The organism is Providencia sp. PROV141 (assembly GCF_028481645.1).
GTDB classification, from domain to species: Bacteria; Pseudomonadota; Gammaproteobacteria; order Enterobacterales; family Enterobacteriaceae; genus Providencia; species Providencia rettgeri.
In genome coordinates this window covers 57,672-115,342 of record NZ_JAMPPR010000021.1, presented here as the reverse complement: position 1 = coordinate 115,342, position 57,671 = coordinate 57,672, and the positions used below count along the sequence as shown (strand labels likewise).

53 protein-coding genes, 1 tRNA gene and 1 other RNA gene (2 of these 55 cut by a window edge) are annotated in these 57,671 nt (G+C 37.5%); 27 read left to right on the top strand and 28 right to left on the bottom strand.

Translation table 11 applies throughout. The annotated features are described in order from the left end of the window. A protein-coding gene (thiI, locus tag PSF09_RS14710) for a tRNA uracil 4-sulfurtransferase ThiI (protein WP_272684073.1) crosses the window boundary here: on the top strand, positions 1 to 735 show its 3' portion. The gene continues 717 nt to the left of window position 1, outside the view; the window shows 735 of its 1,452 coding nt (coding positions 718-1,452); its start codon lies off the left edge, out of view; the stop codon is at positions 733 to 735. Between the two features lie 70 nt (positions 736 to 805). Here thiI and PSF09_RS14705 read toward each other — a convergent pair whose 3' ends face one another. The 3 genes from PSF09_RS14705 to panE all read right to left on the bottom strand — a co-directional run bounded on the left by PSF09_RS14705 (position 806) and on the right by panE (position 2,687). After that, the gene (locus PSF09_RS14705) at positions 806 to 949 is read right to left on the bottom strand and encodes a Hok/Gef family protein (RefSeq protein WP_272665580.1); all 144 of its coding nucleotides are present in this window, start codon (positions 947 to 949) and stop codon (positions 806 to 808) included. Positions 950 to 1,219: 270 nt separating this feature from the next. After that, positions 1,220 to 1,813, bottom strand: a complete 594-nt coding sequence (yajL, locus tag PSF09_RS14700; RefSeq protein WP_272665579.1) for a protein deglycase YajL — start codon at positions 1,811 to 1,813, stop codon at positions 1,220 to 1,222. Next, on the bottom strand, positions 1,776 to 2,687 hold the full coding sequence (panE, locus tag PSF09_RS14695; RefSeq protein ID WP_272665578.1) for a 2-dehydropantoate 2-reductase: 912 nt from the start codon (positions 2,685 to 2,687) through the stop codon (positions 1,776 to 1,778). The genes yajL and panE overlap by 38 nt, the downstream gene beginning before the upstream one ends. 188 nt (positions 2,688 to 2,875) lie before the next feature. On the opposite strand from panE, the gene PSF09_RS14690 reads away from it, so the two are divergent. Continuing rightward, positions 2,876 to 3,367: a YajQ family cyclic di-GMP-binding protein gene (locus PSF09_RS14690; protein WP_210836504.1), complete on the top strand. Its 492-nt coding sequence runs from the start codon at positions 2,876 to 2,878 to the stop codon at positions 3,365 to 3,367. Between the two features lie 48 nt (positions 3,368 to 3,415). Here PSF09_RS14690 and PSF09_RS14685 read toward each other — a convergent pair whose 3' ends face one another. The 9 genes from PSF09_RS14685 to PSF09_RS14645 all read right to left on the bottom strand — a co-directional run bounded on the left by PSF09_RS14685 (position 3,416) and on the right by PSF09_RS14645 (position 13,714). Continuing rightward, on the bottom strand, positions 3,416 to 4,777 hold the full coding sequence (locus tag PSF09_RS14685; RefSeq protein WP_272665577.1) for an MFS transporter: 1,362 nt from the start codon (positions 4,775 to 4,777) through the stop codon (positions 3,416 to 3,418). Between the two features lie 471 nt (positions 4,778 to 5,248). Next, positions 5,249 to 6,136: a heme o synthase gene (gene cyoE, locus PSF09_RS14680; RefSeq protein ID WP_272665576.1), complete on the bottom strand. Its 888-nt coding sequence runs from the start codon at positions 6,134 to 6,136 to the stop codon at positions 5,249 to 5,251. 12 nt (positions 6,137 to 6,148) lie between these two features. Next, positions 6,149 to 6,481, bottom strand: coding sequence for a cytochrome o ubiquinol oxidase subunit IV (locus tag PSF09_RS14675; protein WP_042846921.1), 333 nt, complete (start codon positions 6,479 to 6,481; stop codon positions 6,149 to 6,151). After that, complete coding sequence (locus tag PSF09_RS14670) at positions 6,482 to 7,096, bottom strand: cytochrome o ubiquinol oxidase subunit III (RefSeq protein ID WP_206084594.1); 615 nt, start codon at positions 7,094 to 7,096, stop codon at positions 6,482 to 6,484. Further along, a complete protein-coding gene (gene cyoB / locus PSF09_RS14665; protein WP_210836507.1) occupies positions 7,086 to 9,077 on the bottom strand; it encodes a cytochrome o ubiquinol oxidase subunit I in 1,992 nt (663 codons plus the stop codon). The genes PSF09_RS14670 and cyoB overlap by 11 nt, the downstream gene beginning before the upstream one ends. Before the next feature lie 4 nt (positions 9,078 to 9,081). Next, positions 9,082 to 10,032 (bottom strand): cytochrome o ubiquinol oxidase subunit II, encoded by a 951-nt coding sequence (gene cyoA, locus PSF09_RS14660; RefSeq protein ID WP_210836509.1) that lies wholly within the window; start codon positions 10,030 to 10,032, stop codon positions 9,082 to 9,084. A 426-nt stretch (positions 10,033 to 10,458) separates the two neighbouring features. Beyond that, complete coding sequence (locus tag PSF09_RS14655) at positions 10,459 to 11,229, bottom strand: nucleoside-specific channel-forming Tsx family protein (RefSeq protein ID WP_272684072.1); 771 nt, start codon at positions 11,227 to 11,229, stop codon at positions 10,459 to 10,461. Between the two features lie 271 nt (positions 11,230 to 11,500). Next, on the bottom strand, positions 11,501 to 13,003 hold the full coding sequence (gene ampG, locus PSF09_RS14650; RefSeq protein ID WP_272665574.1) for a muropeptide MFS transporter AmpG: 1,503 nt from the start codon (positions 13,001 to 13,003) through the stop codon (positions 11,501 to 11,503). A gap of 129 nt (positions 13,004 to 13,132) precedes the next feature. Then, complete coding sequence (locus PSF09_RS14645) at positions 13,133 to 13,714, bottom strand: YajG family lipoprotein (RefSeq protein WP_004914528.1); 582 nt, start codon at positions 13,712 to 13,714, stop codon at positions 13,133 to 13,135. A 256-nt stretch (positions 13,715 to 13,970) separates the two neighbouring features. Between PSF09_RS14645 and bolA the strand changes: the two genes are divergently transcribed. The 9 genes from bolA (at position 13,971) to PSF09_RS14600 (ending at position 24,833) form a co-directional block, all read left to right on the top strand. Further along, complete coding sequence (gene bolA, locus PSF09_RS14640) at positions 13,971 to 14,309, top strand: transcriptional regulator BolA (RefSeq protein WP_272665572.1); 339 nt, start codon at positions 13,971 to 13,973, stop codon at positions 14,307 to 14,309. Positions 14,310 to 14,661: 352 nt separating this feature from the next. Beyond that, a complete protein-coding gene (gene tig / locus PSF09_RS14635; protein WP_004914522.1) occupies positions 14,662 to 15,966 on the top strand; it encodes a trigger factor in 1,305 nt (434 codons plus the stop codon). Positions 15,967 to 16,506: 540 nt separating this feature from the next. Then, a complete protein-coding gene (gene clpP, locus PSF09_RS14630) occupies positions 16,507 to 17,127 on the top strand; it encodes an ATP-dependent Clp endopeptidase proteolytic subunit ClpP (protein ID WP_004905443.1) in 621 nt (206 codons plus the stop codon). A 113-nt stretch (positions 17,128 to 17,240) separates the two neighbouring features. Beyond that, the gene (gene clpX, locus PSF09_RS14625; protein ID WP_004914518.1) at positions 17,241 to 18,518 is read left to right on the top strand and encodes an ATP-dependent protease ATP-binding subunit ClpX; all 1,278 of its coding nucleotides are present in this window, start codon (positions 17,241 to 17,243) and stop codon (positions 18,516 to 18,518) included. A gap of 206 nt (positions 18,519 to 18,724) precedes the next feature. Further along, positions 18,725 to 21,163, top strand: coding sequence for an endopeptidase La (lon, locus tag PSF09_RS14620; RefSeq protein ID WP_272665571.1), 2,439 nt, complete (start codon positions 18,725 to 18,727; stop codon positions 21,161 to 21,163). A 226-nt stretch (positions 21,164 to 21,389) separates the two neighbouring features. Then, a complete protein-coding gene (hupB, locus tag PSF09_RS14615; protein ID WP_004914513.1) occupies positions 21,390 to 21,665 on the top strand; it encodes a nucleoid-associated protein HU-beta in 276 nt (91 codons plus the stop codon). 175 nt (positions 21,666 to 21,840) lie between these two features. Further along, complete coding sequence (gene ppiD, locus PSF09_RS14610) at positions 21,841 to 23,712, top strand: peptidylprolyl isomerase (RefSeq protein WP_272684071.1); 1,872 nt, start codon at positions 21,841 to 21,843, stop codon at positions 23,710 to 23,712. Between the two features lie 144 nt (positions 23,713 to 23,856). Beyond that, on the top strand, positions 23,857 to 24,228 hold the full coding sequence (locus PSF09_RS14605) for a ComEA family DNA-binding protein (protein ID WP_272665569.1): 372 nt from the start codon (positions 23,857 to 23,859) through the stop codon (positions 24,226 to 24,228). Between the two features lie 176 nt (positions 24,229 to 24,404). Beyond that, positions 24,405 to 24,833 carry an acyl-CoA thioesterase gene (locus PSF09_RS14600; protein ID WP_210836523.1) on the top strand — a complete coding sequence of 143 codons (429 nt, stop codon included), beginning with the start codon at positions 24,405 to 24,407 and terminating at the stop codon, positions 24,831 to 24,833. A gap of 59 nt (positions 24,834 to 24,892) precedes the next feature. On the opposite strand, the gene queC is transcribed toward PSF09_RS14600, so the two are convergent. Next, complete coding sequence (queC, locus tag PSF09_RS14595) at positions 24,893 to 25,582, bottom strand: 7-cyano-7-deazaguanine synthase QueC (RefSeq protein WP_272665568.1); 690 nt, start codon at positions 25,580 to 25,582, stop codon at positions 24,893 to 24,895. A gap of 278 nt (positions 25,583 to 25,860) precedes the next feature. Here queC and PSF09_RS14590 point away from each other — a divergent pair, with 278 nt between their 5' ends. The 5 genes from PSF09_RS14590 to amtB all read left to right on the top strand — a co-directional run bounded on the left by PSF09_RS14590 (position 25,861) and on the right by amtB (position 31,732). Then, positions 25,861 to 26,322 carry an Lrp/AsnC family transcriptional regulator gene (locus PSF09_RS14590; protein WP_004905429.1) on the top strand — a complete coding sequence of 154 codons (462 nt, stop codon included), beginning with the start codon at positions 25,861 to 25,863 and terminating at the stop codon, positions 26,320 to 26,322. A gap of 75 nt (positions 26,323 to 26,397) precedes the next feature. Next, entirely contained in the window at positions 26,398 to 28,143 is a 1,746-nt protein-coding gene (locus PSF09_RS14585; RefSeq protein ID WP_272684070.1) for a SmdA family multidrug ABC transporter permease/ATP-binding protein, read from the top strand. Further along, the gene (locus PSF09_RS14580) at positions 28,140 to 29,924 is read left to right on the top strand and encodes a SmdB family multidrug efflux ABC transporter permease/ATP-binding protein (RefSeq protein ID WP_272665566.1); all 1,785 of its coding nucleotides are present in this window, start codon (positions 28,140 to 28,142) and stop codon (positions 29,922 to 29,924) included. The genes PSF09_RS14585 and PSF09_RS14580 overlap by 4 nt, the downstream gene beginning before the upstream one ends. Before the next feature lie 172 nt (positions 29,925 to 30,096). Next, complete coding sequence (gene glnK / locus PSF09_RS14575; protein ID WP_004905421.1) at positions 30,097 to 30,435, top strand: P-II family nitrogen regulator; 339 nt, start codon at positions 30,097 to 30,099, stop codon at positions 30,433 to 30,435. A gap of 49 nt (positions 30,436 to 30,484) precedes the next feature. Continuing rightward, positions 30,485 to 31,732, top strand: coding sequence for an ammonium transporter AmtB (gene amtB, locus PSF09_RS14570; protein ID WP_272665595.1), 1,248 nt, complete (start codon positions 30,485 to 30,487; stop codon positions 31,730 to 31,732). A 138-nt stretch (positions 31,733 to 31,870) separates the two neighbouring features. Here the strand turns inward: amtB and tesB are convergent, their stop codons facing one another. Then, positions 31,871 to 32,740, bottom strand: a complete 870-nt coding sequence (gene tesB, locus PSF09_RS14565; RefSeq protein WP_210836530.1) for an acyl-CoA thioesterase II — start codon at positions 32,738 to 32,740, stop codon at positions 31,871 to 31,873. Between the two features lie 239 nt (positions 32,741 to 32,979). Here tesB and PSF09_RS14560 point away from each other — a divergent pair, with 239 nt between their 5' ends. Together PSF09_RS14560 and ffs are read left to right on the top strand one after the other, a co-directional pair. Then, the gene (locus PSF09_RS14560) at positions 32,980 to 33,438 is read left to right on the top strand and encodes a YbaY family lipoprotein (protein WP_210836531.1); all 459 of its coding nucleotides are present in this window, start codon (positions 32,980 to 32,982) and stop codon (positions 33,436 to 33,438) included. A 141-nt stretch (positions 33,439 to 33,579) separates the two neighbouring features. Continuing rightward, positions 33,580 to 33,676: signal recognition particle sRNA small type (gene ffs / locus PSF09_RS14555), an RNA gene on the top strand. Between the two features lie 323 nt (positions 33,677 to 33,999). Here ffs and PSF09_RS14550 read toward each other — a convergent pair. From PSF09_RS14550 to gloB, 4 genes are all read right to left on the bottom strand, one after another. After that, positions 34,000 to 34,203, bottom strand: coding sequence for an HHA domain-containing protein (locus tag PSF09_RS14550; RefSeq protein ID WP_004905417.1), 204 nt, complete (start codon positions 34,201 to 34,203; stop codon positions 34,000 to 34,002). Between the two features lie 73 nt (positions 34,204 to 34,276). Beyond that, positions 34,277 to 34,645, bottom strand: a complete 369-nt coding sequence (gene tomB / locus PSF09_RS14545; RefSeq protein ID WP_004914480.1) for an Hha toxicity modulator TomB — start codon at positions 34,643 to 34,645, stop codon at positions 34,277 to 34,279. 523 nt (positions 34,646 to 35,168) lie between these two features. Continuing rightward, on the bottom strand, positions 35,169 to 36,539 hold the full coding sequence (mltD, locus tag PSF09_RS14540) for a murein transglycosylase D (protein ID WP_272665565.1): 1,371 nt from the start codon (positions 36,537 to 36,539) through the stop codon (positions 35,169 to 35,171). 81 nt (positions 36,540 to 36,620) lie between these two features. Next, positions 36,621 to 37,376, bottom strand: a complete 756-nt coding sequence (gene gloB, locus PSF09_RS14535; protein WP_272665564.1) for a hydroxyacylglutathione hydrolase — start codon at positions 37,374 to 37,376, stop codon at positions 36,621 to 36,623. Positions 37,377 to 37,416: 40 nt separating this feature from the next. On the opposite strand from gloB, the gene PSF09_RS14530 reads away from it, so the two are divergent. Continuing rightward, positions 37,417 to 38,151, top strand: a complete 735-nt coding sequence (locus PSF09_RS14530) for a class I SAM-dependent methyltransferase (protein ID WP_004914475.1) — start codon at positions 37,417 to 37,419, stop codon at positions 38,149 to 38,151. On the opposite strand, the gene rnhA is transcribed toward PSF09_RS14530, so the two are convergent. Beyond that, positions 38,148 to 38,618, bottom strand: a complete 471-nt coding sequence (gene rnhA, locus PSF09_RS14525; RefSeq protein ID WP_004914473.1) for a ribonuclease HI — start codon at positions 38,616 to 38,618, stop codon at positions 38,148 to 38,150. The genes PSF09_RS14530 and rnhA overlap by 4 nt on opposite strands. Positions 38,619 to 38,672: 54 nt before the next feature. Here rnhA and dnaQ point away from each other — a divergent pair, with 54 nt between their 5' ends. Both dnaQ and PSF09_RS14515 read left to right on the top strand, forming a co-directional pair. After that, entirely contained in the window at positions 38,673 to 39,434 is a 762-nt protein-coding gene (gene dnaQ, locus PSF09_RS14520; RefSeq protein ID WP_272665563.1) for a DNA polymerase III subunit epsilon, read from the top strand. Positions 39,435 to 39,587: 153 nt separating this feature from the next. Then, positions 39,588 to 39,664 (top strand) — tRNA-Asp (locus PSF09_RS14515). Positions 39,665 to 39,962: 298 nt separating this feature from the next. Here the strand turns inward: PSF09_RS14515 and PSF09_RS14510 are convergent. From PSF09_RS14510 to PSF09_RS14470, 9 genes are all read right to left on the bottom strand, one after another. Further along, complete coding sequence (locus PSF09_RS14510; RefSeq protein ID WP_272665562.1) at positions 39,963 to 40,244, bottom strand: helix-turn-helix domain-containing protein; 282 nt, start codon at positions 40,242 to 40,244, stop codon at positions 39,963 to 39,965. A 551-nt stretch (positions 40,245 to 40,795) separates the two neighbouring features. Beyond that, entirely contained in the window at positions 40,796 to 41,290 is a 495-nt protein-coding gene (locus tag PSF09_RS14505) for a FidL-like protein (RefSeq protein ID WP_272665561.1), read from the bottom strand. Next, entirely contained in the window at positions 41,283 to 42,068 is a 786-nt protein-coding gene (locus tag PSF09_RS14500; protein WP_272684069.1) for a winged helix-turn-helix domain-containing protein, read from the bottom strand. The genes PSF09_RS14505 and PSF09_RS14500 overlap by 8 nt, the downstream gene beginning before the upstream one ends. Before the next feature lie 463 nt (positions 42,069 to 42,531). Then, positions 42,532 to 43,161, bottom strand: coding sequence for a fimbrial protein (locus PSF09_RS14495; protein WP_371031638.1), 630 nt, complete (start codon positions 43,159 to 43,161; stop codon positions 42,532 to 42,534). Positions 43,162 to 43,303: 142 nt separating this feature from the next. Then, positions 43,304 to 44,920, bottom strand: coding sequence for a fimbrial protein (locus PSF09_RS14490; RefSeq protein ID WP_210840333.1), 1,617 nt, complete (start codon positions 44,918 to 44,920; stop codon positions 43,304 to 43,306). A gap of 25 nt (positions 44,921 to 44,945) precedes the next feature. Next, positions 44,946 to 47,441 carry a TcfC E-set like domain-containing protein gene (locus PSF09_RS14485; RefSeq protein WP_272665559.1) on the bottom strand — a complete coding sequence of 832 codons (2,496 nt, stop codon included), beginning with the start codon at positions 47,439 to 47,441 and terminating at the stop codon, positions 44,946 to 44,948. Between the two features lie 19 nt (positions 47,442 to 47,460). Further along, on the bottom strand, positions 47,461 to 48,144 hold the full coding sequence (locus PSF09_RS14480; protein WP_272684068.1) for a hypothetical protein: 684 nt from the start codon (positions 48,142 to 48,144) through the stop codon (positions 47,461 to 47,463). 94 nt (positions 48,145 to 48,238) lie between these two features. Further along, complete coding sequence (gene ecpA, locus PSF09_RS14475) at positions 48,239 to 48,847, bottom strand: common pilus major fimbrillin subunit EcpA (protein WP_004914448.1); 609 nt, start codon at positions 48,845 to 48,847, stop codon at positions 48,239 to 48,241. Positions 48,848 to 48,944: 97 nt separating this feature from the next. Next, positions 48,945 to 49,250, bottom strand: a complete 306-nt coding sequence (locus tag PSF09_RS14470) for a helix-turn-helix domain-containing protein (RefSeq protein ID WP_004914446.1) — start codon at positions 49,248 to 49,250, stop codon at positions 48,945 to 48,947. A gap of 1,904 nt (positions 49,251 to 51,154) precedes the next feature. Between PSF09_RS14470 and PSF09_RS14465 the strand changes: the two genes are divergently transcribed. From PSF09_RS14465 to PSF09_RS14440, 6 genes are all read left to right on the top strand, one after another. Further along, on the top strand, positions 51,155 to 51,475 hold the full coding sequence (locus PSF09_RS14465) for a helix-turn-helix domain-containing protein (RefSeq protein WP_198641857.1): 321 nt from the start codon (positions 51,155 to 51,157) through the stop codon (positions 51,473 to 51,475). 135 nt (positions 51,476 to 51,610) lie between these two features. Further along, positions 51,611 to 52,216, top strand: coding sequence for a common pilus major fimbrillin subunit EcpA (gene ecpA, locus PSF09_RS14460; RefSeq protein WP_272520567.1), 606 nt, complete (start codon positions 51,611 to 51,613; stop codon positions 52,214 to 52,216). Positions 52,217 to 52,307: 91 nt separating this feature from the next. Further along, positions 52,308 to 52,991, top strand: coding sequence for a hypothetical protein (locus PSF09_RS14455; protein ID WP_272684067.1), 684 nt, complete (start codon positions 52,308 to 52,310; stop codon positions 52,989 to 52,991). A 19-nt stretch (positions 52,992 to 53,010) separates the two neighbouring features. Next, complete coding sequence (locus tag PSF09_RS14450; protein ID WP_272684066.1) at positions 53,011 to 55,509, top strand: TcfC E-set like domain-containing protein; 2,499 nt, start codon at positions 53,011 to 53,013, stop codon at positions 55,507 to 55,509. A gap of 7 nt (positions 55,510 to 55,516) precedes the next feature. Further along, positions 55,517 to 57,133, top strand: coding sequence for a fimbrial protein (locus PSF09_RS14445; protein ID WP_247605453.1), 1,617 nt, complete (start codon positions 55,517 to 55,519; stop codon positions 57,131 to 57,133). After that, positions 57,120 to 57,671, top strand: partial view of a fimbrial protein gene (locus tag PSF09_RS14440; protein ID WP_272665556.1) — the 5' portion only. Its footprint extends 165 nt past the window's final position; 552 of the gene's 717 nt are visible here — the first part of the coding sequence; it begins with the start codon at positions 57,120 to 57,122; its stop codon lies off the right edge, out of view. The genes PSF09_RS14445 and PSF09_RS14440 overlap by 14 nt, the downstream gene beginning before the upstream one ends.

Below are 57,671 nucleotides of genomic sequence, written 5' to 3'. Positions count from 1 at the left end.
ATTGCTGTAAACTTTGAGCCCGTTGTCGCTGAAATTTTAGAAAAAGTTGATGATGGCCAAATGGGGGTTGTGCTCAAACGTATGATGGTAAGAGCCGCATCTAAAGTCGCAGAGCGTTATGGCGTGCAGGCGATTGTCACGGGTGAAGCACTTGGGCAAGTTTCCAGCCAAACCCTAACAAACTTACGTTTGATTGATAATGCGTCTGATACCTTAGTATTAAGGCCATTAATTTCCCATGATAAAGAACACATTATCAAACTAGCTCGCCAAATTGGCACTGAAGATTTCGCAAAAACCATGCCCGAATATTGCGGTGTGATTTCAAAAAGCCCAACAGTTAAAGCAGTGAAGGCACGTATTGAAGCAGAGGAAGACAATTTTGATTTTGGTATTTTAGAGTCTGTTGTTGAACAAGCGCAAAATATTGATATTCGCCAAATTGCGCAAGAAAGCTTAGAAAAAGTCCCTGAAATTGAAATGGTGAGTGAGCTTTCAATTGAAAATGAAGTGATTTTAGATATCCGTTCAATTGATGAATTTGAAGATAAGCCGTTGTCTGTTGAAGGTATGGAAATTAAACATATCCCATTTTATAAACTCAGTACACAGTTTGGTGACTTACCAAAAGATAAAACCTATTTATTATATTGTGACCGTGGGGTAATGAGCCGCTTGCAAGCGCTATACCTAAAAGAGCAAGGTTATGAAAATATAAAGGTTTATCGCCCGTAACGTAAAACAGGGTGCTTGTATCACCAACTCATCAACAAAGAGAAATGTGGGGGAAATTTCCCCCACCAGACTACTTATCGCAGGATAACGTAGCTTGAACCAGCGTGCTTCCGCTGCTGATACTGAAAGAGCATAGCCTTTCTTGCATCAATAACGAAAAACACAACACCGTAAGACACACGGTAACTAGCCCCAGAAGGGCAATTTTGGCCATTCCTCTTGACTCCTTTTCTAAAAGGAGACAGAATCAAATTGTTGAGATTTGGAAACTGCCTCGGATTAAGATTAACATCTAAATTCGGGGCTTTCGTCTTTTTGGCTCTCACAAATGCTTGAACCAAACTGATCCAAGCACCCGTCGCTGATAATAGCAAAAAATGGGGGCTAACAAAGTTTTTTTACTGCTATTTTTGTTTTTAATTTCTTTTAATTCAATTGGTTAATGTAGTTTTTAAACTCATTTTTTATGCTTATACTTTCGCACTTAATCTTCTAAATAATCGTTGATCCCATTCGGTAAAACTAACTGAGCTGCCACTTGGCCTGCAATTTCGCGCCCGACCAACAACTCAATTAATTTTAACGCAAAATCAAAGGAAGTAGCGGGTCCTTGGCTGGTTAATAAGTTAACTCGCTCATCAAAGTAGACTCGGCGGTCGACCCATTTATGGGCTGGAATTTTATCTTTCATTGATGGAAAACCAGTCATATTACCTAGCGGAAACAATTGGTGATATTCAAGTACAAGCGCTGGCGCCGCACAAATAGCCGCCACAATTTTACCATCAAGATGCATTCGGCGAACTTTTTCCACAACCAGTGGGCTATCACGAAATGTTTCCGCTCCAGTCATACCACCAGGCAGTACAATGGCATCAAAAGGTTCATCAGCAACTTTAATCAACGGGGTATCGGCAATAATTTTTAGGCCTCGTGAAGCGGTAATGGTTAAAGAACCATCTTCCGTCACGCTCGCTAAAGTCACATCAATGCCTGCTCTAACTAATAAATCAGCAGTAGTGGTAAATTCAATTTCTTCACTACCATGAGCGATGCAGATTAGAACGGAAGTCGTCATATTGTTGTTCTCTATTTTTGACTAAATGGTAAAGGCGATCGTTTTCAGGCGTACTGATCCCATGAGCTCGTGCTTGTTTGATTAAAAAGCCAGTGATGTAATCAATCTCTGTACGGCGATTATTTCGCATATCTTGTAACATAGAGGAATAGTTATCAGCGGTATTATTGATAATGCCGTAAATATACTCAGTCAGCTCTGCTTTATCCGTATGCAGCCCTTCTGCCGCCATAACATGACATATCTCATCAATGATCCGAGATATTTGCGTGGAATGCTGGATTAATTCACCATTCTTACAGTTATGTTCGACAGTTAGGGGGTTAATGACACAGTTTACAATCAATTTACGCCAGCAAGTGGTTAAAATATTATTATGCCAAGCCACATCAGGTAAGGCTTCATGCAAGATATCCGCTATTGGGTAGTAAGCTTGTGCATGGGAATTGATAGCACCGATATGCGTGATTCCATTTGCGACATGAAATACTTGGTTATTTTCTTGCCAAGCCGCATGGGTTGTGACGCCCGCTAAGATAGGGTGGCGTAAAGGCGCCAGCTCTTCAATCGTTCCCATGCCATTATGCAGTAATAAAATAGGGGTGTTTTCTGGGATATTACCCAGCAAAGGCAGCAGCGCATCAGAAACTTGCCATGCCTTCAAGCAAATAATAATGAGTTCACTCGTTTGTAAGTGGTGAATGTTATTACAAGGGATTAGCTCTCGGAAATTACGACCATCGGGCTCATTCACATCAACAAATAAATCTGGTTGAGCAACACGCAACCAGCCTTGGGTGTCATGCCCTTGTAACGTGAGTGAAGCCAGCCACAGTTTACCTATCGCACCGCAACCAATTAGGGTTATTTTCATTGTTTCCCCTTTGAAATAATCTCTAACGTCTTATTCAGCAAGGCGGAAGTGATTTCTTTTCAGTATAACCTTTTAATCAGTGTAATTGTAGTTAGTGAAGCTGCGCATATCCCTGATAACTTGAAGTGAGGCAAGTAAAGACGTTATCATGCATATAACTTAAAAAATTATTGGTAGAGGTTTTAGCTATGCCATCATTTGATATTGTATCTGAAGTTGAAATGAATGAAGTGCGTAATGCGGTAGAAAATGCGCAGCGTGAGTTAACCAGCCGTTGGGATTTTAAAAATGTCGAAGCCAGTTTTGAGCTTAATGACAAAAATGAGTCGGTTAAAATCACTAGCGAATCTGATTTCCAAGTACTTCAATTAGTTGATATTTTAAGAGAAAAAATGGCGAAGCGTGGTATTGATGGGGCGGTGTTGAATGTTCCTGAAGATATCGTTCACAGTGGAAAAACTTACAGTGTTGAAGTAACTTTCAAACAAGGTATTGATAGCGCCATTGCTAAGAAAATTGTGAAACTAATTAAAGACAGCAAATTGAAAGTTCAAGCTCAGGTACAAGGCGACCAAGTACGTGTAACGGGAAAAGCGCGTGATGACTTACAATCTGTCATGGCATTAGTGCGCGGCGGTAACTTAGGCCAACCTTTCCAGTTTAATAATTTTCGTGATTAATAATTTCGATATTAAATTGTTAGCCCGTTTTGACGGGCTAATTCTGACTTATTGATTAATGATCGCTTCAAGCTGCTCTCGATTGATAATTTTCCTATCTACTTTAACGTAAGCACTTAATTCTTCGTCTACAACTAACGCTTCCATGACACCATGTTGCGCCTGCAACCTCTGTTCAAGAGCTCGGGTATTCTTAACGTGTTTAGGCAACTCGATACGAATACTGCTGACATAAGGCGGCTGTTGCATGGTTAAGCTAACGATAAACCAGATAATCGTTAAAATTAAGCCACCAATAAAGACTGTACTCGCGCCTTCAAAGTTATACAGCCACCCACCGACAATACCGCCAATGGCAACACCTAAAAACTGACTGGTGGAGTAAACGCCCATGGCTGTTCCTTTGTAGCCCGCAGGCGCCTCTTTGCTTATGAGCGACGGTAAAATGGCTTCCATAATATTGAAAGCAATAAAAAATAGTTGAATACCTAAGAAAATCACCCATAAGTGATTATCAGAAAGCCATAAGGTAATTTCAGCCAATGCTAAAACGACAATACAAAATAAGAAGACCTGCTTCATTTTGCGGTATTTTTCCGCATAAATTATGAAAGGAAGTACAGTGACAAAGGCGATTAACATCGTGATTAAATAGGCTTTCCAATGGTCTTTCGCTAAAAAACCAGAATCAGTCATAATAAGAGGTAAAGCAACAAAACTAGACATCAGTAGGGTATGTAAACTAAGGATACCTATATTTAACTTGAGTAGTTGAGGGTGCATTAAAACTGTTTTTAAATTACCTTGTACAAATGCAGACTCACGGTTTAAAACATGAGTATTGGTATTAGGAACAATAAAAACAGTCACTGCAATAGCACCAACTGCAAGTAGTGCAATTCCCCAAAATAAACCACTTAGACCAACCACGTTAGTGAGAATGGGACCAAGCACTAGGGCAATGGCAAAAGTTAAACCAAAACTAATACCTAAAAAGGCCATAGCTTTAGTCCGATTTTGTTCTCGAGTTAGGTCAGAAAGTAGTGCCATGACGGCAGCAGAAATGGCACCGGCGCCTTGTAAAGCACGCCCAATAATAATTCCCCAAATTGAATCACTTAATGCCGCAACGATACTTCCGATAATAAAAACGAATAACCCAATAATAATTAAAGGCTTTCTTCCAATTTTGTCTGACATCAAACCAAAAGGGATCTGGAAAATAGCTTGGCTAAGACCATAGATACCAATAGCGACACCCACTAAGAACTCGTTAGCTCCCTGTAAATGCATCCCATAGCTGGTCAAAATAGGTAATACCATAAACATTCCAAGCATTCGCAAGGAGAAAACAGAGCCTAATCCCCAAGTGGATCTAAGCTCTGTGGATGTCATTTTGTTATCATTCATTTTTATTCTTCATATTTCGTGCTGTAGCGGTGTTGGCTTCTCTCAGCTACCTAGGTCACATACTTATGTATGCTCCCTAGGATATCTTCGTTTGCCGCCTTGCTACAACTCGAACTATTTTGAATAAATTCGTTTTATGTTGTAGCAAAATTATTTAAATCAAATTACTTGTGTTTCGTACTGTAGCGGTGTTGGCTTCTCTCAGCTACCTAGATCACATACTAGTAAATACAACAAGTTGAACAAATATGGATTACGCTATGGTGTTATATTTTTAGTATCAATCTATTAGCATTTTAATAGTGCATTTAATATCTAGCTTATCAATGGCAAGCGGCTATTTAACCATAAAATAGATTCATAAGGATAGGCAGAATAAGTAAAAGTGAGTTGTAAAAGCAGTTAGAGACAAATAAAAACGGCGGGGAAGGCCCGCCGTTTAGACATTGTTATCATCAGTAAACAGATAAGTTATCTGACGAGAGCTATAACAGTATCGCTTGAAACTATAGGGTCAACTGACATCATTACGCTCAATGAAGTAATTGCTACGATTGAGAAGATAAACAGTTTTCTTGCCCAGACTCGGTCGTCATTTTCGGTTTTGAAACCCGAAATTGCCATACCTAGCCACCATAAGCTGACTGCTGCACCTACAATGAGGTACTTATAGCCCGCGTATCCACTGATAGCTAACATTAATGTTGCGACCATAAACGCTAGGATATACAGGAAGATGTGCGTTTTCGCGACGGAAATTCCTTTAATAACCGGTAACACAGGAATGTTTGCGGCTTTGTAATCCTTAAAACGGAAGATAGCAATGGCATACGAGTGAGGCATCTGCCACAAGCTGAAAATTAATAACAGGATCAACGCACCTGCATCAAATTCATTTGTAACAGCGCAGTAACCGATAACCGGTGGTGCTGCGCCTGAAAGGCTGCCAATCAGCGTGCCATAAACGGATTTACGTTTCATATATAGGCTATAAACACCTACATAAACAATGAAACCGATAACTGCAAGCAGCATTGCCAGCGCATTGGCTGCTACAAGTAGCAGCACCATACCAGCAATACCCAATGCAGCAGCGTAAATCAGGCTAACTTTCGGATCAATCAACCCTTTAACTAAAGGGCGATTCTTCGTTCTTTCCATGATACGGTCGATATCACGGTCGATGTAGTTGTTAAAAACACAACCAGAAGCCACGACCAGTGATACACCCAGCAAAGTCGCAACGAACAGTGGGTAATCAATTGACCCTTTTGAAGCCAATAAAAAACCACCGATCACAGATATCAAGTTTCCGAATATAATTCCTGGTTTGGTCACTTGCAGGTATTGCTTAAACATATCGGCAACTCTTTAGTCGAGCATCATATTGATGTTCAGGTTGTACATAATCCACAGCGAGCCGACAACAACAATGCCGACAATTAGCATGGTGAACAGAAATGCAACCAAGTTCCAACGCTCATCAGATGAGGTATTCATATGTAAGAAACATACTAAGTGAACTAGGATTTGCACGACTGCCATGCCAACAACAGTCCAAAGAATGGTTGAGGTTGACGCTGTGCCTTCCATCACCATCCAGAACGGAATGACCGTTAGGATGACTGACAGAATAAAGCCAATCAGGTATGTCTTAACGCTACCGTGGCTTGCTCCAGTGTGAGCATCTTTTGCATGACTCATTTAAATAGCCCCCAGAAGATAAACAACGGTAAATACACAAATCCAAACCACATCTAAGAAGTGCCAGAACAGGCTTAGGCAGTTCAAACGTGTTTTGTTGACATCAGTCAGACCACGACGAGTCACTTGAATCATCATGATAACAATCCAAATCAGACCCGCAGATACGTGTAGACCGTGGGTTGCAACTAGTGCAAAGAAGCCAGATAAGAAACCACTACGGTCAGGGCCAAAGCCTTCAGCAATCAGTTCATGGAACTCATAGACTTCCATGATAACGAAGCCAAGACCTAGCAGGAATGTCGCGAACAGCCATAAGTTAACTGCACCGATTTTTCCTTTGTGCATCGCAATCATTGCGAAGCCGTAGGTGATACTACTCACTAACAGTAAGAAAGTTTCGCCTAATACGAACTTCAGACTGAAGATATCTTTACCAGCAGGACCGCCGGCAGTTCCATCGGCCAAAACAACATAGGTAGCAAACAAACAAGCAAACAGGATCAAGTCGCTCATGATATAGAGCCAGAAACCGAATACTTTAGTGCCACCTGCATCGTGGTGCCCATGCTCTGCATGGGCGATATTTTGGTTAGTCATTGTATTAGTTGACATCGTTCACACCTGCCTTACGTAATTCTTCAAAGTGCTTATTCTCGATTTCTTCGATTTCAGCCACAGGTACGTAGTAATCAACATCTTCGTCGAAGCTTTTTGCAATCCAAGTGACGATCATTCCACCGAAACCAACGATTGCGAGCCACCAGATGTGCCAGATCATTGCGAAACCTAAAACCAAGCTAAATGCAGCGATGATAACGCCAGCGCCGGTATTTTTCGGCATATGAATTTCTTCATATGAAGCTGGTTTCTTATGAGCAAGCCCTTTTTCTTTCAGATCCCACCAAGCATCACGAGTTTGAACGTGTGGTTCAATCGCAAAGTTATAGAATGGTGGTGGTGAAGAAGTTGCCCACTCAAGAGTACGTCCACCCCATGGGTCACCCGTTAAATCACGGTTTTCATGACGGTCACGGATACTCACAATGATTTGGATAACTTGGCATGCAATACCGATTGCGATTAACGCAGCACCGAATGCAGCCGCAACTAACATTGAGTGATAAGCAGGGTCAATATTCTGGCTTAAACGACGGGTCATACCCATAAAGCCCAGAATATATAACGGCATGAATGCTAAGAAGAAACCGATGATCCAGAACCAGAATGCACGGACACCCCATTTCTCATTCAGCGTAAAGCCGTAAGCTTTCGGGAACCAGTAAGTCATACCAGCGAAACATCCGAATACCACACCACCAATGATAACGTTATGGAAGTGAGCAATCAGGAATAAGCTGTTGTGCAGAACGAAGTTCGCACCTGGTACGGCTAACAGAACACCCGTCATACCACCTACAGAGAAGGTGATGATGAAACCGATAGTCCATAGCATCGGTGATTTAAACTCGATGCGGCCTTGGTACATGGTAAATAGCCAGTTGAAGATCTTAACCCCTGTTGGGATTGCGATAATCATAGTGGCGATACCGAAGAAGGCGTTCACGTTCGCGCCAGAACCCATCGTAAAGAAGTGGTGCAGCCATACGATGAAGGACATAACGGTGATAACGATTGTCGCCCAAACTAATGAGGTATAACCGAATAAACGTTTTTTCGAGAAGGTTGCTGCGACTTCAGAGAACACACCGAACACTGGCAGAACAAGGATATACACCTCAGGGTGACCCCATGCCCAAATCAGGTTGATGTACATCATCATGTTGCCGCCCATATCGTTAGTGAAGAAATGGGTACCTAAATAACGGTCTAACGTCAGAAGCGTCAGAGTAACAGTTAAAATAGGGAAAGCAGCAACAATCAATACGTTAGTACATAACGCAGCCCAGCTGAATACAGGCATTTTCATCATCGACATACCCGGAGTACGCATACGGATAATGGTGGCGATGAAGTTAACCCCTGTTAATAGTGTACCAATACCGGATATCTGGAGACTCCAGAGCCAGTAATCGACCCCGACCCCAGGGTTGTACTCCAAGCCCGATAATGGTGGATATGCTAACCAACCTGTTTGTGCGAATTCACCTACCCCTAAAGATATGTTGATTAAGACAACACCGACTACAAAGAACCAGAAGCTCAATGAGTTAAGGAATGGGAAGGCAACGTCACGTGCACCAATTTGCAGAGGTACAACTAAGTTCATCAGACCAACAACGAATGGAGTTGCCATGAAGAAAATCATGATAACGCCGTGCGCGGTAAAAATTTGGTCATAGTGATGAGGATTTAAGAAACCCTCTTGGCCAGCAGAAGCGAGAACTTGCTGCCCACGCATCATGATAGCATCCGCGAAGCCACGGAATAACATGACCATCGCCACAATGATGTACATGACACCAATTTTCTTATGGTCAACAGAGGTTAACCATTCTTTCCACAGCCATTTCCACTTACCGAAGTAGGAGATCACACCGACTAAGCCAAGCCCACCAAGGACAATAGCAATCAGTGTGACAACGATGATCGGCTCATGGAGCGGAACTGCATCTAGTGTTAATTTTCCGAACATGCCCTTATTCCTCAGCGCCTGCTGCATGAGCGTTATGGCTCATATGCATAGAATGACCTGTAGATTCTTCTTTGGTTTCTACAGGAGCGTGACCTTTATGGTGCTCATGACCAAACTTCAGAACGATGTCGTTATAAAGATTAGGTTTCACGCTAGAGAAGTAGGTAACAGGAACATTTGTGCTTGGCTTAGCGACTTCGTCGAATGCCTGCATGGTATCCATTGTTTTAGGAGAAGCTTTTACCTTTTGTACCCACTCATCAAAACCTTGGCGGTCAGGTGTTGCAATCGCATTAAACTTCATATCAGAGAAACCGTGGCCACTGTAGCTTGCAGAGAAGCCCTTATAAGTACCTGGTTCGTTAGCGATTAAATGAAGCTTTGTTTGCATACCTGCCATCGCGTAGATTTGGCCACCTAAAGATGGAATGAAGAAGGAGTTCATCACCGAATCTGACGTAATTTTGAAGTTAACTGGCACACCTGTAGGGAATGCGATTTCATTAACTGTTGCAATTCCTTGCTCCGGATAAATGAATATCCATTTCCAGTCAGCAGAAATAACTTCAATCGTGACAGGTTCCTGATCACTCACTAATGGCTGATACGGGTCCAGCTCATGTGTCGTCTTCCAAGTGATAGCACCCAGAATAATGATAATGATGATAGGAACAGTCCAGCAGACTAACTCAATTTTATTTGAGTGAGCCCAGTTAGGACGGTAGGTTGCTGACGTGTTGGATTCACGGTATTTTCTTGCGAAGATAATCGTCATGAAAATAACAGGAATAACAACAAGTAGCATTAAGCCAATTGCAATAAGAATTAGCTCTTTTTGTTTAACGCCAACGGCGCCTTTTGGATCCATCAACACCATATCGCAACCGCCTAGTAATAAGGCTGCTACAGCTAGTGAGATTGCTCCGATGCTTTTTTTGTAGTTCATAAGTCTCATCCACGACCCCAAATGACAAGAATCTAATTGTCGTTTCATCAGTGCGGGCATTTTACGGTAAGGTTATGCGAGTGTAAATGATTGTAAGGCAAAGAAACGGAATTGTTAGCTCTTTATGTTAATATGATCACATGTAAAGAACTTATAAAGAAAACGTTAAAATTAATGCGATTTATAAGTATGCATTGATAAAACTCAATTAATAGTAAATTATCTTAGTAATTTTTCAAAGAAAAATATATACAAAAGAAATGAAAAAATAGTGAAACTGATATAAATGGTTAGCAATATGCTAAGGAAAGTTACAGTTTTTATTGCCGATAAAGCTATTTTGGTTGCTTTATCGGCCAAATCATAAAGAAAATTTCTTATTTTACTGATAAAAAAAAGAAAACTATTAACTCTGATACAATTTTCTAGCGCATGCTAAAAGGTATACTTTAATGTATAAATGATTGCATCTTGGTAGAAAGTATCGCCTAATTTATTATCAGCATAGCGGTATTGTACCCCTGCAGAAACATGGTTTGTGACATTCCACCAAAAAGCAAGAGCGCCATTTATGCCATTACTCTTGCCACCGTTATAGCGTTTATTCCTTGCAAACTCCATTTCATGCCAGTTCGTTATCATGAAATTTTCGTCAAATACGTTGAAATTATAACCGGCTACCCAACCTGCGACATATCCATTATTACCTGAATAGAATGTTTGGTCGGTGTAATTAAGAGCAATAAAAGGTTTAAACCATAAGTCACCGAATGTCGTGTTATAGCCAATACCATATAAAGTGTTCACATCGTGGAAATTACCACCATATTTGGCACCAGGTAATGACCAAGTGCCATAAACGTGGCCATATAGGTTGAAACCAGTATCACCTAAATAAAAACGGCCTGTCGTTTTAATGGTATAACGTTTATTTCGTCCTGAATCGGTGTGTTGGCTGTGGAATGGGTTTTCGAGATCAAAAAAGCCATATAGCTCCCCCCAATTAAAATTGGCACCTCCTTCAAGTTCAATATAGGCAAAGTCTTTTTTACGTGTCGTATTTTCTGTTTTATTTTCAGTACGATGTGACCAATCTAAATAGTTTACATTGACATCAGCAAAGCCATTTTTATAGCCAACAATATCGTCAGAATATGCCGTACCTGCGAGAGAAATTAAGGTGGCAATGTAAATGATTTTTTTCATATATAGATTATTTTCACTTATTGATTAATGAAGTTTAGTAAAGCGTTAGTTATTAACATTTTAGCTAACCAATTTGTAACTTGTGATATATTAGACTTGAAAGTTGTAATTAAGAAATATTTTACACGCATGAAGTGATCGAAATCACGATATTTAGATGTTATCGCTTTGTTTTGTTATTTGGATCTAATTTATAAAAAAGATCAAATTACCTAAATAAATAAACTTTATTTAGGTAATTGTGGGATAAATGAGAAAAGTATAGAAAGGGTTATTGTTGTACTGTCTTGCGAACGGCGAGGAAGTCTAAACTACCACCAATAACTAGGCTGATAGCTCCAATACTAATGCCAGTATTAAAAATAAGATTTTGGTAGTGAGGTAAGCTCAGCCAAAATTCAATTTGTGTCGTAAATAGATAAACTTTCATACCACTAAATGAAAATACAAGTAATGAAAGTAACCAAATAGCAAGGAAGCTAACGGCAGTAATAAGTGCATATACGGCAATGCGATAGCCTTTTGCAAACAGCTGGCGCCGTTGAAATAACCCTGTTGATTGTGTGTATATTAGGGATGTCCGGCAAGCTAATAAAAGCAAAACACCCGGAACCGCAACTGCGATTGAAATAAGGTAGAATAGTGGCCAGCCATAATTACTGACGAAAATACTCGCAATTGGGCCAATGTAAACACGGCCAACAGCCGAAAGAGCGGAAAGAAGTGCAAATTGCGTTGCGGATAACGATTTATTACATAGTGTCATTAATAGGGCGACAAAAGCAGCGGTCCCCATACCAGAGAAGATATTCTCTAGAAATATAATCGACCCCATGGTTAAGATATGAGGTGGTGTTATCGCTAAGAACCAATAGCCTATATTAGAGCCACCTTGTAGAATCCCAAAAATAAACAGAGCTTTAAATAAGCTCATGTTTTTCATTAAGTAACCACCAAGTAACGCCCCAATAATGGTTGCGGCCATACCGACAGTTTTATTGACAGTACCGACTTCACTTAAACTAAAACCAAGGGCATTTAATAGAAAATTGGTGTTGAGCGCCATAACAAAGGCGTCACCAAGTTTGTAAAAAACTAACAATAGTAAGATTAGCCAAGCATTGTTCCGGCTAAAGAATTCAGCGAGTGGTTCGTAAATCGCTTTTTTTAGTGACGTTGGCGCGGCACAACTCTCTTCGGGTTCTTTCGCAAGTAATGTAGCGATAACACCGATAATCATTAGCCCTGCCATGACTAAATAAAGTTGTTTCCACGTTAAAAACTTATCCGCTAACCAAAGTGCAAGCCCGCCGGAGACTAACATACTGATCCGGTAACCCATAACTGAGGTTGCAGCACCAATTCCACGTTCTTCTGCACTCAGCAAGTCGGTTTTATAAGCATCAAAAACAATGTCTTGCGAGGCTGAACAAAATGCAACAGTGACCGCCAGCGCAGCAAGATACCACAAATGTTCTGACGGATTCATAAAGCCCATAGCGGCAATACTGATAATCAACAGAATTTGAGTGGTTAATAGCCATCCTCTTCGGCGACCAAGAAAGGGTGGGGTATAGCGGTCCATCATTGGAGACCAAAGAAATTTCAACACATAAGCCTGTCCGACTAATGAAAAGAAACCAATGGTTTTAATATCGACATTTTCAACTGTTAGCCAAGCTTGTAATGTACCCGCAGTTAAAGCTAAAGGTAGACCAGAAACAAAGCCTAAAAGGATTAAAGTGATGTTATTCGGTAGAGTAAAACGAGGCATTATTCCCTCTAAGCCAGTGTGATATTGCTGCAATACATTGCGCTGCAGAGGTATTGGCTGCGCTATGCTACCCAAGCTCAATCAATGAGAGCTTAGGTAGCTTAATACTTAATGATAATGATTGCTCAATTAATAGCGTGAATTTTGTCTGATAAAATCGGTGATTTCTTGGTCTGTTGCCATATCTGCAATTAAATCAGTTAATGCGCTATTGATAGCCGTTTCTATCTTGGCATTATTGGCAGCCAATAATTCTTGTGTATTAAAATTACGGGTAAATGAGCGTGTTTTTGTCGAGCCATTTGGAGCCGTTGCAATAATACTGACACTGGAGTTTACGGTAATATTATGGCGCAGGCTGCCTTCACTTACTTTGGTATCGAGTTTATTCAATTGAACGACTAAATTCACATTGGCCGGTGATGTCACCATAAACCCACGTGCAGCCATTTGCTTTTCGACGGCTTCTTGCATCAGATAACGAGGATCGCGTGAAGGGTTCAGTACAACTAAACTACCATTACGATTCACTTCTGCTAAGGATTTATTCGTACGGTTATCGACACTGCTGACACTAATTGAAGTTGCATTCAATGTGGGGTTTTTTGCAGGTAAAGCTATCTTAGGCTCAAGTGATAATGTATTGCTGCTGGTTGCACAGCCCGCAAGAAGAAATAACCCTAAAAGTGGAAAACACAGTTTTCTTAACATAATTTTTTCCAGTTCATCTTTCCTAATTGACAATGTTTCGTTATGGTGCGGGTAGCCGTCATACAATATAAAGCTTAGCGGCTTATTTATCCTGAACTATTAGACAACAATTTTTGAAAAAATTCGCATCAATGTGCCGCTATCATACCATTGGTAAGTTATTATCGGATATTTCTATAATAAGAAGATAGCAATAATCAATGCGTACAATAAAAATAATTGCCTCTGAGCATAATTTTTAATTAAGGAGCATTTTATGGTCGCTAATGCAGCTCAAAGTATGCAATCTCTCGTGAACCAAAAGTTACACGCTGCTTTTGAACCTACACATTTGGAGGTCATTAATGAAAGCCACCAACACAACGTGTTACCGGGGTCTGAAAGCCATTTCAAAGTTATTTTAGTGAGTGATAAATTTGAAAATAAACGAATGCTTGCCCGTCACCGCGAAATTTATGCTATTTTAGCGGACGAATTATCGGGAGGGATCCATGCCCTTGCTTTGCATACATATACACAACAAGAGTGGAATGAGCTTGCTGACACCGCGTTAAAATCACCAGCTTGTCGTGGTGTTGGCGGTGTTAATCGGTAATTTTTCGTTTCAGTTAATACACTGAGACTATGCTTTACATAATCAGCCATGCTCGATGATGAGCTTGGCGAATGTTTTTTCTTCATTTTGGGTGAAAAAACAAAAAATTTAGTCAGAAAAGTCACAAATAATGAGGAAAAAACGCTTCTTTTCTCAGCTTTTCTCGACTCAGGGCGCATGCATCGGTATAATGCTGCGTCTAATTTTCAGTAAGGTTTCGGGACGCTTCTGATATCAGGGATTGACCGTTACGAAAGTAACGCCCCCGGTTCTGGAAGGGAGACAGCCATTATGATTTAATGGCATAACTCTGGAGTAGACCGATCACTAAGATTTATTTTGAGGTAAGAAGATGCAAGTTTCTGTTGAAACGACTCAAGGCCTTGGGCGTCGTGTAACAATCACCGTTCCTGCCACTGATATTGAAAAAGCAGTTAATAGCGAATTAGTTAGTGTTGCTAAAAAAGTACGTGTTGATGGTTTCCGTAAAGGAAAAGTACCAATGAACATCGTTAAACAGCGTTATGGCGCGTCTGTTATGCAAGACGTTCTGGGCGATGTAATGCAACGTAACTTCATCAATGCAATTATTGAACAAAAAATCAATCCAGCGGGTGCGCCTAGCTACAAGCCTGAGCAACTCGAAGATGGTAAAGATTTTGTTTATTCAGTTGAATTCGAAGTTTACCCAGAAATCGAATTAGCAGGTTTAGAAACTATTGAAGTTGAAAAACCAGCCGTTTCTGTAAAAGACGAAGATCTGGAAAACATGTTAGAAACTCTGCGTAAGCAACAAGCGCAGTGGAAAGAAGTTGAAGCGGCAGCAGAAGCTGACTCTCGCATCACTATCAACTTTACCGGTTCTATCGATGGTGAAGAATTCGAAGGCGGCAAAGCAGAAGATTTCGCTCTGGTTATGGGCGAAGGTCGTATGATCCCAGGTTTCGAAGAAGGTGTTGTTGGTCATAAAGCGGGCGAAGAATTCGATATCGAAGTTAACTTCCCAGAAGACTACCATGCTGAAAACCTGAAAGGTAAAGCTGCGAAATTTGCTATCGTTCTGAAGAAAGTAGAACAACGTGAACTGCCTGAATTCACTGAAGAATTCATCAAGCGTTTTGGTATCGCTGATGGTTCTTTAGATGGCCTGCGTGCAGAAGTACGTAAAAACATGGAACGTGAGCTGAAAAATGCCGTGCGTAACCGTGTTAAAGCACAAGTTCTTGATGGCTTAATCAAAGCGAATGACATCGAAGTTCCAGCCGCAGTTGTTGATGGTGAAATTGATGTTCTGCGTCGTCAAGCGGCACAACGCTTTGGTGGCGACGAAAAACAAGCGATGGAATTACCTCGTGAACTGTTTGAAGAACAAGCAAAACGTCGCGTAGTGATTGGTCTGCTGTTAGGCGAAGTGATCAACAAAAACGAACTGAAAGCTGACGAAGATCGTGTTAAAGCGCTGATCGAAGAAATGGCTTCTGCGTATGAAGATCCAGCTGAAGTTATCGAATACTACAGCAAAAACGAAGAGCTGATGAACAGCGTTCGTAATTTAGCTTTAGAAGAACAAGCTGTTGAAACTGTATTGGCAGTTGCTAAAGTGACAGAAAAAGAAACTAACTTCACTGAACTGATGAACCAAGTTCAAGCAGGTTAATTTTTTCTTGCTGTATAAAATAATGAAACCCGTGGTGTACTGCTACGGGTTTTTTGTCAATTAAAGCCTTTAAATTATCACTTTAGCGAATTTAATTAGGATACCCTTGAAAAACACATTTAAACCCTAATTATATTATCTATACTTCAAGTAGTCTAAATGGGGCTTTAATTGCAATTTGAACTATTTTGAATAGCTTAACATTGTCGAAAACGGTGATATTAACCAACTGAGTTATTTTGTTTCCCTTGAAAATCAAGTATGGTTTTCTAATGGTATAATTCCATGTAACCCAATAGACTTGTGTTAAACTCTTTTAAAGAGCGTCTTATTTACTGCAGCATACTTAGCTGCATTTTCTTCTTATTTCTGCGGTTATTTGGTTAAATATTAGCTAAACTAGAAAAATAAGAGAATTGAAAGAGCCTGCAGACACAGGAATTTTTTAAAACCGTTGTTTGTGGCATGATCTCTGCTCAAAATAGCAGGCAGACAGCAAATTAGGCGCAAGCACCAGAACGTTTTTAATAGGAGATTTCGATGTCACATTTTGGCAGTCAGGAACAATTAGCATCTCAAATGGCCCTTGTGCCTATGGTCATAGAGCAAACTTCTCGTGGTGAGCGCTCGTATGATATTTACTCACGTCTATTAAAAGAACGTATTATCTTCCTGACTGGTCAAGTGGAAGACCATATGGCGAATTTAATCGTCGCTCAGATGTTATTTCTTGAAGCAGAAAACCCTGAAAAAGACATTCATTTGTATATTAATTCACCAGGTGGTGTTATTACCGCAGGAATGTCAATTTACGATACGATGCAGTTTATCAAGCCTGATGTAAGCACTATCTGTATGGGGCAAGCTTGTTCCATGGGGGCTTTTTTATTGACGGCGGGTACCAAAGGTAAACGTTTCTGCTTACCAAATTCACGCGTGATGATCCACCAACCGTTAGGGGGTTATCAAGGCCAAGCGTCAGATATCGAAATCCATGCCCAAGAGATTCTTAAAGTGAAATCTCGAATGAACGAGTTAATGGCTCTGCATACGGGAAAATCCATTGAAGAAATTACTCGAGACACAGAGCGTGACCGTTTCTTATCTGCAAATGAAGCAAAAGAGTATGGTTTAGTCGACCAAATTTATAGTAGCCGTTAATGGGTTAACTTTTGGTATAATTAGTTCATACCATAAACTATTTTAAAGAAAATCGTTGTTTTGTTTTTTAATCAACGAAAACAAAACAATATGGATAAAAGTGAGGTCAACTGATGACAGATAAACGCAAAGAGGGGACAGGAAAACTGCTTTACTGCTCTTTCTGCGGAAAAAGTCAGCATGAAGTACGTAAGCTGATTGCCGGTCCGTCAGTCTATATTTGTGATGAATGCGTAGATTTATGTCTCGATATCATCCGTGAAGAAATCAAAGAACTTACGCCGCATCGTGAGCGTAGTGAACTGCCTACACCACATGAAATTCGGCAGCATCTTGACGACTATGTGATCGGTCAAGAAAAAGCGAAAAAAGTTTTAGCTGTTGCGGTATATAACCATTACAAGCGCTTACGTAATGGTGATAAAACCAGTGATGGTGTTGAATTAGGTAAAAGTAATATTTTGCTAATTGGTCCAACAGGGAGTGGTAAAACACTTTTAGCTGAAACTTTAGCACGTTATTTGGATGTTCCATTTACAATGGCTGATGCAACGACATTAACTGAAGCTGGTTATGTTGGTGAAGACGTTGAAAATATTATTCAAAAATTATTGCAAAAATGCGATTACGATGTTGAAAAAGCGCAACGTGGTATCGTATACATTGATGAAATTGATAAAATTTCACGTAAATCAGATAACCCATCAATTACCCGTGACGTTTCCGGTGAGGGTGTGCAACAAGCGCTTCTAAAACTAATTGAAGGAACTGTTGCGGCAGTACCACCACAAGGGGGACGTAAACACCCTCAGCAAGAATTTTTGCAGGTTGATACCTCAAAGATCCTCTTCATTTGTGGCGGGGCATTTGCAGGACTCGATAAAGTGATCGGTCAGCGTTTAAATACCCGTTCAGGTATCGGTTTTGCTGCAGAAGTGAAAGGTGAATCAGATAAAGCAACGGAAGGCGAACTATTAACGCAGGCAGAACCAGAAGATTTAATTAAATTTGGTTTAATCCCTGAGTTTATTGGCCGTTTGCCTGTTGTTGCAACATTAACTGAATTAAGTGAAGAAGCATTAATTCAGATTCTGAAAGAGCCTAAAAATGCATTAACTAAGCAATACCAAGCTTTATTTAGTCTTGAAAATACAGAACTTGAGTTCCGTGAGGAAGCATTAAAAGCCATCGCTAAGAAAGCCATGGCACGTAAAACCGGAGCTCGTGGTTTACGTTCTATTGTTGAAGCCGCATTGTTAAATACGATGTATGACCTTCCTTCAATGAGTAATGTTGAAAAAGTTGTCGTTGATGAAAACGTCATTAATGAGCAATCAGAGCCGCTATTGATATATAGCAAACCTGATGCTCAAGCTTCCGGCGATAACTAATCCCATATAAAACGTTCAATAGTTAATCAAACGAAATGAGGGGTTTCCCTCATTTTGTTTTTTATGTTCAACTAGCCATTGAATGCTAAAATCTTGTCCCCATATAGTTTATATTCTGAGGTGTGGTTTCCTTGTTTTAGAAAGCAATTTTAAAGCAAGAGACAGAAACCCTTAAACTAGCGTGAGCTAAACGAAGAGAGAGCTTTATGAATCCTGAGCGTTCCGAACGCATTGAAATACCAGTATTGCCTCTGCGTGATGTAGTGGTATACCCACATATGGTGATCCCACTGTTTGTTGGACGTGAAAAATCCATTCACAGTCTGGAAGCAGCGATGGATCATGACAAGCAGGTAATGCTGGTTGCGCAAAAAGAAGCCTCGACTGATGAGCCAGGGGTGAATGATTTATTTGCTGTCGGTACAGTTGCATCCGTTATCCAGATGCTAAAACTGCCTGATGGTACCGTTAAAGTCCTTGTTGAAGGCCTACGACGCGCACGTATTACCAGTTTGACAGATAATGGCGAATATTTCTTAGCGCAAGCAGAGTATTTGGCAACAGAACAAAATAATGAATCTGAACACGCAGCGTATGATGAAACAGCAGCGGGTTCTCAATCATCAGATACACTCGATGAAAAAGAAAACGAAGTGTTGTATCGCACTATCGTTAGTCAGTTTGAAAGCTATATAAAACTGAATAAAAAAATTCCACCTGAAGTATTAACCGCGTTACATGCAATTGAGCAAGATCAGCTAGATAAACTAGCAGATACCATTGCCTCACATATGCCATTAAAATTAGCAGATAAACAACGCGTTTTAGAAATGGCAAATATTGCTGAACGCGTAGAGTTTTTGATGGCCATGATGGAGTCAGAAACTGAGTTGCTGCAAGTGGAAAAACGCATCCGCAACCGCGTTAAAAAACAGATGGAAAAAAGCCAGCGCGAGTATTATCTGAATGAGCAAATGAAAGCTATTCAGAAAGAGCTGGGTGAAATGGACGATGCGCCAGACGAATATGAATCGCTAAAACGTAAAATCGAAGAAGCGAAAATGCCAAAAGAGGCACAAGAAAAAGCCGAAGCAGAATTGCAGAAGCTGAAAATGATGTCTCCGATGTCAGCAGAAGCTACTGTTGTCCGTAGCTATATTGATTGGATGGTACAGGTTCCATGGCATAAACGTAGCAAAGTCAAAAAAGACTTAGTTAAAGCACAAGAAGTGTTAGATACCGATCACTACGGTTTAGAGCGTGTGAAAGACCGTATTTTAGAGTATCTGGCAGTGCAAAGCCGCGTCAGTAAAATTAAAGGGCCAATCCTTTGTTTGGTTGGGCCTCCGGGTGTAGGTAAAACCTCTTTGGGGCAATCTATTGCTAAGGCTACGGGGCGCCAATATACACGTATGGCATTAGGTGGGGTGCGCGATGAAGCTGAAATCCGTGGCCACCGTCGTACTTATATTGGTTCAATGCCAGGTAAGCTGATCCAAAAGATGGCAAAAGTAGGGGTCAAAAACCCACTATTTTTACTGGATGAAATTGACAAAATGTCATCTGATATGCGTGGCGACCCAGCTTCTGCGTTGCTAGAGGTGCTTGATCCAGAGCAAAATATTGCCTTTAACGACCACTACTTAGAAGTGGATTACGATTTGTCTGATGTGATGTTCGTTGCAACATCGAACTCAATGAACATCCCTGCGCCATTGTTAGATCGTATGGAAGTGATTCGTCTTTCTGGTTATACAGAAGATGAAAAACTGAATATTGCGAAAAAACATTTGCTGTCTAAGCAGATTGAACGTAATGCGTTGAAAAAGAATGAGTTAACTATCGATGATAGTGCTTTAATGAGCATCATTCGTTATTACACTCGTGAAGCTGGAGTTCGTGGTTTAGAGCGTGAAATCTCTAAATTGTGCCGTAAAGCGGTTAAGGCGCTACTTATGGACAAAAAGCTCAAGCACATTGAAATCAATGCTGACAACCTGAAAGATTATCTGGGCGTTCGTCGTTTTGATTACGGCCAAGCAGACACAGAAAACCGTGTTGGGCAAGTTACAGGCCTTGCTTGGACTGAAGTTGGTGGTGACTTACTCACTATTGAAACTGCTTGTGTGCCCGGTAAAGGCAAACTAACTTATACCGGTTCTTTAGGTGAAGTGATGCAAGAGTCTATTCAAACTGCATTAACGGTTGTTAGGGCTCGAGCGGAAAAACTGGGTATTAATGGTGATTTTTATGAAAAACGCGATATCCATGTGCACGTACCTGAAGGGGCAACGCCAAAAGATGGTCCAAGTGCAGGTATTGCGATGTCTACAGCATTAGTTTCTTGCCTAACGGGTAATCCAGTGAGAGCAGATGTTGCTATGACGGGTGAAATTACATTAAGAGGGTTAGTTTTCCCAATTGGTGGCTTAAAAGAGAAATTATTGGCGGCACACCGTGGAGGGATTAAAACAGTATTAATTCCTAAAGAAAACGAACGTGATTTAGAAGAAATTCCTCAAAATGTGATCGCAGATCTTGAAATTCACCCTGTGAAAACGATTGAAGAAGTCTTATCTTTGGCTTTAGTTAATCCTCCTTTTGGCGCTGAAGTAGTTAAAAAGAAAGCTAAAAGAGTGAGCTGAATCAAGAAGTTTGTATAAAATTAAGGCTGACAGCTAATTTAGGGCTTGTCAGCCTTTTTTTTCATCGCTAATTTAACGATGATTCTGATAATTGTTTGTATGCAATCTGTTCTCTTGCCATTGGTAATCAGGATTGATATAACGGCTGCATCATTAATTAACTATACTAATAACTGCTATAGTTAATTAAGAGATTTATAGTCCAACTAATATGGGGATGATAAGAGTGAATAAAGCTCAACTGATTGATCAAATCGCTTCTGATGCGAATATTTCTAAAGCTGCAGCAGGTCGTGTTGTTGACGCGTTCGTTGCTACTGTAACGGGTTCTTTGAGTAAAGGGGACGATGTTGCTCTAGTTGGCTTTGGGACTTTCTCTGTTCGTGAGCGTGCAGCACGTACAGGCCGTAACCCTCAAACGGGTAAAGAAATTAAAATAGCTGCGGCAAAAGTTCCTGCTTTCCGTCCAGGCAAGGGTCTTAAAGACGCTGTAAATAGCTAATTAGGTATTTAAGTTTGTCTTTCTCGTATTTTTGCGAAAACTCAAACTGACGGAATGTCTTTAATCAGCTAATATATAAGCGCACCATTGAAATGGTGCGCTTTTTTTTCTTTCTGAGTTAAGATTAGCGTATTATCAGGAAATTGAATTCAACAAAGCGGAGTTAAGCCTTTTTATGATGGAAAATTTACGCACAAAGGCGAATAGTCCTTTGCTCAAAATAATACTGGCGCTGATTATCCTTTCATTCGTGTTGGGTGGCGTTATGATGGGTGGCCTTGGTGGTAACAGTGCAAATAATGCCGCTGAAGTTAACGGGCAGTCAATAAGCCGAGAGCAGCTACAGCAAGCTTTTCAACAAGAGCGCCAATCATTACAAGAGTATCTGGGGGATAAATTTTCAGAAGTCGCTAGTAATGAAGAAAGCATGAATTTACTGCGCCGCCAAGCTCTTGATAACTTGATTAACAATGAATTGATTAATCAGTATGCTAATGAACTACAACTCTCAGCAAGCGATCAGCAAATTGAGCAATATATTTTCTCAATGCCTGTTTTTCAAACAGATGGCCGGTTTGATAGCGAAAAATATCGTGAGATCTTAAGTCGTAACAACATTAATGCAGATAGCCTTGCGGCTCAAATTCGCCAAGATCTTACACGTGCTCAGCTAGCCAAAACCTTTACTGGAACCGATTTCGCTTTACCATCTGAAGTCAAAGCGTATGCTGAATTATTTATGCAAGAGCGTGAAATTCGCACTGCAACTTTAGATTTAACAGAGGTTCAAGCAAAACAAACAGCCTCTGAAGAAGAATTAAAAGCTTATTATGATGCTAACCAAAATAGCTTTATCTCACCTGAGAAGGTGCAAGTAAGCTATGTTGAAATGGATGCAGCATCGATGGCACCAGCAACAGTGTCTGATGAAGAAGTAAAAGCCTATTATGAGCAAAACCTGAAAAATTATACTCAAGCAGAGCAAAAGCAGTACAGTATGATTCAGGTGGCTTCTGAAAAAGAAGCGAATGATATTCTGAGTGAATTAAAACAAGGTGCAGATTTTGCAACGTTAGCCGCTGAAAAATCAACGGATAAGTTCAGTGCAGGGCAAAAAGGCTTGATTGGCTGGATGGAAGCTGCATCAACGCCAAGCGAGATTGTGGATGCTAAATTAACAGAAAAAGGGCAACTTTCGGCACCTGTTAAATCACAAAATAGCTATGTTATTTTTCGTTTAGATGATATTAAACCAGAATCGATTAAACCATTTGAGCAAGTTGAAGAAAGTATTAAAACTAGCTTACTTCAAGATAAAAACATTAAGCAATTCTATGATTTACAGCAAAAAGTCAGTGAAGCGGCTACTAGTGATATGGAATCATTAGTCTCAGTTGAATCTGTATCTGGTTTGAAAGCTGTGACAACGGATTGGTTTGATAGAACAAACCCACCTGCTGCACTTAATTTCCCTAAAGTGGTCAGTGAAGTATTTAGCGACCGTTTAGTGGATAAAAATGGTTCTAAAGGAATCAACTCAGACGTTATTAACGTGGAAGGTGACCGTGCATTTGTTGTGCGTGTTACAGAGTACAAACCTGAAAGTGTTGAACCTTTTGAACAGGTTAAGTCAGAAATTGAAACACTGGTTAAACGCCAAAAAGCCGAAGCAGAGTTGAAAGCTACGGGCGATAAATTACTTACTGAGTTAAAAGTGGGTAAAGGGGCTGAAGCTCTAAGTGCTACGGGGATTAAATTCTCTGATGCTCAAACCGTTTCTCGTTTAATGCCACAAACAGCGGTTATCAATGCGACAATGGAAATGCCACAACCTGTTGATGGTAAACCAAGCTACGCACTTGCGCGTGACGAGTCTGATAACTATGTGGTTATTCAGCTAGATAAAGTCACATTAGGCCAACCAACAGATGACGAGTTAAAACAACTAACTCGTGAATACCAAGGTGCTATGAGTTCTGCGGTTAACGAAGCTTTGATGCTTAACTTGCGTGAAAATGCAAAAATTGAAGTGCTGAATATTGAATAATTGCGAGCAGCTTCGCAAGTAAAATTGCAACGTTATGAACAGAAGGCCACCTTTGGGTGGCCTTTCGTATTTTTAATTTTATTGAAAAGAGTTCCATATTTTTCTATGGCATAGTTATGTCTCAACATACACAGGAGAACAAATATGTTATGGAATTCAGTCAATAAATGCAGATTAGGTATTGTTCTGCTCCTTTCTTTATTATGCTCATTTTCTTCTTTTTCTTTGGCTAAGAAAATTGAGCCAGAAAAAACCACTGCGGCTGCCATTCAAGAGAAACAAGTAAGTAATAACTCACCATCAACTAATCATGAGCAATCTGACAAAGTAAATATTAACTTAGCGGGTGAAGAGGAACTTGCCGAAAAACTTACAGGTATAGGTCGGCAGAAAGCTAAAGCCATCGTTGAGTATAGGCAAAAGTATGGTGCTTTTAATTCCATTGAAAATATTTTAGAAGTTCAGGGGATAGGTCCTGCATTTTTAGAAAAGAATAAAAATAAGTTAACTTTGTAACTAAATCCCCCCATACAGAGTATGGGGGAATATATTGAAAGGTTGATAATTAATCAGAAAACTAAGCCTTTTGTAAATAATTTGCGAGCTAAGTCTTATTATTGATAATCATTCAGCACATTTTCCGTACATTTGTTATTTTTATGTTACTAAAGAATAAACTGGTCGGAGTAGTTATGACAACACACATTAAAGTTCATGGTTATCATATAGATGTTTTTCAGCATGTTAATAATGCACGCTACTTAGAATTCTATGAAGCAGACCGTTGGGAGTGGATGAACAAACGCAATTTTATTAGTTGGGCCATAAAAAACAATTTAACAATGGCTGCGGTGAATATTAATGTAAATTATATCCAAGGCGTCTTACTCGGTGATGAGCTGACTGTGGTGACCCGTATGGACAAAATAGGCAGTAAAAGCGCAGTATGTTACCAACAAATAATTCGCACTAAAGCAGGAATCCAAGAGGTTGTTTCAGATGCATATGTGACATTTGTTTTTATTGATAATATAGAAAATAAAGCGATTGTCATCGATGAACAGCTGCGTGAGAAGTTAGAGTCATTCAAGGTGAGCTCTGAAGATTTTATTCAAAACTAGCCTACTTAGCTTGAATATTACGAATAAGCTAATGGTAGGCTGTGTGTTTGATTAATTCATTATGGTTTTTGTTTTAATGAGAGCATGATGGCTTCTTTATCATTTAAATATTCATTTAAGCCCTTGCTCCTTAAATGGCAGGCAGCACATTCACCGCAACCATCACCTTGAATACCATTATAACAAGTCAGTGTTTGTTGCCTGATGGTTTCAAGGTGGCCATAGCTGTCGGCAAGAGCCCATGTTTGGGCTTTATTCAACCACATTAACGGGGTTTCAAAGCGAATATTTTTGGCAAGACCGAGGCCTACAGCATGATTAAGGGCTTTGACAAATTCATCTCGGCAATCTGGGTAACCTGAAAAATCAGTTTCACAAACACCGGTTATTACTGCTTCTGCCTGTACTTGGTAGGCATAAATTGCGGCTAGTGTGAGGAATAAAATGTTGCGTCCAGGAACAAAAGTGCTGGGTAAAGTACTGGACTCGCTTTCTGCAAAATCAGGAACTGGGATGTTATCTCGAGTTAAGCTGCTGATTGCTAATTCATTGAGTAATGTGACATCTAACACTTTATGTGCTGTAGCACCTAAAGACACGCTCAATTTCTGTGCGACTTCGATTTCAAAACGGTGGCGCTGGCCGTAATCGAAAGTAACACAATGAACTTCATCATAGTTTTGCAAAGCTTGAATAAGACAGGTTGTTGAGTCTTGGCCTCCGCTAAAAACCACAACTGCGCGTTTCATAGGTACTCCTTGGTGATATATCATTGTTAAAATGTGATGGGAAGAGAGTAAAGCATGTTAGCGATACTGGGATGTAATTCATAGTTCTATTTTTATCAAATTAGTTTGATTGAAGTACTATTTATATGTCGATTTGGTCATTTGTATAAAAATATTCTATAATCATGGCATTTGGTGACATTTTTATTGTTTTTTAATTGTTCAATTATTGCATAATATAGTTATACGGCTAATAAAATAATGATAAAAGCACTTACACCCAAGTCAAGAGAGCAACCATGTTAGATAAAATAGACAAAAAACTGCTTTGTTTATTGCAAAATGACAGCAGCCTATCCTTAAATACCCTTGCTGAAGCTGTTAATTTAACATCTACTCCGTGCTGGAAAAGGTTAAAAAGGCTTGAAGATGAAGGTTATATTCGAGGGCGAGTCACTTTACTCGACGGTGAGAAGTTAGGTTTAGGTTTAACGGTGATTGTGACAATTAAAACACAGCATCATAATAGTGAGTGGTATGAGCAATTTGTTTCTTTTGTTAGTCAACTTCCTGAAGTTCTGATGTTTTATCGTATGGCTGGGGAGTATGATTATCTTATGCAAGTAGAAGTACATGATATGAAATCATATGACTTATTTTATAAAAAGTTAGTTAATGGTGTTCATGGTTTAATCGATGTAACTTCAAGCTTTGCAATGGAAAAAATCAAGTATACGACAGTATTGCCTATTCCTGATTAACCCTGTAATAACTTAGATAATTACGGGCTCTCATTCTTAGGCACCAATAAATCAATATATTCAAGGCAGTATTACGTGCGATTATTTTCACAACTAAGTTGGTATTTTTTGAGTGAATGGCGGCGCTATCTCGGCGCTGTTTGCTTTTTAATTATCATTGCAATCTTACAATTAGTTCCCCCACGCATTGTTGGTGTTGTTGTTGATGGAATAAGTAAAGGAACAATGTCGACAAAGCAATTGATCACTTATGTTTTAGTCATGCTGTTGATTGCATTAGTTGTGTATGGTTTGCGCTATGTTTGGCGTTTGTGGCTATTTGGTGCTTCTTATAAGTTAGCCGTACAACTACGACAAAAATTTTATCGGCAATTAAGTCTGCAAAACCAAGCATTTTACCTTAGATATCGAACAGGGGATTTAATTGCACGTACAACAAATGATGTTGACCGAGTTGTGTTTGCTGCAGGTGAAGGGGTTTTAACATTAGTTGACTCATTAGTGATGGGGTGTGCGGTGCTCATCATGATGAGCGTTGAAATTAGTTGGCAGCTTACTTTACTTGCACTTATTCCAATGCCAATTATGGCATTAATCATTAAACGTTATGGGGATCAGCTTCATCAGCGTTTCAAGCATGCCCAAGGGGCATTTTCGTCTTTAAATAATCATGCACAAGAAAGTTTAACAAGTATCCGTATGATTAAAGCTTTTGGCCTTGAAGATCATCAATCAAATCAATTTGAACAGGTAGCTACTGAGGCAGGGCGTCGCAATATGCACGTTGCTAAAGTTGATGCGCGTTTTGACCCCACTATTTTTATGGCGATTGGTATGGCCAACTTACTCGCTATTGCAGGGGGAAGCTGGATGGTATTAAACGACACATTGACGCTAGGCGAATTAACGAGCTTTGTAATGTATCTAGGGTTAATGATTTGGCCGATGTTAGCTCTCGCATGGATGTTTAATATCGTTGAACGAGGTAGTGCGGCTTATAGCCGTATTCTAAGTTTGCTCAATGAACCGTTAGTTATTCAGGATGGTTCGCATTCATTACAGCCTGAAAAGGGAAATTTGAATGTGAATATCATCAACTTTTGTTATCCAGAAACCACAAGAACAGCATTGCATGATATTAATTTTGACCTAAAACCTGGGCAATTTTTAGGGATATGTGGGCCAACAGGATCTGGAAAATCAACATTGTTGACGTTATTACAACGTCAGTTTGATATTACGGAAGGGGTTATTTGCTATCAAGGTTTGCCGCTACCCGAAATTCGTTTAGATGAATGGCGTACTCGGTTATCTATCGTAAATCAGTCTCCATTTCTGTTTTCAGATACAGTCGCAGGGAATATCGCGCTTGGGCGGCCTGACGCCACTCAAGAAGAAATTGAACAGGCTGCGTCTATCGCTTGTGTACATGATGATATTTTACGTTTACCTGAAGGCTATTCTACTCAGGTTGGTGAGCGTGGCGTCATGTTATCAGGCGGACAGAAACAACGAATTTCTATCGCAAGGGCTATCTTGCAGAATGCGGAAATTTTGGTGTTGGATGACGCACTTTCTGCCGTTGATGGGCAGACTGAGTTTACAATTTTACAAAATTTAAGTCATTGGCGAGAAGATAGAACCATGATTATCAGCGCCCATCGTCTATCTGCATTGGTAGAAGCGGACAATATTCTAGTGCTATCTCAAGGTACTATTGTTAGCCGAGGTAGACATGACACGCTTATTGAGCAATCGGGTTGGTATAAAGATATGTATCAATATCAACAGATTGAAGCAGCTTTGGATGGTGATCTATGAGCCAAAAGAAACCGCTATGGCCAGCACTTAAGCGTTTACTTGCTTACGGAAAAGCGTACCGAGGAACCATGGGTATTGCCATTGCAATGCTATGGTTAGCTGCTATTGCAGAAGTTAGTGGGCCTCTGCTAATCAGTTATTTTATTGATAACATGATAGCGAAAAAACAAATTATCATGCCACTGGCTTTATATATGGCTGTTGGTTTTATATTGCTCCAAGTTATTGCTGCACTATTACATTACTATCAAATTATTTTATTTAATAAAGCTTCTGTGGGGGTAGTGCAAACATTGCGAACAGATGTGATGAATGCCGCTCTTAGGCAGCCTCTAAGTGCATTTGATAAACAGCCAGTTGGTCAGTTAATTTCACGAGTTACAAATGATACTGAAGTTATTAAAGATCTATTTGTAATGGTTGTACCAACCGTTTTTCGAAGCTTAGCGCTGATCTGTGCCATGCTGGTTGCCATGTTTTCATTGGAATGGCGTATGGCATCAATTGCAGTGATGATTTTTCCTGCCGTATTTGTGGTAATGCTTGTTTATCAGCGCTTAAGCACACCGATTGTACGTCGTGTAAGATCTTATCTTGCTGATATTAATAACGGTTTTAATGAAGTTATTAATGGCATGACGGTTATTCAGCAATTTATCCAGCAAGCTAGGTTTGGCGAAAAAATGCAAAGTATTAGCCAAGACCATTATTTTGCAAGAATGAAAGCATTAAAACTTGATGGCTTATTGTTAAGGCCATTGCTGAGCTTACTTTCTGCTTCAGTATTATGTGGCTTACTATTGCTATTTGGATTCGAAGGAACGACCACTATTGGTGTTGGTGTTTTATATGCTTTTATTAATTATTTAGGCCGCTTGAATGAACCGCTCATTGAATTAACTTCTCAGCAGTCAATGTTGCAGCAAGCCGTTGTTTCTGGTGAGCGTGTTTTTGAATTAATGGATAGCCCGCAACAAGGCTATGGCGAAAGTATGGAGCCGTTACAAGGTGGTTCAATCTCAATTAACCATTTATCCTTTGCCTATCGTGATAACAACATTGTGCTTAAAGATATTAATTTACAAGTGCCTGATAATAATTTTATTGCATTGGTCGGCCATACAGGAAGTGGTAAAAGTACCATTGCAAATTTAATTATGGGATATTACCCATGGCAAGAAGGGGATATTTTACTTGATGGACGTCATTTAAGTTCACTATCTCATCAAGTATTACGTAATGGTATTGCAATGGTGCAACAAGACCCTGTTGTTCTCGCCGCTTCTTTTTTTGATAACGTCGCATTAGGACGTGAAATTAGCCAAGATAAAGTCTGGGAAGTTCTTGAAACTGTTCAGCTTGCGGAATTGGTTCGTGGGTTACCTGATGGGTTAGATACCGTGCTCGGTGAACAAGGAAATACGTTATCTGTTGGGCAAAGGCAATTACTAGCGATGGCCCGAGTACTTGTGGTGACACCTAAAATTTTAATTTTGGATGAAGCAACCGCGAATATTGACTCAGGAACAGAGCAAGCGATACAAAAAGCATTACGTGTGATCCGCCAACATACTACGTTAGTGGTGATAGCTCACCGTTTATCGACGATCGTCGATGCTGATCAGGTCGTTGTGTTACATCGTGGTGCAATTGTTGAGCAAGGCAAACATTCACAGCTTTTGCAACAAAAAGGACGTTATTATCAAATGTACCAGTTGCAACAAGTTGGGGAATCACTGAATGCCCATAGTGATGCTGAAGTTGAGGCTATACCTAGTTAATTATTCTGCACTCTTATAATGCATCCTCTAAAGCCACTCATCCGAGTGGTTTTTTATTTCGTCCTTTCTTATTGAATTATATGAGTAAATATATTTTGGCACACGGTTTGCTATAACGTCAGTGCTGTTCAAAGTATTGAGCAGTTTATTCACCTGACTTATAGGAGTGAACATGAAATATATCATCGCGATCATTAAGCCATTTAAATTAGATGAAGTTCGAGAAGCGTTATCAGATATTGGAGTTCAAGGGCTTACCATTACTGAAGTTCGAGGCTTTGGGAGGCAAAAAGGACATGCCGAATTGTACAGAGGTGCTGAATATACTGTCGATTTTTTACCTAAAGTACGTATGGAAATAGCCGTTTCTGATGAGTTGGTGGAGCAGGTAATTGAAACAATTGAAAAAAAAGCTTATACGGGCCAAGTTGGGGATGGAAAAATATTTATTTTGTCATTAGAGCAAGCAGTACGTATTCGTACAGGTGAAAAACAAGACGAAGCACTGTAGGAGAGCAACTATGCGCAAAGGGTTCCAATACTTATTCTTATTGTTATTAATGGGTGGTTTTCCAATAACCGTGTTTGCTGCAGAGGAAACTCTGGATAAAGCGGATAACGCATTCATGATGATAGCGACTGCTTTAGTTATTTTTATGATACTACCAGGTATCGCATTATTTTATGGCGGGTTACTAAGAAGTAAAAATGTTCTTTCTTTGATGGCTCAAACTGCCGTTATTTTTGCTTTGGTGTCTGTTATTTGGATTGTTTATGGATACAGTTTAGCTTTTAGTGAGGGAAATGATTTTATCGGTGGTTTTAGCCAGATTATGTTGAAAGATATTACTGTGGAAAGCTTATCTGGGCCGATCCCTCAATTTATTCACGTCGTGTTTCAAGGTGCATTTGCATGCTTAACGGTTGCATTAGTGATTGGTGCATTAGGGGAGCGAATTAAATTTTCTGCAATTTTAATTTTTACCCTTATTTGGACTACATTTGCTTATTTGCCAATGGCACATATGGTGTGGGGAGGCGGTATTTTATCGCAAGATGGCGCATTAGATTTTGCTGGAGGTACGGTTGTTCATATTAATGCGGCTGTTGCAGGCTTAGTTGGTGCTTACTTACTTGGGCATCGTACCGGCTTAGGGAAAGAAGCCATTAAACCTCATAACCTACCTATGGTATTTATGGGAACGTCTATATTATTCATTGGCTGGTTTGGTTTCAATGCAGGTTCGGCCGGAAGTGCAAATAGTATCGCTGCACTGGCGTTTGTGAACACTATCGCAGCTGCAGCTGGTGCTATCTTATCGTGGACTTTAGCGGAATGGCTTTTCAGGGAGAAACCTTCATTATTAGGGGCTTGCTCTGGATGTTTGGCTGGGTTGGTTGGTGTTACACCTGCAGCGGGTACTGTGGGTGTTGGCGGGGCATTAATTATTGGGCTACTTTCTGGGTTGGCGGGTTTATGGGGGGTAGTAATTTTAAAACGTCGGTTAAAAGTTGATGATGTTTGCGATGTTTTTGGCGTTCACGGAGTCTGTGGCATTTTAGGTTGTTTACTCACGGGGGTATTTACCTCAACTGCATTAGGAGGAAGTGGCTATGTGGAAGGTATTACGATGATGAAACAAGTAGGAATTCAAGCCGTTAGCATCCTAGTTTGTGTTGTTTGGACTGCAATTGTTGCTTATATCGCATTTAAAATCGCAGCGAAAACATCAGGCTTACGAATTAATGTTGAAAAAGAAAGGGAAGGCTTAGATATCACTTCTCATGGTGAGAGTGCCTACAATTAACCTTCATGTAAAGATAATTACAGGATAATACTGTGTTTTATGTAAATTGATAATGGCAGCTTATTGCTGGCTGCCATTACCTTTTTAAACTGACTAATTTATTTCTCTAAGTAAGTAATCACTTACTTTAAATGTCGGTTATTTACGGGATTGTCGTTGGCGAATTACGCCTTCTTGAACTGCAGTTGCAACAAGATCACCTTGTAAATTATAGATTTGTCCTTTCACGAAACCCCTCCCTCCTGATGCTGAAGGGCTTTCTACAGCGTACAGTAACCAATCATCAATTTTAAATGGGCGATGGAACCACATTGAATGGTCAATAGTTGCAACCTGTAAGTCGCGTTCCATAAATCCCCTACCATGCGGCTGTAATGCGGCAGGAAGGAAATTGTAATCAGAGGCATAACCTAATAAATAGTGGTGTAGTGAAGGTATATCAGGCAGTTGCCCTTTCGCTTTGAACCAAATATAACGAAATGGTTCTTGAGGTGCGGCATCGAATGGGCTGTAAAATTCAACGGGACGAAATTCAAAAGGGGTTGGCCGAAGAGCATATTTTTTAACTGCTTCCGGTAATTTATCAGCCAAACTTTGAACAATATCATCTTGAGAAATTAATTTTGTAGGTGGTGGTACATCTGGCATTAAGTTTTGATGGCTATAACCTTCTTCTTGCGATTGAAATGATGCAGTCATAAAGAAGATAGGTTTGCCATTTTGAATGGCACTTACTCGGCGTGCGCTAAAGCTTCCGCCATCGCGTAAAATTTCGACGTCATAAATAATAGGGCGTGAGCTATCGCCAGGGCGTAAAAAATAACTATGAAAAGAATTAATTGCTCTTTCTTCAGGTATGGTTTGCTTCGCTGCATACATGGCTTGTCCAACAACTTGTCCACCAAAAACTTGAGGTAAACCAAGGTCTTCACTTTGTCCTCGAAAAATACCTTCTTCAATTTTTTCGAGTTCAATTAGGCTAATTAAATTCTGTAATTCTGGGCTCATAGTCATCTTAGTTCTGTTATACGTAAATGAGATACTGGTATTTTCCCATTATTTACCCTGAATAGGTAGATTAATTACTATCGAATAAATTGGGGTTACGTATTGTTACATTTGGAAATATAAATGTATTATTCTACCAATATTAGTTATACTTTTTATCATTCCCTCGTCAGAAAATGATTTGTCTATTCCGACTATTTAAAAATGTTTTATTAAACATTGTGTTATAGGTAATAACTATGAAGTTTTTTCGCTACATTGTTAGCTTATTAGTGCTTTTAACGTTGGTTAGCTGTGAAGGGAATAGCACCAAGCCCAGCGAAAAAGCACTTAATGCTCAAAATAGTAATAATAACCAGACGGTCGATTCAGGGAAAATCGAGGGGCGTGTGGTGATTTTACAGGATACTGTTTTACCTGAAGACGCGGTTGTTACAATTACTTTGGCGGATACAACGGTTGCGGACTTACCCGCACTAATATTATCTCAAAAATATTACAATTCAGTGAATAATCGCCCAACCATTCCTTTTGAACTAACTTACCAAAAAAATGAAGTTAGGCAGGAAGGCTCGCTAGTTGTTAATGCAACCGTGAACGCGAATGGGAAACTTTTATACATTAGTGATAGCGTTGTAGAGGTTATCAATAATGGTGTCACAAAAAATGTTGAATTGTTGATGGTACCTGCGAATTAGTCAATAAGTGACTTTTTAGTTGAGTCGCTATTCTTATATGCACCTGTGTAATAAATCGTCACTTGGTCAGGGGTTTCTTGCTATTTCAATGACTATCAAGCATAATGCCCCTGCTTTGAAAGAAGCATTCAATGGGGGCTCTGTTGGTTCTCCCGCAACGCTAACTTGTTAACTTGGTCAGGTCCGGAAGGAAGCAGCCATAGCAGGGGTCGTGTGTGCCGGGATGTCGCTGGCAGGGCTCCCACCCAACTCAGCATCTTTGCCTTTCCTCTCATCTATATATTCTAATTTATTATAAGTATGTTATTTAATTATATTTTATAATTGTTAATTAAATTCTAAATCTCAAATAAATTCTAAAGTTAAAAAAAGAAAGGTTAAGAATACAACATTAATTGTTGACTATTATAATAAGAAAAATTGATATGCTAAAATTAAAAGCAATAAATTTCCATTAGCATAATTATAATGCCAATAATAAAACGATAATTACATTGCGTCCAGCCGATAAGGGGATTTACCGGCTACAACCATTCACTATCTGTGCGTGTTAATAAGATATTACCTAACAAATTTCCAAACAGAAGCTGGAATTTTATCATAAAGCTTATTCATTGTGAGCTCAGCTAAGCGGTGATCTGCAGCTGAATAGAATAGCTCTAGCTCATCATCAGATAATTCATACTTATTTTTTTCAATGACACGCTCAAGAGTTTCAATTGTTGTGCATTTTCTTAAACGCATCAGATAATCAGATTTGGTCATAATACCCTTTCTTTTGTGCAAAATTACTTATTGATATACGGTTTTGTAGTTGAACTAAAGATAAATAATATCTTTAGGTTTTGCTGGTTAGACACTTTAGGTCATCATCCAACACAGTGACAAGACTCTGATTCATTGCTTCCCAGTCTATAATTTCACTGAGTGTGATGACTGGGCTGCCGAATAAATCATAGGTCTCATCGAGATACTCTTCGATAAGTGATATAACAAGATTTTCTTTTGGATATTTGATCTTAAACCGCCATACAAATGCAGCGATATGTTCAATGAGTTCATTCAAGGCTGCGCTTTGCGGGGAGCTTAAATCATTAATCCAGTGTGTATTTGTTTTTTGTAAGCTTAAAATAGCGTCTCTATTGAGGCTATTACATAAGTATTTTAGTTCTGCTATATCGTGTCTTTTGGGTGAGTATTCATCCATAATCACCTCCGCAGGCGAATCTGACTTTTGCTGTGTGTATTTTTTATCAATAATGTCATGTTAACTAATTAAAGCACCTATGTTCAATATAAAAGGTTGCATGTTAATATATTGAAAAATATAAGATTATTGCTAGTTCGTTAAACTTTCGAAGATTATTAATATAATACATAAGCGATATTCGAATACGGACTGGCAGCTCGGACTAAACTAGCCGCGATATAATAATAGCATTATTATCACATATGTCACCAGCAATAAACTACTTTTTTCTAGTTTATTAGCAAGTTGTTGGGGGCTGAGTCGCGTATGTTCTGCTTAAACTCAATTTTATGAAGTATTTAAATTATAGTTTAACCATCGGTTATTTTAGTACAGTGAATATGAAGTGTTTATACAAAAGATGTTATAAAAATTATTTTCCTATTTAATTCATTCAAATAATTTATTTTTACTAATAAGAGAATTAAAAATAAAAAAGCTTTTGCCTTAAATAGACAAAAGCTTTTTTGATGAGACTAACTTAAAGATAGAGGTTTAAGGTTACCCCTGGTTTCAGGTCGGCCATTTTAACACCTGAATTCCAAGTCATTAAATCATTGAGCTTTATGCCATGACGTTTCGCAATACTATAATAGGAGTCGCCTTTTCTTACTTTATAGGTTTTCACCTTACGGCTACTTGCAGCAGGCACTGAGCTCGTAACTTTTAATACTTGTCCTGGCTTGATAACACTCGCAGTTTTTAACCCATTTAGCTTTTGAATATTCTTGGCGGTAGTATTGAATTTTTTTGCAATACTTGCGACAGATTCGCCTTTGCGTACTTTATATGTAGCTATTTTAGCTCGATTTTGACGCGCGCTAGAAATTGCAGTGGGTTGGGCTGTTTTTACCTGTTGATTTTGTTGTGCGGCTAAACGAATCGTGTTTAAAACATCTTCATCTGAGAGTGATGTTTTGAATTGTTCAGCTTTTGCTGTAGGTAACATAATATAATGAGGGCCACTTGGCGATGTTATGCCGCGTGTATAACCAGAATTATACGTTTTTACCGATTCAACAGTTAACCCTGCCAACTCAGCGGCTTGAGATAACGTGATTTGTTGACCAACATCGATTTGCGTGAGTGCTCGATTTTTATTACTTGTTGGTAAATTAACTTGGTACTTTTCGGGATTTTTCAATACTTGGCTAAGTGCTAAGATTTTTGGTACATATTGTTTGGTTTCTTTCGGTAAAGAGAGTGACCAAAAATCAGTAGGTAGCCCAGCAGCTTCGTTTTTCTTGATAGCATTTTGAACACAGCCTTCCCCACAGTTATAGGCAGCAAGGGTGAGTTCCCAATCGTGGCCAAACATAACATTTAAGTTTTCGAGAAGATCAAAAGCTGCTTTAGTTGAAGAAACCACATCTCTGCGTTCATCAACCCATTGTGTTTGTTTTAGTCCATATGAACGTGCAGTGATAGGAACAATTTGCCATAGGCCTGCAGCTTGTGCTGGAGAAGTCGCTTTAGGATTAAAAGAGCTTTCAATAATAGGAATTAACGCTAACTCCATGGGTAAATTGCGCTCATTAATTTCGTCTACGATGAGGTACATATATGGCTCAGCTCTTAATGCCACATCGTAGACAAAACGTTGTTTATCTAAATAACTATTTGCGAGTTCCCTAATTTGAGGTTTATCAGGGACATCCATTTTTAGTTCATCACTAATATAACCCCATAGGTCATAGTCGGCTTTAGGTAATTGTCGACTGGCTGCTTGGTTATGTGATGCAACAGTTTCAATAGTATGATTAGTTGGAGTTTTGTTCTGCTTAATTTTTTTCGGGGCAGTTTGGCATCCGGCCAACAGAACAATGGCGATAAGCGTCGCGATTATCTTCATTCTTTTCTATTGTTCTTCATTTTGATGTTTAAAAGTCGAACAATAATACTTATCCCACCCCGATATGACAATCATTAAACTTTAATATTGATCTTTTAATTGACGCAACAGGGTGAAAACTGCTCTTAAAGGTGGATTTTGTATATTAATATTGAGCTTTTTCTGTAATTGAAGGTTATCGCATTGTAGAAAAACATTTATTTTTTTCTCTTTTTTCAATGTGGTAGGTACCGTTGGTTGATGTTTGTCACGTATTTGCGTTATTTTTTGTAAATATTGTGTAATCGCTTCATTTTCAGGCCATACATGGTGTGCAAATTTGAGATTAGATAAAGTATATTCATGGGCACAGCAAATTAAGGTTTCATCAGGAAGCTCAGCAATTTTTTGGATAGATTCGAACATTTGTTCCGGTGTTCCTTCAAATATCCGTCCGCAACCTGCAGAGAACAGCGTGTCACCACAGAATAGATAAGGAGCTTGGTAAAAGCCGATGTGTTCAGAGGTATGGCCTGATAATGCAATAACCTGTAGGTTGAACTCGTTAATTATGACCTTATCACCGTTTTCGACTATTTCTGTTGCCCCTTTAGATTGGGTTTCTTTTGGGCCAAAAACAGGAAGAGTTGTAAATTTGCTTAAAATCCCTTTGACGCCACCGGTATGGTCATTATGGTGGTGAGTTAATAGGATGGCGACAGGCGTCAACTGTTTAGCTGTAATTATTTCAAGCACAGGCTCTGCCTCTGCAGGGTCAACGATGATACACTGTCGGTGGCCATCGACTAAAACCCAAATGTAGTTATCGTTTAAAGCTGGTACTCGAATTAACTCCATAATGACCTCGATACTTGTTAATAGTTAATAGGGGAATTTCATGAAGCCTGCGCGTATTGATAAAAAAATTCAAATGCCAGTTAGTTGGTCTGACATTCCTTTTGGAGAACAATATCGTCAAGCCATAGAAAATCAACTTAGCCCTTGGTGGCCGAAGATATTTGGCTTTCATTTGCTTAAGTTAGGTCATTTAAGCACTGAAATCCATACCGAAGGCTGCTTAATCTCTCATCAATTCAATGTTGGTACTGGTGACCCTCGTTTTAATCTTATTGCTAAGCCTGAAGCGTTACCATTAACCCAAAAATCAATAGATGCTTGTCTAATGACTCATTGTTTGGCATATAGTCATGATCCTCATTGGCTTTTACGGGAGGTTGACCGGGTGTTAATCGACGATGGCTGGCTAATCATTTCAGGTTTTAATCCTTTCAGTCTCGTCGGAATGGCGAAACTCGTGCCTGTTTTACGTAAACGGCAGCCTTATTGTAGCCGTTTTTTCCCTTCAGTTAGGGTATTTGATTGGTTAAGTTTATTAAACTATGAAGTTTTGTATCATCGTAATTGCCAAATATTTCCTTGGTTGAGCGCACAGAGACGAGTGAATAAAAACTGTGGGGGAATTGGGGCTCTAAGCGTGATTGTGGCGCGGAAACGGACTTATCCGCTGACTCCGACGCCACTAAAATTCAAGCAACCGAAGGTTAAGATTGGAACAGCACTCGGTGCGGCGAAGGAGATCAGTAAATCAATGAAGATAGACGACCCTTCTTAGTTTTGTGCAGGCTGGTAACCTGTATCTTCTTTAGTCGGCGCTGAAGCGGCAGCTCGAGCCAGTTCATCACATTTCTCATTTTCAGGGTGGCCTGCGTGGCCTTTAACCCAGCGCCAATCAATCGTATGTCGTTGGATGGCATCATCAAGGCGCTTCCATAAATCCACATTAACGACAGGGGATTTATCTGCCTTTCGCCATTGTTTTCGTTTCCAGCCATGGATCCATTGTGTGATTCCTTGTCGTACGTATTGGCTATCAGTGGTTAAAATAATATCACAAGGCCTTGTTAGTGATTCTAATGCAACGATGGCTGCAAGTAGTTCCATGCGGTTATTCGTGGTTAAAAAATATCCATCACTCAATGTTTTTTCATGTTGTTGGTAGCGTAGAACAACGCCATATCCACCCGGGCCAGGATTGCCCAAACAGGAACCATCCGTGAAAATTTCTACCTGCTTTGTCATTTCTGTTACACTCTATATTATTCGTTCCTTTCTAGTTTGACACAAAAAAACATTATGAGCACGGTGATAACCAGACAAATTGTCCTTGATACTGAAACAACCGGTATGAATAAACTCGGTGTTCATTATGAAGGGCACAACATAATTGAGATTGGAGCGGTTGAAGTGATTAACCGCCGACTCACGGGGCGTAATTTTCATGTGTACATTAAACCTGACCGTTTAGTGGATCCTGAGGCATTTGAAGTGCATGGGATAAGTGATGAATTTTTACAAGATAAACCTGTTTTTGCTGAAATTGCGGATGAATTCCTTGAATTTATTCGAGGTGCAGAACTGGTCATCCATAATGCCCCCTTTGATATCGGTTTTATGGACTATGAATTCCGTAAGCTCAATAAAGGTATTCCGCCTACGCAAGAATTTTGTACTATCACTGATAGCTTAGTATTGGCTCGCAAACTTTTTCCTGGTAAACGGAATAACTTGGATGCGTTATGTGACCGTTATTTAATTGATAACGCTAAACGAACGCTGCACGGGGCTTTACTCGATGCTGAAATCCTGTCTGATGTCTATTTGGCAATGACTGGCGGGCAAACTTCATTATCATTTTCGATGGATTCGGAGTCAGCTAATAATGAGCAAGAGTATGAAATTCAAAGGATTGAGCGTCCTCAAAGCGGTCTTAGAGTGATTTTTGCTTCTGATGAAGAAATGATTGCTCATGAAGCTCGGTTGGATATTGTTGATAAAAAGGGTGGTAAACCCTGTCTTTGGCGGCAATCTTCTGATGAAGCTGAAAATTTACACTAATAATTGATTTCATTATTTATACTTGTTTAGGAAAATGGATAGAAAAGCCTCTCAAGGCTAAAAACTGTTCAACTGCGCGATTTAACAAGAAAAAGTGTTGACGGGGTCTTCAAGTATTCGTAATATGCATGGCGTTCCCAGCAGGGAACATCAGGAGCGGTAGTTCAGTTGGTTAGAATACCTGCCTGTCACGCAGGGGGTCGCGGGTTCGAGTCCCGTCCGTTCCGCCAAATTATAACGCCACGCTAATTTATTAGCGTGGCGTTTTCTTTTTTGTATGACTGTATTTAACTGCACTAAAAGTTCCTTTCTATAGATATCATTTTTTGCTTCTAATAACTTCTTCGAGTTAAGTTTTGATATAATGAGATTTATAAATAGTAAACTTGCGAGAATAATTCAAATTTCTTTCAATCATATTAACTATTTTAAAATTTTTTCATGTTGTTATTGATATATGATTTTGAGCACTTACCTTAAAATTAATTTCTTATTTAAAATAATTGATTTGAATTTTTTATTACTATATTAATAGTAATTCGCATGAACTCTAACTAAGATAACAGATCTGAAGTAATCTAACCAATCTTTTCCTAATACTTTAAGATATGTATGAAGGCTATCAATAGAAATAGCAGATTGGCCATTCTCATATCTTGATATTTGTTGTTGGCTCAAATTTAATAGTTTTCCTACCTCTGTACCCGTTAATGATCTTTCAATACGTGCAGATTTTAAGTATTTTGCGGTGGCCATAACAATATCTAGGTCGTTATTTATATTCAATTCTTTAGTATTGATATGTTTCATTTTATATTCTCTCTATTATAAATTTATTATCTAAAAGTTAGCTATTAATGATAGCATTACTTTAAATTTTTTGGCTTTCTCAATGAAGGATAGATTATATTTTTTAGTTACTAATGTGAAATTGTTTTAATGAATCAAAAATAGTTTATTTAATAGACTCTGACTATCAATATAGGTATTAATAATGACTATAAGCTATTAAACTAAAATATAGGTTTTTATAATTCAATAAAAACAATGCGTTATGTTAACTTGAAGGGGTGGCTTAAAAGTAGAGATATAATAAATAATAAATGAAAAAAATGCATTTATAGTCATATAAAAGTAATTATTTATATTTTTACATAAAATTACAGAAAGTATTTATAGATTAAGTTGAAATGGTGACTTATTAAGGGTTGAGCTAGTACTTATCGATAGGTAGCATATAAATTTAATTCTAGATAAAAGTATAATCAAACCTAATTAGTTGGAGAGAAATAGAAATGATAATAAGAAGCAAAGATGCAATACTTGCTATTCTCTAAACTTTATAATTGGAACGCTATATATTAAATTGTATTTAATTTGGCTTGTCTGCTACAGACAAAATAAGGGCCAAACGAACTTGAAAAAAGGTACCAATCAGGTGTTATTTCATCAATTTCTACATATGCAATTGAATTTAGGTTGAATGCTTTGAAATATTTTTCGAATATATCATCAGGAACATTATCATTTGTGGATTTTCTGTCATAACTTATGGTTAATTTTAAGTCTTTTATATATTTTCTTGATGATTGATTGAAATGAACAACTCGATTGACAGTATACATCTTATCAGTTGTAATTGTTCCTAATAATTTAATATACCCACTGTTATCATTGTTTTTTACTAATTTCATATCTAGCGAATATGATGATTTATTATTAGCCAATATGAAATTAGAGGAAACAGTTGCTTCGCAATATTGCGCTTTGTTTTTTTCTAAATTCAAATTAAACAACAAGAAAATGATGATTAATGAAAATAATAGTATCAATGAGTATAGTGTTTTATTAGTCATTTTTTTCCTGCCAGTTTATTCTTGTTGAAATGCAATCTTTGTTTTTTTTGCATTTTACTAATAAGCTATGTTTGTTTTTTCCTAAGTTTTGTATGTTGTTGTAATAATAAAAGATATCAGAATCTTCACAGGTTAAGTTAAAATCAATTGCTTGTTTGCCTATTGTATCACTTATGTTTTTTTCATAGTTATCTTTGAACCCATAAACGGGACAATCGCCAATTGTGCTAATTTTGTATGATTGTATTGATGTATATGGGTATTTTACTGCATAAATTTGATTTACAAGGTAAATAATCACCAAAAGTAAAAAAACACTAATTATCAATAATGTTTTTTTAATAATATGATTTTTATTACTAAGTACTAGTGATTTGGCAGATTTACTGCTTGAAGTGGGAGGGTTAGCTAGGCTTTTCTCTATTTTGTTATTGAACTTGGCAATCGATTCTTCAATTTGGATTTCAGAAGAAATAACAAGGCCTTTTTTTGATATGCTTAGAATCGCATTTTCAACTAAAAGCTGTTGATGTAATACTTTCCTTAATGTACTAATGTATTGGTTAAGGGTGTTTATCGAAACTTTTAAGTCATATTTATTTAGTATTTTTTTTAGTATCTCTTCGCGAGTGATAGTCGTTTTGTTATTTTGAATTAGTATTATAAAGATATAGTTCAATATGGGGGTTAATTTCATTACACTGAGTTCTGTGTCAACCCTAAATATTTCACCTAAGTCAGAATTATATTTTATTATGTTATTCAGTATATATATCATACATGACTCTTATTTAGTTATTAAAATATGTGCTTAATTTGGTCACTTTTAGCTAACATGATAGTCATTGATTTTAAAGTAATTATATCAGTGTAATATACTACTCTTTTTTTGAGAAGAAAATATGAAAATAAATTTTTGTTTATAATTATTGGTTATATATGTAATGGTGAAAAATTTCAGTGTATCGTATTAATGAAACTGACATTTTTTGTTTTGATGTTTTATATGTAGGCAAAAAACAGTATTAATCACTATTTCAAGTCATAGGTATCTAAATTAATTTGCTATTTTTAATAAGCTGAAACAATTTTTCATAACTGAGTTTTATGAATTTTTAATACCTTTAAGTAATTATAGATACAGAGTACCTATCGAATTATGATTAGATAATTCAATTTTTATTTAAACAGTAGCATAGTTAAATTTGATAGTCTTTTTAATTGATTGATATCATTGGTTCTTATGTGCAATTACCAATTGGGTAATATTTATCAAAGATTACAATATATTTACGACTTTTCTTTTTAAGACGCTCATCTTTAGACTCTTGGCCTGGTAATAAGTAAAATACATAAGGTTCGGAATCATCATTAGCATCACAGTTTTCATGTAAGAGCACTCTAAAATAGGTATTCCCCGTATTTTTTAGAATACGAGTACTTGGATTAAGGTCATATTTGAAGTCTGGTTTTTTGGGTCTTACAACGAAATAGGTTTCTAGGCTAACCGTTGGGTAAAATAAAGGTCGCTTTTTTTGTTCATCATCATTACGCATATCAAGAGGCGTTTCGCTAATGATGATTTTATAATAGCGCTCAGTCTCATCGGTTTCTCCTCGATAAAAAATTTTAAAAAACTCTTGTTCTCCAGGTAATAAAATTTTCTTCAATGGAGTAAAAATAATCTCGCCATTATGGAGAGGTGTTCCATGTTCTTGGTTACCTGGTTTATCAATTTTGTAGGCACTAAAATTATATAAATTAGTTTTATCTGTGTCATTGATGTATGGCTTAGAAAAAAACTCTTGTCCTGACTCCATCGAAGAAATATCTGCATTGATATATAAAGCAACAGCACTATTGCAAAGCATTGATAGCACAATCAAGAATAGGATTTTAAGTAAATAAAATGGTTTCATATTAAAAATTCAAGCCAAAGTTTAAGTGTATATGAGGTTCAATAAAAGGGCCACTTGAGCTTTTACAAGTCGCCCTATTAGTCGTCACTAGATATTATTGAATATCGGGTCCAGTCCAAATTGCTTTGACAGTTATTGTGCCACTTGCAGAAACGGTTCCTAACCAATCAATGCCATCTAATGTAAAAAATGATTCAGAGTCATTCATTGGGAATGATAAATCTAAGTTAGTCCGATAAAAAGATCCTAAATCCTCATTAGGCCTATCCCATGGTGTTTCAGACCATAATGCATTTTTTAATGAAACTTCATTGCTATCACAACTTGCTCGGTGTGATTCTTTAGCGCCATTTTCATTTTTAAATGAAAGATAAGCGGAAAAAGGGACATTAAGTTTATTATCGCTCGAGGTAAATAAACAGTATGATTGTCCTTTTAATGTTGTGTTTGGTCCTTCAACTTTTGCTGTAATAGAATCCGCTTGCCTTGGGCCACTGGTTGTGACGATATAATTAAATTCTATTGGTGGTTCATCATTGCCGACTTTGCCCGTTTTCGATTGGTTTGGGTTAAAGTCTGCAGGAATAATGCTGATTCCATAATCCCTCGGTTTAATTATTAAGAAATTTGAAGGCGTAAATTCATAAAATCCCGATTGAGGAAGTGGCGATTGAAAACCAAAAGTATACACGCTATCAGCGAGTGTAACGGTTGAATTAGGTGAAGCATCAACAATTGACTTTAGATACTCATTTGAGAGAAAAACCTCAATATTTTGCGAACCATTATTAAAGATCTCTGACATATTTGTTGTTGAGGACCAATTCGTCCAGCGTGTGCTGTTACTCCCTTTATATTGAATAAGTGCAGCTCGAGGGTCCCTAGCTAAGCCTAATTTTGCACTATCAATATACATACGAACTGTAAATGTACCGCCGATAGATTGCCCTTGGGTTTCTAATTCAACTAACTTACAAATAATTCCAGATGCATTTCCAACAATTCCTGTCGAGCAAAAGTTAGAACCAAGTCCAATAGTTGGATTGCCATTGCTATCCACAAAGACTTCTTGTAAGGCTCCCGTTCCTTTTAGGATAATATTGCCTTTTTTATTGGTTGGAATGTAATGTTGTTGTGTTGTTGTTCTTCCGCCACTCGTCATACAGGTTGCGTTACTTAAATCATAATCATCGCGGCTTGTACAGGTTCTTAAATCAAAAGTATATTCTGTTCCTGGTGGTATTTCGGCTAACCAGCGATAAAAAGATTCAGAAAATATCGGTCTTGAATATCCAGACTCACCAGGTGTTCCTGTTTGTTGGATTTTATACGCACCATTATCTCGTAACTGCTGAGCTGACCAATAAGACGTCGCTGGGCAATTTCGGTTATTTGTCATGCAACGATTCCCGATAAAAGGTTGGCTTACGGGAGAATTTTCTAACCAAATATCACCTGTATTATAAGTTGAGCTAAAAGGTGTTCCTGTATATCCCATATAACCTAAGCTGTATTGCCTATTGCGCTGGTATTTTGTGAATACATTTGAGCCCGAGAAGCGTGGGTCAACTCTATTAGCAACAATAAAGAATTCGTTATCAACTTGGTTTTCGACAATGACATACTCTTGTAATGGTGCTGTTGCAGAAAACGAATTCGGTATTAGAGCCGAAAATGAAATAAAAAGTGCTGTTATCGATAATAATCGCATATTAAATTAGCCTTTAAAGTGATAATTAACGTTTAGCAAATGCTTCTTGAGGTTCACATGTCACCTCACCGACCCACAATGCACCACGTGCACCTTGAAGGTTTAAATCTGCTTCACAAATTGTTTGCTGATCATCTTGTAATAACGATATCACTGGATATCGGACGTCAACATCCATGGAAAACTCACCATTTTGATCTGTTTTTGTGCGACCAATATGATTTCGAATTGAGGCATATTTTATATATTCACCATTTGGTGATTTCAGACGGCCAAATACCGTAACTAATTGCCTTACCTCTGGTTGATAAAGAGCAATGTTTCCTGGGTATAATGTGACGGATTTATTTCGCCCTGAGACAATATCAAAGCTGTCTTTTGATTTTCCGTCATTCATTAATTGAATGTCATAATCCGAATAAGGGGATAGTGGAATAAAGGTATTTTTTCCGCTAATTGGGTAATTCTGCCCATTTACTTTTGCGACCATGCTGCCGCTACCTTTTATATCGGAATTAATAATAACGCCTGATTTACCTTGCTGCCCACTTGGCATGATCATGCCGTCGCTATATGCCACTGAGCCACGAGAGGTTAAGTTGCCATTAAGCCTGTTATTATCGGGGCGATTAATCGTCACGGTACCTGAATTATATTTAGTATCATAGGAAGCATAGCCTAATGTTGAAAAATTGGATTCACCATTATCTTTATCTCGGACTAATTTGGAGACAGAAACCCCTGCATTAGTAATCACCGAATCTTCAAAATTTTTATTCGCATAAATATTCGCTTTCACATTACCATTTGTTGAGGAAACACCTGTACTCAACCATGTTGATAAAGGTAAGGAAAAATCGAGGTTAATATATTTTTCGTTGGTACTATTTTGATTATCATAATGATAACGTTGTACACCTGCTCTTAGCCCCACGGTTCCATAACGGCCAGAGAATAATGTATTTGCATATTCATAGTTAATTGAATCACTGCCAATACGACGATCTTTAGTATTACTAATAGTCAGTGACCCAGTTCTATCAATTATTTTGTCAAAGTTAATGGTTCCGCCATAAGAATAGCTGTCAGCATCATAAAGTGGTAAATCACCGCTCACGACAGTTTTTTCTTTTGATGCCCATAAAGAACCGTAACCTTCTGGTATATTGACAGAAAGAGTCGCAATGTTACGATAACTGCCATGGTTTTCTAGCATGCCTTGCCAGTTAACTGAGATATAGTTATTTAAAGCCGCATTGATACTCGTTTCTTGTACAACAAATTTATCAAACCCATAATTTGACATTTGAAAACGCACGCCAGACAACACAGGGAAGTTATAAGCGAAAGAGGCTCCGATTAAATGGCTTTTACCCGGAGTTTGGCTTGTTGAGCCTTCATTTCTTACATAATGACGCTTATCAAAGTCAATATAACCACCATAAATTTCCCAATTGAGTTTATCAAAACCGCCAGTTATCGCGCCGAAGGATTTATTAATTGTTTGGTGCTGTGTTGTGACAATTTTGCCATCGACAACCGTCTCAATAGTGACGTCGTAAATGCCATAGGGCAGTACACTTGTATCAATTTCAAAATTACCCATGGGAAAATTTTGAATATTTAATAACTTACCTTGTCGATAAATACGTACTTCACCTGGGCTATTTAAAAAAGCATAAATCGGTGTGAGTGATTGCTGCTTATTTGTCACCATACTTGAGGAATTGTTCCCTATTGATGCCGCATAAATTTTACTGCTGCTAAGGGCAGTTAAGCTGGCAATAGACTGCAAATTCCACGTACTCATTAGCCCAAGCGCAAAACGGAATCCGTTGAAATCACGCTCATACATTGCACGATACAGTTCAACATTAGAATTAGATTTTCCAATGCTATATGCTGATGCATTTACATTAAAGTGATGTTCTGCAGCTGCGAATAATGTATCTAAATTGAAATAACTACTGGATGTATCTTTTGAATCTTTAACACGGCTCTGAAATACCCCTAAATCATAGTTAGCTACTGCTGAAAATGAATTAACTGAAGAATTTCCTAGTACAGATTGCCGCGCATGTTCTTTTGGCGAAAAAGCAGCTTTATCAACATCTAATGATAAATTAAATGAAGAAATGTTTAATTGAAGAGTTGCATTATTATCAATAATAATGCCATTACTTTCATTAAAAATGGCATCCTTTTTTTCTTCAAGTTTATCGACTAGTAAATTATTTAGTTTCGCACCGTGCTCATTTTCAATGAGATGAATACTTGATAATTTAATATTATCATGATCGATTACAATAACTGCATCTGCAATTTTGCTTTCGCTCTGATTGGTTACCGTATCATCATTTAGTCGTAAAAAAACAGGTACAGACATTCCTTCTTCCAATGCACTAACAAATGCAGGAGGAATAATATATCCACCGATCTTAACGCTTTTCATTTCATTGGCATTAATCGTATTCGAAAAAATAATACTTAATATTGATAAAGCAATAGCACTTTTACGCATAATTTAAGTCCATTCTTAATTATTTGACAACAATGAACTCTCCTTTGTGCCAAATACCTACGCTTGATTTTTTATTTGTGACATCGACAAATTGTAATTTGACGGCTAAATTTGGCATGAGGTAATAACGCTCGCGACAAATACCATCCACTCCGTATTTTTGTTTTTCTGCTAAACAAGGGCCTGAAGCCACTACACGGAAGGTGCTGTTTCCAGTATTTGAAACTTGGGAATTAGAATATTTATAATTAAAGTTTTCAATTCTTGGTGCGACAACGAGAATTGTGCTAATTGTTGCCGATGTTGTTGCTGATGCCGATTTCGCACTTTGTGTAACACCACTCTCGCCAATAGGATCATCTTTCCAATTTAATCGATAGTAACGTTCTTTATTATCTTTTGGACCTTGATAAATTATCTTAAATATATCTTTTGCATGCCCAGGAAGAATTAAGTTAGCAGGTGTTGATAATATTTCATTGGGATCAGTAATTGGAATTACTTTTCCAGTATCAAGTGGTGAGTCTATTTTTTCTATCGTTAAATTTACCAATCTTGCCGTATCTACTGTATTTTCAATTTCTTTAGATAAGGTGTCTTCATCCAATGATATTATTTCAGTGATGTTTCCCACATTGACAGCAAAACTGCTTTTTAATGGTAACCATGATAATAAAATTAATGCTAATGTTATCTTTTTCATAATCATAAATTTCTAAAATGAATGACGATAAAGATATTATTTCCCTATAGTATCTTTATCGTAATATTTAGTTATCTAATAAGGGGATATTGAATTAAGGAGCTGGCGTAAACTCACCGTCCCAAGTTGCAGTAAATTGAACTTTCACATCACCATCCCATGTACCGTCAGTCAGTGCTTTAAAGTCAGTCGCTGCGCCATCAGCTTCAGCGCCAGCAATAACAAAGGTGAATTCACCGCGATCTGCTGCACGCTCAGAGCCATTATAGATACCATCAGCCGCTAAATTATCTAAACCAGAAGTTAAACCAGTTGATGTATCAATTAATACTAAATCATTATTTTTAGTCAGATCTTCACCATTCCATTTAACGCCAACAGTTAATTTAGAATCGTCGGTAGTTCTTGCTAATGTATTAGCAATAATTTTTGATGCTAATTTAAAATCTGTTGCACCAGCTTGGCCTTGAATAGCAATATCAAATGCGCCATTTTGTTGATTAAAGCTTTTTTGGCCTTCGGCATAATTAAAGGTTAAACTTCTTAATGGAGTCACAACTAACATACTTGTCGTGTCTTTAATTGCAGTTGCTTGCCATGTTGCTGTTGCTTGAGCGGTACGTGTATCTGCATTTGCAACGGTAGCAAAAGAAGCTGCAATAATTGTTGATAACAATACAGAAGCCATTTTTTTATTTAACATACTAATCTCTCTTTTTATATTGATAGAAAACAATAGTAAAAATAGTTATTTAATTTTTACATATTGATATGGTTTTATTGAATTTAAAATGAAAGGTTTAAATATCTTTCATGCTATTTAGTAATATTGCGATTGTTTTTTTACTTAAATTTATATTGTTTCTTTTATTTTCTTCAGAGAAACAATCAATATAGTAAATCATTTCAATCCATCTTTTGTCTAAAACAGTTAAGATTTCATTTAATTGATCTAGCGATAATGAACTGGTGCCAGTTTCATAGCGAGATACCTGTTGTTGGCTAATGTTAATTAATTCTGCCAACTGTTTTCCTGTCATGTTTTTTTCTTTGCGTGATTTTCGTAAATAATTTCCTACATGACTACTAATTATATTAGCTTTCATTTTTTCAGCCTCTAATATTAATAGATCTATTTATGTGATATTCGTTAGCTCACTCGCTTGCTTAATTGAGTGTTATAATAAATACATTAAAAAAAGAGTAAATGGCAGGATTTCTATTAAAGATTTACTTTTAATAGGTTTTTTCTATTAACTCTGTTTTTTTTAGCATTATTCAATTGAAAAATATCTCTTCACCAGTTTAATTGGTTAAAAATACACTTCACAATATTGAAAACAGGGTATTAAATAAAAAAATACACTAAATAAGTGTAAAATTATTATAATTGTTAACAAATGTATATTTAATTAAGAAGCATAAAGAATCCACATTGAAAGTTACAATTTATTACAATTAAAGAGAGGAAAGAATTTAGAATAAAGGTGGGAAACCAGTTATATTGGTAAAATTGTAATTTTAAATGTGTATTTAACCCTCTTATCTATTAATAACTCAGTTAACTAATTTAATGTGTATGATGTTAAAGTCCCACTTTGATAATTAGATATATGATATAATATCAATGTCTATTAGGTGAATAAATGTAAGATAAAACAAATAGTTGGTTCGCTTTATCCACTATAGTATCAACTTTCTATATTATGATCCTATTGTGGTACATAGGGGTTAGCGCTAATACTTCATCCTACAGACCAGCTTATCTTGTGTAATTTTATAAGGTTCTTGGCCAGTAATAGTTGAATCAGGGATGGGGTATTATGTTCTCCATTGCCCCTCATTTTAATTTTGGTGATATCCAATGTGATGCTTTATGGATGTTTGTAGTGAGTTATCGAAATAGCTAGTGCTAAGATTCCCTCCTTTCCAATTAAATGGCTCCATGCATACAGATTCTGAAGTGTCTAATCTATACGGCTTGTTTTAGACCCAATTTATCACTTAAAGCTACGCTACTTATAAATTAGATATAACTATCTACATAACAGCTAGCCTAGATTTTAATCCTTTCTTTTGCACCTAGCTTTCCACTAGAGATTATGCTTTTGGGTATAGTAACAGAGCATAAGAATGTCTGTTAGTAAAAAACGTTGGTTGTTAGAAGTGCGTAAGCTATCTATGCATGATGAGTAATATCGATAAACTTTCTGGAATAGCGAGCTAGATTATTTTTTGAACGATTCTCTTTTTCTTCTTGGTAAGTGTGGGTTATAATTTATAGATGTTACTATTTTCTTTGGTATAAATAGAACAAAATAGATGGTTTTTTGTGCTTTATTTGAAGGGTTGAAATGATGTTTTTTTTATATCATTGATGAACTGTTTCAGTAGGGATAGTTATTATAGTCATTGTTTTTATTTTTTTAATTCTTTAAAAAAATAAAAATTAATGAGTATGTTTTGATATGTATCAATAAAAATAGCATACTCGATCTTAACGCTAATCAATGAGTATTTTATAGCGAAAAATCCTTAATACTCATATTAAGCGTTATTTTAAATTACAAGTAATACATTGCATTCCAAATTGTAACAAAATGAAACTTGGCATTAATTAGCGTGTCACTGTAATCTATATTGTTTTATAAGTAATAATACTTGCAACATATTGAGTTAATAACTGCAACAATATTATCACATCTAAAATTAATTGATTAATCACATAGTTACTTATCATTTTTCTACTCCAATTGCGTGTTTTATTCGGTTGTATATCTCAAAATATGGGTACAAAAAAAAATCAAAAAGCCCAGGCCTATTGATTTTAATTCTATTGATAGGTTTAAACATTTTTACTCGTTTTTTATTCAATTTATATTATTAAGCATAAATTAGTAGTTAATGAATTATCACTAGAATAATTTAGCCTATTAAATAAATATACTAATGCTTATCATTTGATAAAAATTTATTGATCTTATACATCGGGAAAATTCTGGAAATGCTTATGGAAGTAAATAGGTTGAGTTATTATGCGGGAATATTTTTAAGGAAATCTAGAAAGGAAAAGAATTTGACGGGTAAGCAATTAGCAAAGCTAATGCACGTTAGTCAGCAACAAATATCTCGTTATGAAACAGGAAAAACATCATTAACAATAGACCAATTAAGTCATCTTTTACATCTCTTAGATAAGAATTGGGTTGAGCTTATTTTATTTGTTCAAAGTGAATGTGATATCGATATAAAATTGGAAAAAGAAAAAAGTAAAAGAAATTACTTATTAAGTAATTACTTAATTGATAATTTAGTAAATAAAAAACAGTAATTTTATTTTAATTTTTTTTAACTCTATTCTCATAGTGGTCAAGATTATATTTTATAAAAAACACAGTTAAAAGTGTTTTTTATACTAAGTAATTTTTCATTTGTTGTATATTGAATTTAAATTAGAGAGAATAAAATGTTTAATAAGAAAATATCATCTGTATTATTATCTGGGATTATTGCTGCTTCTTTTGCTACGGTTGCAAATGCAGATACACGTACTGCTCAAGCAACAGCGACATGGCAAGCGACTGCAATTAAAGACACGACAAGTATGTTAGTTGTGACTCCACTAAAAAGCTTAACTTTTAATTACGCCGAAGGCCAAAAAAGCTTTAATCAGCAAAATGGTGCATTCGATGTCGCTATTCAAGGACAATCCGGCGCAACTGATTTTAAATTAACATCAAAAATTATTGCTAATACATTAGCAAGAACTACCGACGATTCTACATTAGAAGTTGGCGTTAAATGGAATGGTACTGATTTAAACACTGCAACGGATACTACGTTAATCAGCGTTGCTGACGGTATTACTTCAGGTTTAGATAATTTAGCGGCTGATGGTGTTTATAATAGTTCAGATCGTGCAACAGATCGTGGTGAGTTCACCTTTGTTATTGCTAAAGCTAAAGCAGCAGGCGCAGTCGCTGAGTTTAAAGACTTAGATGATGGTGTTTGGGATGGTGATGTGAAAGTCCAGTTTACTGCAAACTGGGAAGGAACTTTTGTTACTCCATAAGTTTTTTATTAATTAAATAAAAAATCCTTTGTTACGATAAAGATAATATAAGGATATAGAATCTTTATCGTTTTTTATTTTGAGTTTTATTATGAAAAAAACAACAATAGCAGTTATTCTATTATCAATTCTCTCACTAAAAAACATCTTGGCTGTTAATGTTGGTAATATCACAGAAATTATTTCATCTGATGAAAATTCACTTTCTAAGGAAATTGAAAATACAGTTGATGCGGCTAGATTAGTAAACTTAACGATAGAAAAAATAGATACGCCATTAGAACATGGAAAGGTAATTTCAACTAACGATCCTAACGAAATATTGTCAACACCAGCGAATATTATTCTTCCGGGGAATGCACGTGATGTATTTAAAGTTATCTACAATGGCCCGAAAGACGATAAGGAACGTTATTATCGGCTAAATTGGAAAGATGACCCAATTAGCGAAAGTGGGATTACGAAAAGTTCAAAATCAGCATCAGCAACAACATCAGCAACGATTAGTACAATACTTGTTGTTGCACCTAGAATAGAAAATTTCCAATACAAATATGATAATCAAAAAGTTGCTAATTTAGGGAACAGTTCTTTTCGTGTTGTTGCTTCAGGACCCTGTTTACCTGAAAAAATAAATCTTGGTTCCGATGGGATCTGTAAAGAACGTTATTACTTGATGCCAAATTTAGCTGTAAAACTTCAGTTGGTTGATATAAATAATAAAAAAACAAGTGTTGGTATTTGGCACAAAGGTGATTTTATTGTGGTCAAATAGCTAATATTGGGTCTTAATTATGCATAAAAGTATTATTGCATTATCAATAATGAGCTTTATTTTTTCAAATGTTGTTTATGCTAAAGATATCAAGCGTATTAAAATTGGTGGGTATATTATTCCGCCAGCTTTTGTTATGGCACTGGAAGAGGGAATGTCAGTACCTGTTTTTTTACGATTAAATACTTCTAGAGAAAAAAATCAAAGTGAAGATAAAATTGCTGATGCCATCATTATTGTTGAACAAGGAAAAATTAAACTTGCGAATATTAATTTTATTGATAATAGCCAAGGGCCAAAGTTAAGCTCACTATTGATAGATGAATTAGAAAACAGTAAAGATAATTTTTTCAATGAATCAAATAATATTAAGATTGATAAAGATGCATTACTTCAGTTAGATATTTCTTCATTTAATTTGTCACTCAATGTTGACCAAGATGCTTTTGTGCCTAAAGAAAAAGTTAGGCAATTTTCTCTAGGTGACTCATCGGTAAATGATTTTTCTGCAGTAGCTAATTATGATTTAGGTGTTTTTGGAAGCCAGGTAAAAAAAGGGAAAAATTCATCGAGTAGCTATTTTAATTTAGATACTTTGTTGGCTATAGCCGAACACCACATTAACATTAATGCATCAGCCTACAGCATTGGTAAATCAAACTCTGATATTGAATTATATCGTGCTATGTATGAACGTGATTTTAATGGAATACGTTATGCGATTGGATTAATGAGTACGTGGAATTTACAGTCTATTGCGAGCCTAACTACTCTAAATAGCAGTAAAATTTATGCAGTTACACTAGGAAATAATGCATCTAGTGTCGTGGTGAATTCAAAATATTCGTTAACACCAATTTATGTATTTTTAAATAGTCCAGGTGAAGTTCGTATTTACCGTGATGGAAAGTTATTAAATATTCAAAATTTTCCGATGGGTAGCTTTGAAGTCGACACGAGTATTCTTCCATTTGGTATCTATGATGTCACGATTGAGACGGTTGTAGATGGTAAAATTGTGACGACTCAACATCAAACAATTAATAAATCCTTTGGAACTAGCGGCGCTAATTTTGAAAAGTTAAATTGGGAAGTCTATTGGGGATATGTTGATTTCGATAAGAAACGTTATGTAAGAGGAAAATATTCTAAACGTGAGCCGCTGAAGCAAAGTTATTTAGTCGGTGCGTCCGTGGCAAAAGGTTTTCCTGTTTTATCTGGATTAAATATTCAGATGTCTAATTATGGCTATGACAATTTTTTAATTAATGAAAGCAGTATTAACTTTTCTTTAAATCAGTATGTATCACTGTCTTGGCAGGGAATGATTGAAAACCATGGAAGCCATAGAAATATTGCTACGCTATCGACAAGTATACCTGATGGCTATGGATCTGTTTGGGCTTCGAAAGAAAAGGCCGTAGTAAAAGGTGAATTACCGATTTATGACTCTGATAGCTATTCTTATGGCGCAACTTTAAATTTTGACAAGGTATTTGAGCGAGCGGGAACATTCACTATTAGTAGTACAAAAGATAAACGCATTGGTAGTGATTCAATTAACTATGAATATTCAAATACATTATTTTCAGGCCGTTACGGTACTATTGGGTTAAGAACAGGCGTTCAGCGTTATCACTATGATGACCAAAAAAGTATGAATGAAAAATTTATTAGCCTCGATTTTTCATTACCTTTATCAACATGGTTGAGTACAGGTCTTTCATCGAGCAATGGCAATGTGAAAGCCAATATCTATGCGAATAAGAGCTTTGATGATTCGGTTATTACAAGTGTCGGAGGTTCGGTATCAAAGCTAGTTAAAGATAAAAATAACGGTGAGTCTAATATTTCAACAATGGGCTATGCCTCTTACGAGACTAAATATAACTCAGGTATGGTGACACTTAACCGGCCCGATAGTAATAGGCTTAATGGTAATTTGACGTCAAGAGGCTCAGTCGCTTATAGCAATGGAACTATTATGTCAAGTGGGCAGCAAGGGAAATCAGGTGTCATTATTAATTCGGATATTTATGGAGCTGGGAGTATGACTGCGCGTGTTAATGGGCAAAATTACCCTGTTAGTGGAGCAAATACCTTTATTCCATTATCACCTTATTCTGACTATGACATTCAATTAATGAATGATGCGAAATCTAAAGACAGTTTTGACATTGTCTCAGGGCGAAATAAGTCTGTCACATTATACCCTGGGAATATTGCTATTTATAAACCTGAAGTTAGGCAGCTCGTGACGGTATTTGGCCGTTTGAAATCGCCAACTGGCGAATTTATTAAATATGCGTCTATCCGTAACCATATTGGTCGAACGAAAACAGATCACAATGGTGAGTTTTCTATGGATGTCGATGTTCGCTACCCTGTTATTTCACTTCTACAAGAAGATGAGCAAACTATATGCGAAGCTGATTTGAATCTAGAGGGGGCCAGAGGTGCGTTATGGCTAGGGGATGTAACTTGTGACCCGCAAAGAACAGTCGCATTAAGGCAATGAGAGTTTCATGATGAATAAAAAATATTTCTTACTATTTTTGGCGAGTTGTTTGTTGAATGGCGTCTTTAGTTCTTCTGGCTTAGCTGTGGCTCTGAGTAATTCTTATGTGTTTATTGAAAATGGTGTTGATAATGAGTTTTTTGTAACACCAAGATCTTTAGATCCTCGATTCACTGGCGCAAATAAATTTTCCCGTTATTCAGCAAGAAATCAAGAAAGCTTAGGTTATATGGGCTACACCAATACCTCGATTCGGGCCAACCAGAATGTAGATATTTGGTTTGAAAATTCACCGATTGATAGCCCATTTATTGGTAACCGCTGTATGCGTAATTACTGTAACCGCGATACGGGTTATTGGCCTGCACAATATATTGGTCGAAATGGTGCATATAAAATTGTACAGGATAATACCTTGGGGGAAGGGGCATACGCGCGAGGTATTTTTAGTGAGTCAACATACCAATATTTTCAAAAACTGCCTATTGGTACCGTGGAAACTTATAGCTATCGTGCATGTATGACTGACTTAGATTATGACCCTGCAAAAGGGGAAAGTTGCCAAAGTGTTGGTGGGCGAATTATCGCATCTCATGAGTTTACAATGACGAAATCAGGGCATATTAAACTGAGTTCAACAGGAGCAATGCAAGAAGTTTATATTGATAGTAATGGTAATCCAAGCCTAGGTCCCGGGGAGCAATTTTGTCGTATTGGTATTGTTGCCAACGTGAACGGTTTAATTTGCCAAGTGGTAAAACATGAAACATCGGGGGATATTTTTGCGAATGTGTTGCTGACATTAAAAGTAAATTCAACATTAATTCCATTTACCCCTGCTGCTGCATCAATAAAAATAGGCCCTGACGACGGTTCTAATGTTTGGCGAAATTACAACTCGGCTTATGCAGCGAACTCATATTTTAAAAGTTCAAATAACTATGTTTCTATCTTTTTTTCTAATACGTTTTTCAAACAATTAGTGACAAATAATATTGATTTCACCAATAGCCAAGACTTTTTTACGTTTTCGTTTACGAATCCTGCCGCTGCCCCACAGTCAGGCTATTATGAATTCACGCCATCGAACCAGTTAGTGATAAAGCCTAGGGACTACAGCATTAGTATTGTGCCAGCTGATTATATTCCTAACCCGTCAAAAACGGGGAAAATTGGCCCAGCGGAACCACCAATTGAGTTTAATTATATTGTGACGACAAGCGGCCCTCGACAAGCGGACTCGATCACTGCAAGAGTCGAGGGGCCGACAGTGAATGTTAACGGGCAAAATTTTTGTTTGTTCAGCTCCGATGATGACAAATTTCGTGTTCCGTTTTCAGCTTACTTATCATTTAAAAATACTTCAGGTATCGAAGAGTCTTATCGCTCAAATTGTGATGGTACGGAAATATCAATGAATAATGCGTTGTGGGCGGAAACTCCGTGGGATATTCCTAACCAAGATTTAGGGTCATTCTATCGTACTAATTTGGATTTACGTTTCCCAATGAATGATTCAAACTCATTATTTACGTTAGATGGCATCGATTGGTTAGGAACGGTGTCTGCGAGTGGAACGGTTGTCGTGAAAGCGATTTGGACGGGGCCAGATGTCCATTTATAAGGTTGGTGTGATTCGAACTCATAAGATGAAGTGTATAGTACCCCAACTATTGACTAGTGCGTTATTGCTTTTTTCATTTTTTGGTAAAGCCTATGCACTTTATTTGAGCTCAGATATTTCATCTTTAGAACCTAACAAAAGCTTTTTTTCAAAGTCCTATATCAATGACACGAAAAAGGTGAATTTATATACATTTAGCGCCTACAAAATAGATAAGCCAGATAATAAAGAGCAAGGGAAGCCAATAGAAGAAGGGGAAATTATTTTTACCCCATTAAAAAAAATCGTATTACCCGGTGAGCAAGAGTATTTTAAGATTTTTTATCGCGGTAAAACGGATGACAAAGAGCGTTATTATAAGATTGTGATCAGCGAAACAGCGCTTGATGTGGAAACAGACTCTTCTCAGAATCAGCAATCGTTATTTTACCCCACAGTTAGTTTAGAAACCTATTTTGTGGTTAGGCCGAAAGATATTGCATTTAAATATTCGATGGATGCGGATGCGGGCAGATTAAAAAATACGGGCAATACTTAT

Coding starts and splice junctions, on each gene's coding strand:
- PSF09_RS14590 (WP_004905429.1), top strand. CDS start 25,861: ATGTTAGATAAAATAGACAAAAAACTGCTTTGTTTATTGCAAAATGAC.
- PSF09_RS14500 (WP_272684069.1), bottom strand. CDS start 42,068: ATGATATATATACTGAATAACATAATAAAATATAATTCTGACTTAGGT.
- ampG (WP_272665574.1), bottom strand. CDS start 13,003: ATGCCTCGTTTTACTCTACCGAATAACATCACTTTAATCCTTTTAGGC.
- PSF09_RS14465 (WP_198641857.1), top strand. CDS start 51,155: ATGGAAGTAAATAGGTTGAGTTATTATGCGGGAATATTTTTAAGGAAA.
- ecpA (WP_272520567.1), top strand. CDS start 51,611: ATGTTTAATAAGAAAATATCATCTGTATTATTATCTGGGATTATTGCT.
- PSF09_RS14605 (WP_272665569.1), top strand. CDS start 23,857: ATGTTATGGAATTCAGTCAATAAATGCAGATTAGGTATTGTTCTGCTC.
- cyoB (WP_210836507.1), bottom strand. CDS start 9,077: ATGTTCGGAAAATTAACACTAGATGCAGTTCCGCTCCATGAGCCGATC.
- PSF09_RS14670 (WP_206084594.1), bottom strand. CDS start 7,096: ATGTCAACTAATACAATGACTAACCAAAATATCGCCCATGCAGAGCAT.
- cyoE (WP_272665576.1), bottom strand. CDS start 6,136: ATGTTTAAGCAATACCTGCAAGTGACCAAACCAGGAATTATATTCGGA.
- glnK (WP_004905421.1), top strand. CDS start 30,097: ATGAAATATATCATCGCGATCATTAAGCCATTTAAATTAGATGAAGTT.
- panE (WP_272665578.1), bottom strand. CDS start 2,687: ATGAAAATAACCCTAATTGGTTGCGGTGCGATAGGTAAACTGTGGCTG.
- rnhA (WP_004914473.1), bottom strand. CDS start 38,618: ATGACAAAGCAGGTAGAAATTTTCACGGATGGTTCCTGTTTGGGCAAT.
- PSF09_RS14470 (WP_004914446.1), bottom strand. CDS start 49,250: ATGAAAGCTAATATAATTAGTAGTCATGTAGGAAATTATTTACGAAAA.
- amtB (WP_272665595.1), top strand. CDS start 30,485: ATGGGTGGTTTTCCAATAACCGTGTTTGCTGCAGAGGAAACTCTGGAT.
- clpX (WP_004914518.1), top strand. CDS start 17,241: ATGACAGATAAACGCAAAGAGGGGACAGGAAAACTGCTTTACTGCTCT.
- ppiD (WP_272684071.1), top strand. CDS start 21,841: ATGATGGAAAATTTACGCACAAAGGCGAATAGTCCTTTGCTCAAAATA.
- PSF09_RS14505 (WP_272665561.1), bottom strand. CDS start 41,290: ATGACTAATAAAACACTATACTCATTGATACTATTATTTTCATTAATC.
- PSF09_RS14690 (WP_210836504.1), top strand. CDS start 2,876: ATGCCATCATTTGATATTGTATCTGAAGTTGAAATGAATGAAGTGCGT.
- PSF09_RS14510 (WP_272665562.1), bottom strand. CDS start 40,244: ATGAAACATATCAATACTAAAGAATTGAATATAAATAACGACCTAGAT.
- PSF09_RS14450 (WP_272684066.1), top strand. CDS start 53,011: ATGCATAAAAGTATTATTGCATTATCAATAATGAGCTTTATTTTTTCA.
- dnaQ (WP_272665563.1), top strand. CDS start 38,673: ATGAGCACGGTGATAACCAGACAAATTGTCCTTGATACTGAAACAACC.
- PSF09_RS14655 (WP_272684072.1), bottom strand. CDS start 11,229: ATGAAAAAAATCATTTACATTGCCACCTTAATTTCTCTCGCAGGTACG.
- PSF09_RS14685 (WP_272665577.1), bottom strand. CDS start 4,777: ATGAATGATAACAAAATGACATCCACAGAGCTTAGATCCACTTGGGGA.
- PSF09_RS14645 (WP_004914528.1), bottom strand. CDS start 13,714: ATGTTAAGAAAACTGTGTTTTCCACTTTTAGGGTTATTTCTTCTTGCG.
- queC (WP_272665568.1), bottom strand. CDS start 25,582: ATGAAACGCGCAGTTGTGGTTTTTAGCGGAGGCCAAGACTCAACAACC.
- PSF09_RS14495 (WP_371031638.1), bottom strand. CDS start 43,161: ATGCTTTGCAATAGTGCTGTTGCTTTATATATCAATGCAGATATTTCT.
- ecpA (WP_004914448.1), bottom strand. CDS start 48,847: ATGTTAAATAAAAAAATGGCTTCTGTATTGTTATCAACAATTATTGCA.
- PSF09_RS14490 (WP_210840333.1), bottom strand. CDS start 44,920: ATGCGATTATTATCGATAACAGCACTTTTTATTTCATTTTCGGCTCTA.
- PSF09_RS14550 (WP_004905417.1), bottom strand. CDS start 34,203: ATGACCAAATCTGATTATCTGATGCGTTTAAGAAAATGCACAACAATT.
- PSF09_RS14675 (WP_042846921.1), bottom strand. CDS start 6,481: ATGAGTCATGCAAAAGATGCTCACACTGGAGCAAGCCACGGTAGCGTT.
- PSF09_RS14580 (WP_272665566.1), top strand. CDS start 28,140: ATGAGCCAAAAGAAACCGCTATGGCCAGCACTTAAGCGTTTACTTGCT.
- tig (WP_004914522.1), top strand. CDS start 14,662: ATGCAAGTTTCTGTTGAAACGACTCAAGGCCTTGGGCGTCGTGTAACA.
- PSF09_RS14705 (WP_272665580.1), bottom strand. CDS start 949: ATGGCCAAAATTGCCCTTCTGGGGCTAGTTACCGTGTGTCTTACGGTG.
- clpP (WP_004905443.1), top strand. CDS start 16,507: ATGTCACATTTTGGCAGTCAGGAACAATTAGCATCTCAAATGGCCCTT.
- PSF09_RS14485 (WP_272665559.1), bottom strand. CDS start 47,441: ATGCGTAAAAGTGCTATTGCTTTATCAATATTAAGTATTATTTTTTCG.
- lon (WP_272665571.1), top strand. CDS start 18,725: ATGAATCCTGAGCGTTCCGAACGCATTGAAATACCAGTATTGCCTCTG.
- PSF09_RS14560 (WP_210836531.1), top strand. CDS start 32,980: ATGAAGTTTTTTCGCTACATTGTTAGCTTATTAGTGCTTTTAACGTTG.
- cyoA (WP_210836509.1), bottom strand. CDS start 10,032: ATGAGACTTATGAACTACAAAAAAAGCATCGGAGCAATCTCACTAGCT.
- PSF09_RS14600 (WP_210836523.1), top strand. CDS start 24,405: ATGACAACACACATTAAAGTTCATGGTTATCATATAGATGTTTTTCAG.
- gloB (WP_272665564.1), bottom strand. CDS start 37,376: ATGGAGTTAATTCGAGTACCAGCTTTAAACGATAACTACATTTGGGTT.
- tesB (WP_210836530.1), bottom strand. CDS start 32,740: ATGAGCCCAGAATTACAGAATTTAATTAGCCTAATTGAACTCGAAAAA.
- bolA (WP_272665572.1), top strand. CDS start 13,971: ATGGTCGCTAATGCAGCTCAAAGTATGCAATCTCTCGTGAACCAAAAG.
- tomB (WP_004914480.1), bottom strand. CDS start 34,645: ATGGATGAATACTCACCCAAAAGACACGATATAGCAGAACTAAAATAC.
- mltD (WP_272665565.1), bottom strand. CDS start 36,539: ATGAAGATAATCGCGACGCTTATCGCCATTGTTCTGTTGGCCGGATGC.
- PSF09_RS14455 (WP_272684067.1), top strand. CDS start 52,308: ATGAAAAAAACAACAATAGCAGTTATTCTATTATCAATTCTCTCACTA.
- PSF09_RS14530 (WP_004914475.1), top strand. CDS start 37,417: ATGAAGCCTGCGCGTATTGATAAAAAAATTCAAATGCCAGTTAGTTGG.
- PSF09_RS14445 (WP_247605453.1), top strand. CDS start 55,517: ATGATGAATAAAAAATATTTCTTACTATTTTTGGCGAGTTGTTTGTTG.
- PSF09_RS14480 (WP_272684068.1), bottom strand. CDS start 48,144: ATGAAAAAGATAACATTAGCATTAATTTTATTATCATGGTTACCATTA.
- yajL (WP_272665579.1), bottom strand. CDS start 1,813: ATGACGACTTCCGTTCTAATCTGCATCGCTCATGGTAGTGAAGAAATT.